61 protein-coding genes, 4 tRNA genes and 1 pseudogene (2 of these 66 only partly in view) are annotated in these 53105 nt (G+C 66.2%); 31 read left to right on the forward strand and 35 right to left on the reverse strand.

Features of this window, described 5'->3' with window-relative positions; translation table 11 throughout:
• Both RJT48_RS08600 and RJT48_RS08605 read left to right on the forward strand, forming a co-directional pair.
• On the forward strand, positions 1 to 882 hold the 3' portion of the coding sequence (locus RJT48_RS08600) for a PAS domain-containing sensor histidine kinase (RefSeq protein WP_311171856.1). It extends 726 nt beyond the left edge of the window; 882 of the gene's 1608 nt are visible here — the last part of the coding sequence; its start codon lies off the left edge, out of view; it ends in the stop codon at positions 880 to 882.
• Between the two features lie 28 nt (positions 883 to 910).
• Positions 911 to 994, forward strand: a tRNA-Leu gene (locus RJT48_RS08605).
• Positions 995 to 1137: 143 nt separating this feature from the next.
• On the opposite strand, the gene RJT48_RS08610 is transcribed toward RJT48_RS08605, so the two are convergent.
• The gene (locus RJT48_RS08610) at positions 1138 to 1284 is read right to left on the reverse strand and encodes a hypothetical protein (protein WP_311171857.1); all 147 of its coding nucleotides are present in this window, start codon (positions 1282 to 1284) and stop codon (positions 1138 to 1140) included.
• Positions 1281 to 2795 (reverse strand): 2,3-bisphosphoglycerate-independent phosphoglycerate mutase, encoded by a 1515-nt coding sequence (gene gpmI, locus RJT48_RS08615; protein ID WP_311171858.1) that lies wholly within the window; start codon positions 2793 to 2795, stop codon positions 1281 to 1283. The genes RJT48_RS08610 and gpmI overlap by 4 nt, the downstream gene beginning before the upstream one ends.
• A gap of 346 nt (positions 2796 to 3141) precedes the next feature.
• On the opposite strand from gpmI, the gene RJT48_RS08620 reads away from it, so the two are divergent.
• From RJT48_RS08620 to RJT48_RS08630, 3 genes are all read left to right on the forward strand, one after another.
• Positions 3142 to 3774: a DUF1405 domain-containing protein gene (locus RJT48_RS08620; protein ID WP_311171977.1), complete on the forward strand. Its 633-nt coding sequence runs from the start codon at positions 3142 to 3144 to the stop codon at positions 3772 to 3774.
• Between the two features lie 71 nt (positions 3775 to 3845).
• Positions 3846 to 4628, forward strand: a complete 783-nt coding sequence (locus RJT48_RS08625; RefSeq protein ID WP_311171859.1) for an ArsR family transcriptional regulator — start codon at positions 3846 to 3848, stop codon at positions 4626 to 4628.
• Between the two features lie 117 nt (positions 4629 to 4745).
• Entirely contained in the window at positions 4746 to 5576 is an 831-nt protein-coding gene (locus tag RJT48_RS08630) for a hypothetical protein (protein WP_311171860.1), read from the forward strand.
• Positions 5577 to 6108: 532 nt separating this feature from the next.
• Here the strand turns inward: RJT48_RS08630 and RJT48_RS08635 are convergent.
• From RJT48_RS08635 to RJT48_RS08645, 3 genes are all read right to left on the reverse strand, one after another.
• Entirely contained in the window at positions 6109 to 6420 is a 312-nt protein-coding gene (locus tag RJT48_RS08635; protein WP_311171861.1) for a YgaP family membrane protein, read from the reverse strand.
• 603 nt (positions 6421 to 7023) lie between these two features.
• Complete coding sequence (locus RJT48_RS08640; protein WP_311171862.1) at positions 7024 to 8109, reverse strand: outer membrane protein assembly factor BamB family protein; 1086 nt, start codon at positions 8107 to 8109, stop codon at positions 7024 to 7026.
• A gap of 245 nt (positions 8110 to 8354) precedes the next feature.
• Positions 8355 to 8885, reverse strand: a complete 531-nt coding sequence (locus RJT48_RS08645; protein ID WP_311171978.1) for a hypothetical protein — start codon at positions 8883 to 8885, stop codon at positions 8355 to 8357.
• A gap of 117 nt (positions 8886 to 9002) precedes the next feature.
• Here RJT48_RS08645 and gatD point away from each other — a divergent pair, with 117 nt between their 5' ends.
• The 4 genes from gatD (at position 9003) to RJT48_RS08665 (ending at position 13521) form a co-directional block, all read left to right on the forward strand.
• Complete coding sequence (gene gatD / locus RJT48_RS08650; RefSeq protein ID WP_311171863.1) at positions 9003 to 10256, forward strand: Glu-tRNA(Gln) amidotransferase subunit GatD; 1254 nt, start codon at positions 9003 to 9005, stop codon at positions 10254 to 10256.
• 141 nt (positions 10257 to 10397) lie between these two features.
• Entirely contained in the window at positions 10398 to 10685 is a 288-nt protein-coding gene (locus tag RJT48_RS08655; RefSeq protein WP_311171864.1) for a DNA-binding protein, read from the forward strand.
• Complete coding sequence (locus tag RJT48_RS08660; protein ID WP_311171865.1) at positions 10672 to 12147, forward strand: hypothetical protein; 1476 nt, start codon at positions 10672 to 10674, stop codon at positions 12145 to 12147. Before RJT48_RS08655 ends, RJT48_RS08660 begins: the two co-directional genes overlap by 14 nt.
• Before the next feature lie 69 nt (positions 12148 to 12216).
• Entirely contained in the window at positions 12217 to 13521 is a 1305-nt protein-coding gene (locus RJT48_RS08665; RefSeq protein WP_311171866.1) for a 5'-deoxyadenosine deaminase, read from the forward strand.
• 33 nt (positions 13522 to 13554) lie between these two features.
• Here RJT48_RS08665 and RJT48_RS08670 read toward each other — a convergent pair whose 3' ends face one another.
• From RJT48_RS08670 to RJT48_RS08700, 7 genes are all read right to left on the reverse strand, one after another.
• Positions 13555 to 14640 carry a DNA methyltransferase gene (locus RJT48_RS08670; protein ID WP_311171867.1) on the reverse strand — a complete coding sequence of 362 codons (1086 nt, stop codon included), beginning with the start codon at positions 14638 to 14640 and terminating at the stop codon, positions 13555 to 13557.
• Between the two features lie 111 nt (positions 14641 to 14751).
• Positions 14752 to 15129 (reverse strand): hypothetical protein, encoded by a 378-nt coding sequence (locus RJT48_RS08675; protein ID WP_311171868.1) that lies wholly within the window; start codon positions 15127 to 15129, stop codon positions 14752 to 14754.
• 2 nt (positions 15130 to 15131) lie between these two features.
• Entirely contained in the window at positions 15132 to 15350 is a 219-nt protein-coding gene (locus tag RJT48_RS08680; RefSeq protein ID WP_311171869.1) for a hypothetical protein, read from the reverse strand.
• A gap of 285 nt (positions 15351 to 15635) precedes the next feature.
• A tRNA-Glu gene (locus RJT48_RS08685) sits at positions 15636 to 15710 on the reverse strand.
• A 119-nt stretch (positions 15711 to 15829) separates the two neighbouring features.
• Entirely contained in the window at positions 15830 to 17857 is a 2028-nt protein-coding gene (locus tag RJT48_RS08690; protein WP_311171870.1) for a 3-hydroxyacyl-CoA dehydrogenase/enoyl-CoA hydratase family protein, read from the reverse strand.
• 78 nt (positions 17858 to 17935) lie between these two features.
• The gene (locus tag RJT48_RS08695; protein ID WP_311171871.1) at positions 17936 to 18499 is read right to left on the reverse strand and encodes a DNA-3-methyladenine glycosylase family protein; all 564 of its coding nucleotides are present in this window, start codon (positions 18497 to 18499) and stop codon (positions 17936 to 17938) included.
• A 69-nt stretch (positions 18500 to 18568) separates the two neighbouring features.
• Entirely contained in the window at positions 18569 to 18973 is a 405-nt protein-coding gene (locus RJT48_RS08700; protein WP_311171872.1) for a hypothetical protein, read from the reverse strand.
• 174 nt (positions 18974 to 19147) lie between these two features.
• On the opposite strand from RJT48_RS08700, the gene RJT48_RS08705 reads away from it, so the two are divergent.
• The 3 genes from RJT48_RS08705 to RJT48_RS08715 all read left to right on the forward strand — a co-directional run bounded on the left by RJT48_RS08705 (position 19148) and on the right by RJT48_RS08715 (position 20259).
• Positions 19148 to 19756, forward strand: a complete 609-nt coding sequence (locus RJT48_RS08705) for a GNAT family N-acetyltransferase (protein WP_311171873.1) — start codon at positions 19148 to 19150, stop codon at positions 19754 to 19756.
• A 14-nt stretch (positions 19757 to 19770) separates the two neighbouring features.
• A tRNA-Thr gene (locus tag RJT48_RS08710) sits at positions 19771 to 19844 on the forward strand.
• A gap of 94 nt (positions 19845 to 19938) precedes the next feature.
• A complete protein-coding gene (locus RJT48_RS08715; protein ID WP_311171874.1) occupies positions 19939 to 20259 on the forward strand; it encodes a DUF5785 family protein in 321 nt (106 codons plus the stop codon).
• Positions 20260 to 20286: 27 nt separating this feature from the next.
• On the opposite strand, the gene RJT48_RS08720 is transcribed toward RJT48_RS08715, so the two are convergent.
• The 3 genes from RJT48_RS08720 to RJT48_RS08730 form a co-directional block, all read right to left on the reverse strand.
• Positions 20287 to 22554, reverse strand: coding sequence for an amino acid permease (locus RJT48_RS08720; RefSeq protein WP_311171875.1), 2268 nt, complete (start codon positions 22552 to 22554; stop codon positions 20287 to 20289).
• Complete coding sequence (locus tag RJT48_RS08725) at positions 22551 to 22988, reverse strand: universal stress protein (RefSeq protein WP_311171876.1); 438 nt, start codon at positions 22986 to 22988, stop codon at positions 22551 to 22553. Before RJT48_RS08725 ends, RJT48_RS08720 begins: the two co-directional genes overlap by 4 nt.
• Positions 22989 to 23177: 189 nt before the next feature.
• Positions 23178 to 23624, reverse strand: coding sequence for a DUF7975 family protein (locus RJT48_RS08730; protein ID WP_311171877.1), 447 nt, complete (start codon positions 23622 to 23624; stop codon positions 23178 to 23180).
• A 136-nt stretch (positions 23625 to 23760) separates the two neighbouring features.
• Between RJT48_RS08730 and RJT48_RS08735 the strand changes: the two genes are divergently transcribed.
• The 7 genes from RJT48_RS08735 (at position 23761) to RJT48_RS08765 (ending at position 27999) form a co-directional block, all read left to right on the forward strand.
• Positions 23761 to 24399 (forward strand): adenylate kinase, encoded by a 639-nt coding sequence (locus RJT48_RS08735; RefSeq protein WP_311171878.1) that lies wholly within the window; start codon positions 23761 to 23763, stop codon positions 24397 to 24399.
• Between the two features lie 100 nt (positions 24400 to 24499).
• Positions 24500 to 25420, forward strand: a complete 921-nt coding sequence (locus RJT48_RS08740) for a DUF106 domain-containing protein (protein WP_311171879.1) — start codon at positions 24500 to 24502, stop codon at positions 25418 to 25420.
• An 85-nt stretch (positions 25421 to 25505) separates the two neighbouring features.
• Complete coding sequence (gene cmk, locus RJT48_RS08745; RefSeq protein ID WP_311171880.1) at positions 25506 to 26084, forward strand: (d)CMP kinase; 579 nt, start codon at positions 25506 to 25508, stop codon at positions 26082 to 26084.
• 52 nt (positions 26085 to 26136) lie between these two features.
• The gene (locus RJT48_RS08750; RefSeq protein ID WP_311171881.1) at positions 26137 to 27042 is read left to right on the forward strand and encodes an RNA-guided pseudouridylation complex pseudouridine synthase subunit Cbf5; all 906 of its coding nucleotides are present in this window, start codon (positions 26137 to 26139) and stop codon (positions 27040 to 27042) included.
• Positions 27043 to 27131: 89 nt separating this feature from the next.
• A tRNA-Pro gene (locus RJT48_RS08755) sits at positions 27132 to 27202 on the forward strand.
• A 192-nt stretch (positions 27203 to 27394) separates the two neighbouring features.
• Positions 27395 to 27604, forward strand: a complete 210-nt coding sequence (locus RJT48_RS08760) for an antitoxin VapB family protein (protein ID WP_311171882.1) — start codon at positions 27395 to 27397, stop codon at positions 27602 to 27604.
• The gene (locus tag RJT48_RS08765) at positions 27601 to 27999 is read left to right on the forward strand and encodes a PIN domain-containing protein (RefSeq protein ID WP_311171883.1); all 399 of its coding nucleotides are present in this window, start codon (positions 27601 to 27603) and stop codon (positions 27997 to 27999) included. The genes RJT48_RS08760 and RJT48_RS08765 overlap by 4 nt, the downstream gene beginning before the upstream one ends.
• Before the next feature lie 156 nt (positions 28000 to 28155).
• Here RJT48_RS08765 and RJT48_RS08770 read toward each other — a convergent pair whose 3' ends face one another.
• The 4 genes from RJT48_RS08770 to tmcA form a co-directional block, all read right to left on the reverse strand.
• Positions 28156 to 28662, reverse strand: coding sequence for a bifunctional nuclease family protein (locus RJT48_RS08770; protein WP_311171884.1), 507 nt, complete (start codon positions 28660 to 28662; stop codon positions 28156 to 28158).
• 123 nt (positions 28663 to 28785) lie between these two features.
• Positions 28786 to 29391 carry an ArsR/SmtB family transcription factor gene (locus tag RJT48_RS08775; protein ID WP_311171885.1) on the reverse strand — a complete coding sequence of 202 codons (606 nt, stop codon included), beginning with the start codon at positions 29389 to 29391 and terminating at the stop codon, positions 28786 to 28788.
• A 168-nt stretch (positions 29392 to 29559) separates the two neighbouring features.
• Entirely contained in the window at positions 29560 to 30039 is a 480-nt protein-coding gene (locus RJT48_RS08780; protein WP_311171886.1) for a DUF456 family protein, read from the reverse strand.
• 55 nt (positions 30040 to 30094) lie between these two features.
• Complete coding sequence (tmcA, locus tag RJT48_RS08785; protein WP_311171887.1) at positions 30095 to 32449, reverse strand: tRNA(Met) cytidine acetyltransferase TmcA; 2355 nt, start codon at positions 32447 to 32449, stop codon at positions 30095 to 30097.
• Between the two features lie 253 nt (positions 32450 to 32702).
• Here tmcA and rpl7ae point away from each other — a divergent pair, with 253 nt between their 5' ends.
• The 5 genes and pseudogenes from rpl7ae (at position 32703) to RJT48_RS08810 (ending at position 34416) form a co-directional block, all read left to right on the forward strand.
• Positions 32703 to 33065, forward strand: coding sequence for a 50S ribosomal protein L7Ae (gene rpl7ae / locus RJT48_RS08790; RefSeq protein ID WP_311171888.1), 363 nt, complete (start codon positions 32703 to 32705; stop codon positions 33063 to 33065).
• 6 nt (positions 33066 to 33071) lie between these two features.
• Positions 33072 to 33296 (forward strand): 30S ribosomal protein S28e, encoded by a 225-nt coding sequence (locus RJT48_RS08795; protein WP_311171889.1) that lies wholly within the window; start codon positions 33072 to 33074, stop codon positions 33294 to 33296.
• 3 nt (positions 33297 to 33299) lie between these two features.
• Positions 33300 to 33473, forward strand: a pseudogene (locus RJT48_RS08800) (50S ribosomal protein L24e); the annotation flags it as partial.
• A gap of 14 nt (positions 33474 to 33487) precedes the next feature.
• The gene (gene ndk, locus RJT48_RS08805; protein WP_311171891.1) at positions 33488 to 33955 is read left to right on the forward strand and encodes a nucleoside-diphosphate kinase; all 468 of its coding nucleotides are present in this window, start codon (positions 33488 to 33490) and stop codon (positions 33953 to 33955) included.
• A gap of 188 nt (positions 33956 to 34143) precedes the next feature.
• Positions 34144 to 34416: a DUF6199 family natural product biosynthesis protein gene (locus RJT48_RS08810; RefSeq protein WP_311171892.1), complete on the forward strand. Its 273-nt coding sequence runs from the start codon at positions 34144 to 34146 to the stop codon at positions 34414 to 34416.
• A 121-nt stretch (positions 34417 to 34537) separates the two neighbouring features.
• Here the strand turns inward: RJT48_RS08810 and RJT48_RS08815 are convergent, their stop codons facing one another.
• From RJT48_RS08815 to RJT48_RS08840, 6 genes are all read right to left on the reverse strand, one after another.
• Positions 34538 to 35602, reverse strand: a complete 1065-nt coding sequence (locus RJT48_RS08815; RefSeq protein WP_311171893.1) for a methionine synthase — start codon at positions 35600 to 35602, stop codon at positions 34538 to 34540.
• Positions 35602 to 36609 carry a 5-methyltetrahydropteroyltriglutamate--homocysteine methyltransferase gene (locus tag RJT48_RS08820; RefSeq protein WP_311171894.1) on the reverse strand — a complete coding sequence of 336 codons (1008 nt, stop codon included), beginning with the start codon at positions 36607 to 36609 and terminating at the stop codon, positions 35602 to 35604. Before RJT48_RS08820 ends, RJT48_RS08815 begins: the two co-directional genes overlap by 1 nt.
• Positions 36610 to 36668: 59 nt before the next feature.
• On the reverse strand, positions 36669 to 37307 hold the full coding sequence (locus tag RJT48_RS08825; RefSeq protein ID WP_311171979.1) for a HemK2/MTQ2 family protein methyltransferase: 639 nt from the start codon (positions 37305 to 37307) through the stop codon (positions 36669 to 36671).
• Between the two features lie 179 nt (positions 37308 to 37486).
• The gene (locus RJT48_RS08830; RefSeq protein ID WP_311171895.1) at positions 37487 to 38665 is read right to left on the reverse strand and encodes a mechanosensitive ion channel family protein; all 1179 of its coding nucleotides are present in this window, start codon (positions 38663 to 38665) and stop codon (positions 37487 to 37489) included.
• A gap of 10 nt (positions 38666 to 38675) precedes the next feature.
• On the reverse strand, positions 38676 to 39563 hold the full coding sequence (locus tag RJT48_RS08835; protein ID WP_311171896.1) for a 16S ribosomal RNA methyltransferase A: 888 nt from the start codon (positions 39561 to 39563) through the stop codon (positions 38676 to 38678).
• 45 nt (positions 39564 to 39608) lie between these two features.
• Positions 39609 to 40247 carry a DUF655 domain-containing protein gene (locus RJT48_RS08840; RefSeq protein WP_311171897.1) on the reverse strand — a complete coding sequence of 213 codons (639 nt, stop codon included), beginning with the start codon at positions 40245 to 40247 and terminating at the stop codon, positions 39609 to 39611.
• Between the two features lie 319 nt (positions 40248 to 40566).
• Between RJT48_RS08840 and RJT48_RS08845 the strand changes: the two genes are divergently transcribed.
• Genes RJT48_RS08845 through RJT48_RS08855 form a run of 3 tightly spaced genes read left to right on the forward strand, consistent with a single transcriptional unit; the run spans position 40567 to position 43422 of the window.
• Positions 40567 to 41499: an extracellular solute-binding protein gene (locus RJT48_RS08845; protein ID WP_311171898.1), complete on the forward strand. Its 933-nt coding sequence runs from the start codon at positions 40567 to 40569 to the stop codon at positions 41497 to 41499.
• Positions 41500 to 41527: 28 nt separating this feature from the next.
• Entirely contained in the window at positions 41528 to 42346 is an 819-nt protein-coding gene (locus tag RJT48_RS08850) for an ABC transporter permease (RefSeq protein WP_311171899.1), read from the forward strand.
• Complete coding sequence (locus tag RJT48_RS08855) at positions 42343 to 43422, forward strand: ABC transporter ATP-binding protein (protein WP_345784739.1); 1080 nt, start codon at positions 42343 to 42345, stop codon at positions 43420 to 43422. The genes RJT48_RS08850 and RJT48_RS08855 overlap by 4 nt, the downstream gene beginning before the upstream one ends.
• A 345-nt stretch (positions 43423 to 43767) precedes the next feature.
• Here RJT48_RS08855 and RJT48_RS08860 read toward each other — a convergent pair whose 3' ends face one another.
• Both RJT48_RS08860 and RJT48_RS08865 read right to left on the reverse strand, forming a co-directional pair.
• Positions 43768 to 44124: an RNA polymerase Rpb4 family protein gene (locus tag RJT48_RS08860; protein WP_311171901.1), complete on the reverse strand. Its 357-nt coding sequence runs from the start codon at positions 44122 to 44124 to the stop codon at positions 43768 to 43770.
• A 12-nt stretch (positions 44125 to 44136) separates the two neighbouring features.
• Entirely contained in the window at positions 44137 to 44427 is a 291-nt protein-coding gene (locus tag RJT48_RS08865) for a 50S ribosomal protein L21e (RefSeq protein WP_311171902.1), read from the reverse strand.
• A 233-nt stretch (positions 44428 to 44660) separates the two neighbouring features.
• Between RJT48_RS08865 and RJT48_RS08870 the strand changes: the two genes are divergently transcribed.
• Positions 44661 to 44921, forward strand: coding sequence for a glycine zipper domain-containing protein (locus RJT48_RS08870; RefSeq protein WP_311171903.1), 261 nt, complete (start codon positions 44661 to 44663; stop codon positions 44919 to 44921).
• 102 nt (positions 44922 to 45023) lie between these two features.
• Here RJT48_RS08870 and RJT48_RS08875 read toward each other — a convergent pair whose 3' ends face one another.
• The 6 genes from RJT48_RS08875 to RJT48_RS08900 all read right to left on the reverse strand — a co-directional run bounded on the left by RJT48_RS08875 (position 45024) and on the right by RJT48_RS08900 (position 49030).
• On the reverse strand, positions 45024 to 45290 hold the full coding sequence (locus tag RJT48_RS08875; protein ID WP_311171904.1) for an elongation factor 1-beta: 267 nt from the start codon (positions 45288 to 45290) through the stop codon (positions 45024 to 45026).
• A gap of 3 nt (positions 45291 to 45293) precedes the next feature.
• Positions 45294 to 45473, reverse strand: coding sequence for an HVO_2753 family zinc finger protein (locus RJT48_RS08880; RefSeq protein WP_311171905.1), 180 nt, complete (start codon positions 45471 to 45473; stop codon positions 45294 to 45296).
• Between the two features lie 67 nt (positions 45474 to 45540).
• Positions 45541 to 46821, reverse strand: coding sequence for a tripartite tricarboxylate transporter permease (locus RJT48_RS08885; protein WP_311171906.1), 1281 nt, complete (start codon positions 46819 to 46821; stop codon positions 45541 to 45543).
• Positions 46822 to 46982: 161 nt separating this feature from the next.
• Complete coding sequence (gene rpl12p / locus RJT48_RS08890; RefSeq protein ID WP_311171907.1) at positions 46983 to 47321, reverse strand: 50S ribosomal protein P1; 339 nt, start codon at positions 47319 to 47321, stop codon at positions 46983 to 46985.
• 18 nt (positions 47322 to 47339) lie between these two features.
• Positions 47340 to 48395 (reverse strand): 50S ribosomal protein L10, encoded by a 1056-nt coding sequence (locus RJT48_RS08895; RefSeq protein WP_311171908.1) that lies wholly within the window; start codon positions 48393 to 48395, stop codon positions 47340 to 47342.
• On the reverse strand, positions 48392 to 49030 hold the full coding sequence (locus tag RJT48_RS08900; RefSeq protein WP_311171909.1) for a 50S ribosomal protein L1: 639 nt from the start codon (positions 49028 to 49030) through the stop codon (positions 48392 to 48394). The genes RJT48_RS08895 and RJT48_RS08900 overlap by 4 nt, the downstream gene beginning before the upstream one ends.
• A 420-nt stretch (positions 49031 to 49450) precedes the next feature.
• On the opposite strand from RJT48_RS08900, the gene RJT48_RS08905 reads away from it, so the two are divergent.
• Positions 49451 to 50344, forward strand: coding sequence for a DUF4382 domain-containing protein (locus RJT48_RS08905; RefSeq protein WP_311171910.1), 894 nt, complete (start codon positions 49451 to 49453; stop codon positions 50342 to 50344).
• 164 nt (positions 50345 to 50508) lie between these two features.
• Here the strand turns inward: RJT48_RS08905 and RJT48_RS08910 are convergent, their stop codons facing one another.
• Positions 50509 to 50985: a 50S ribosomal protein L11 gene (locus tag RJT48_RS08910; RefSeq protein WP_311171911.1), complete on the reverse strand. Its 477-nt coding sequence runs from the start codon at positions 50983 to 50985 to the stop codon at positions 50509 to 50511.
• A 103-nt stretch (positions 50986 to 51088) separates the two neighbouring features.
• The gene (locus tag RJT48_RS08915; protein WP_311171912.1) at positions 51089 to 52150 is read right to left on the reverse strand and encodes a M20/M25/M40 family metallo-hydrolase; all 1062 of its coding nucleotides are present in this window, start codon (positions 52148 to 52150) and stop codon (positions 51089 to 51091) included.
• Positions 52151 to 52384: 234 nt separating this feature from the next.
• Here RJT48_RS08915 and RJT48_RS08920 point away from each other — a divergent pair, with 234 nt between their 5' ends.
• Together RJT48_RS08920 and mvk are read left to right on the forward strand one after the other, a co-directional pair.
• Entirely contained in the window at positions 52385 to 52663 is a 279-nt protein-coding gene (locus tag RJT48_RS08920; RefSeq protein ID WP_311171913.1) for a hypothetical protein, read from the forward strand.
• 93 nt (positions 52664 to 52756) lie between these two features.
• On the forward strand, positions 52757 to 53105 hold the 5' end (the start) of the coding sequence (gene mvk, locus RJT48_RS08925) for a mevalonate kinase (RefSeq protein WP_311171914.1). The gene runs 716 nt beyond the window's last position; only the first 349 of its 1065 coding nucleotides appear in the window; the start codon lies at positions 52757 to 52759; its stop codon lies off the right edge, out of view.

Consider the following 53105-nt stretch of genomic DNA (forward strand, 5'->3'; position numbering starts at 1 on the left):
GTCGACGACGAGGTGTACGGGACGTTCTGCTTTTACGACACCGAGCCCCGAACCGGGCAGTTCGACGAGTGGGAGGTCACGCTGGTCGATCTGATGAGCCGCTGGGTGAGCTACGAACTCCAGCACCGTCGCTCGAAGGAGCGTCTGAAGCGACAGAACGAGAAACTCGAGCGGTTCGCGTCGATCGTCTCCCACGACCTCCGAAACCCGCTGAACGTCCTCACCGGGACGATCGAACTGGCGGCGGAGACGGGCGATCTCGATCACCTCGACAGTGCCGAGAGGGCCATCGAGCGGATGGAGACGCTCATCGACGAGTTGCTGACGCTGAGTCGCGCGGGCGAGACGATCGACGAGACCGAGCCGCTCGATCTGAGATCGCTCGTCGACCGCTGTCGGGAGAACGTCCCACTGGGCGAGGCGACACTACGGATCGAGACCGATCGGACGGTGTCTGCGGACAGAAGCCGGCTGGCGCAACTGATCGAGAACCTGCTCCGGAACGCCGTGGAGCACGGCTCCACGAGCACCCGTTCGGAGACTCACGGGGACGCCGACGAACACGGCTCGACGAGCACCGATTCGGATGTCGACGGCGACACCGGAGACCGGCTCACGATCACCGTCGGTGACCTCCCCGACGGGTTCTACGTCGAGGACGATGGGCGGGGAATCCCCGAGTCGGATCGGCAGACCGTGTTCGAGAGCGGCTACACGACGGCGTCGTCGGGGACGGGGTTCGGGCTCGAAATCGTCGCCGAGATCGCGGAGGCACACGGCTGGGACGTGCGTGTGACGGAGGGGGACGCCGGTGGGGCGCGGTTCGAGATCACCGGTCTGTCGGAACTGTCGCCGGGGGACGACGAAAAACCGGAGGCTTAAACCGCCGCGGAATCGAACCGCCGACTGCGCGAGGGTGGCCGAGTCTGGAAAAGGCGGCGGACTCAAGATCCGCTCCCGTAGGGGTCCGTGGGTTCAAATCCCTCCCCTCGCATCTGAATCCGTGAGCGACAGCGAACGGTTCAGTGGATCGGTGGGATTTGAACCCTACCGGGCGCGCGCAGCGAGGCACGAGCGAGCACGTCCGGTTTCGGTTCAAATCCCTCCCCTTCCGTATCCGACCGACAGTGAGCCGTGCTACTCGTCGCTTTCGTCGTCGCTTCGGGATCCGAGTTTCTCGACGACCGCCGCGCCGACATCGAGCAGCAGTTCGCTCCCCTTCAGCAGGATCGTGATCGATTCCTCCAGCATCGGCCAGGAGAGCGATCGACCGCTCGGATTCACTCCAGCAGCGACTCGCCGGTCATCGTCTCGGGCTGTTCGAGGTCCATCAGCTCCAGCATCGTCGGTGCGATGTCGGGGAGCGAGCCCCCCTCCCGAACTGTCCGGCCGCCGTCGTCGCCGTCGGGGGTCAGATAGATCAACGGCACCGGATTCGTCGTGTGCGCCGTGTGCGGCTGTGCCTCGGTCCCCATATCGTCGGCGTTGCCGTGGTCGGCGGTGATGAGGACGTGGCCATCTGCCTCCTGAATCGCGGGCACCAGCCGGCCGACACCCTCGTCGACGGCCTCGACGGCCTGTATCGCCGCCTCGAAGTCGCCGGTGTGGCCCACCATATCGGGGTTCGCGTAGTTGAGGACGAGCGCGTCCGGGTCGTCGGATTCGATCCGATCGATCGCGGTCTGGGTCACCTCGGGGGCGCTCATCTCCGGTTTGAGATCGTACGTGGGGACGTCCGGACTCTCGACGATACAGCGGATCTCGCCCTCGAATTCGACCTCGCGGCCGCCGTTGAGGAAGTAGGTGACGTGGGCGTACTTCTCGGACTCGGCGATCCGGAGCTGTGTCTTCCCGGCCGCCGCGAGCGTCTTGCCGAGCGTCTCCTTGGGTTCCTCGGGCGGGAACGCCACCGGGAGGTCGAACGTCTCGTCGTACTCGGTCATCGTGACCACTCGCGTTTCCGGGGGTGACGTCTCGACTGGCCACTCGGGCTCGATGTCGGCGAGCATCCTGACGAGCTGGCGCGCCCGATCCGGTCGGAAATTGAAGAAGAGGACCGCGTCACCCTCCGCAAGCGGCGGGGCCTCGTCGACGAGCGTCGGTTCCACGAACTCGTCGGTGTCGCCGCGGTCGTAGGAGTCGCGGACGGCCGCCACGGCGGTGGGTGCCCTGTGGTCGGCCTCGCGGTTGACGATAGCGTCGTAGGCGCGCTTCGTCCGCTCCCAGTTCTGATCGCGATCCATCGCGTAGTACCGCCCCGACACGGTGGCGACGTCGCCGGTCCCGTGCTCGTCGACGACCGCTTCGAGGGTTTCGAGGTACTCTTCGCCGCCGTACGGGTCGGTGTCGCGGCCGTCGGTGAACGGATGCGAGACAGCGTCGACGCCGCGGTCGCCGGCGAGTTCGATCAGCGCGTGGAGGTGGCCCTGCTCGGAGTGGACGCCGCCGTCGCTGAGGAGCCCCATAAAGTGAACGCGCCCGCCGGTCTCTTCGACGTGATCGAAGACGGAGGCTATCGCCTCGTTCGTCCGGAAACTCCCGTCTGCGATGGCGTCCTCGATGCGGGTGTACGCCTGCTTGACCACGCGCCCGGCCCCGATGTGGAGGTGGCCGACCTCGCTGTTGCCCATCTGTCCCTCAGGAAGGCCGACGCGGCGCCCCGAGACGTCGAGCGTCCCGTACGCGCCGGCCTCGGCGTACCGATCGACGTTCGGCGTCGACGCCGCCTTCACCGCGTCGCGTCGGTCGTGATCCCCGAGACCCCACCCGTCGAGGATGACCAGCGCTGCTTGCATACCTGTCGCAAGGTCGACCGAGGGTGAATAGCCTTCGCTTCACCCCAGTCGCGCCCGACTTGGCCGTTTGGCCTCGTCGACGGAGTCGCGCCCCGACGCGACACCTTCTTTCGGCTTCCCGCCGTCCTCCGAGGCGATGGCCGACGACCGCGGGATGGGGGATGAGCGTTCGGAGCGCGGCAGTGACGAGCGTTCGGAGCGCGGCAGTGACGAGCGTTCGGAGCGCGGCAGTGACGAGCGTTCGGAGCGCGGCAGTGACGAGCGTTCGGAGCGCGGCAGTGACGAGCGTTCGGAGCACGGCGCGGACGCGGGTGAGGAAAGCCGGTGGGCGCGACTCCGACGCCCGATTCCCGAACGCTGGGCGCAGTACTACCTGGGCAACGGCGCGAGTCTCGGCTGGCTGCTGGTCGTCGACGCGGCGGCATTCCTCCTCGGCGTCAGCTTCTACGTCCACTCGGACCCGTCGCTGGGCGACATCAGCGCGCTCGCCTATCCGCTCTTCGGAGATTCGCCGACGGCCCTGGCGCTCGCGGCGCTGTCGGTCGCGACGCTGCTTCCCAACCTCGGGCGCCGCGTCACGGAGGCTCCATCGAATCGCGTGCTCGCAGTCCTGCACACGCTCGCGTTCGTCTGGCTCGTGAAGTACGGGCTCTGGACCGCCATCGCGCTGAATCTCCGTCCAGACCTCTACGTCGGCTTCACGCCGGCCCTCCTGTGGGAGTACTGGATCATCCTCCTCACGCACCTGCTCTTCCTCCTGCAGGCTGCGCTGATCCCGTACTACGGGGAGACGTCGCGAGAGGCGCTCGTGGTGGCGCTCCTTCTGTTGCTCGTCAACGACGTCTTCGACTATGGACTCGGCCTCTATCCGCCGCTCCGGTACGACGCGGGGGCGCTTCTGGCGGGTATTACGGTGGCGCTTTCGTTCCTCGCGGTCGGGTACGCCGCGTGGGCGTTCGACCGCTGTGACGCGACCTGAACGGATCCGGCACCGTTGTGAGGATCCAAAAATACGACAGGTACTTATATCGAGAAGGTTTACCTTCGGTTATGGACTCTGCGGTACTCCTGGATCTCCTCGGCAACGAGAACAGGCGGCGCATCCTTCGACTTCTCTCGCATAAGCCCTGTTACGTCACCGAGATCAGCGAGTACCTGGGGGTCAGCCCGAAGGCGGTCATCGACCACCTGCGACGGCTGGAGGAGGCCGGACTCATCGAAAGCCGGACCGACGAAAAGCGGCGGAAGTACTTCCACATCGCGCGGAACCTCCGTCTCGAGGTGAGCGTCTCGCCGTACCGGTTCGGTGCGAAAAGCGCCTATCCGGCCAGTCGAAGCCTCGATATGCGGGGGCGGTGTGAACACATCTCGATCGACTTCCCGGCCAGCGAGGACGACGCCGGACCGAGCGCGGCCAAAGATGCTCCCGAGGGTGCAGTCGAAGAATCCGAGGATGACGCCGACGTCCCGGAAATCGACGGACAGCGCATCGAGGCCAACGGCGGCGCCGGGAAAGCGGATCCGAGCGACGTCGCCGCGCTCGCCCGCGAGTACGCCTACCTCGAAGACGTCGAGAGCGAACTCTCCCTGGCGCAACGGTGGGTGCACGGTCGCGTGACCGACATCCTCGATAGCCTCTCCGAGCGGTTGGGCACCGAGGCCGACAGCCGATTTCACGCGGAGGTTCTCGCAGCCATCGTCCGCGATGCGCGGAGCGCCCGCGAGGTTTCCCGGGAACTCAACGCCAGCCCCGAACGGGTCGAGACCGCCCTGGATCGGCTCGCAGAGCGCGGCCTCGTGGAATACGAGGGATCGCGCTGGCGAATCGCCTGAGACGGAACCGGATCGGAGACGCGAACGCAGGAGACGGACCGACGTCGGGACCGCGAACGCACAAACTACTCTTTGAGCCTCCACGAAGTACTTGCACGTACCCCATCGAGTACGGATATGCATCGACGGACGCTCCTGGTCGGGCTGGGTGTCGGGGCGCTTTCGCTCGCTGGGTGTCTCGGCGGTGCCGACGACCCCGGCGCGAGTGGAACGACCCCCGCCGATACAGCAACCGAGGACTCGGAAACGGCGACAGACGCCGCACCCGGCACCGACGACGGGGACGCACGCACCGACCTGCCCAGCGAGTGTCCGACGTCGCAGGACCTCGGTGTCGAGTGGCCCACGGAACTCGACGAATCGACCGTCGAACCGTTCGTCGAGGACTACGAGGACGCCTACTACCGCGAGGTCGTCGTCGAGTACGAACCCGAGTCCCAACTCGACGAATACGATCTGGCCGGCAGCGTGAGCGGGTCGCCCCGAGCGGCCGAGGACGGCTGGATCCTCAAATATTCCGGAGGAGGTGGCGTCTATCGGCCGACCCTGCTCGGCGGAGCGACGCCCGCCGAGGCGCCCGACGGCGTCGAACCGATTCCGATCGCCGAAGTCGACGACGAGCGGGTCGTCGACACGCTCGAAGCCGCCGCCGAAACCGGCGAGGCCGAGTTCCACGTCGATACGCCCGGTGAGGAGGTCGACCGCTACGTCGATCGCTTCTCGTCGCTCTCGTCGGACTTCTATCTCTCCGGGCCGGGTGACAGCGACACGCTGTATTTCGACGTCGACGGCACGACGGTCGAACTCTCAGTGACCGCAACCAACTTCCACGGCGACTACGCGTGGGAGGCGTGGTACTACGTCGACGAGCAGGTCGTCCGCCGGGCCGACGACGACGAGATCGATCCCCGCGAGGGTGCGCTCCTCGAATGTCGAAGCGGAGAGTAACGCCGATCACTATCGCGCCTCTCCGAATGCGGGAGAGGCGAAGAGGACGTTCATTATCGCGTTTATTTCACTCTCTCGCACCCGAATCAGCTGTGTGAATCTATCTGCACACCTTTTTTCCGCTCGGGTCGGCGAAGCCGACCACTCGCGCAAAAAATCTGCACCAAAAAAGTCCGACGGCTCCCGACGGTCGCCGTCGGCGAACCGCTCGCTCACTCCGTTCGCTCGCGGATGCTATCGTACGGTAAGCGCACTATATTCAGCACGCCGTTCCTATCACCGGCTGAGGGTTTCAACAGGGCCGGATATTCGTATCCCTCCTCGATATCACAAATAGATGACGACGCGAAGAGAAGTCGAGTCCCCCGAGTGGGGCCCCTCTAACGAAACTGTACTCCTGCCACGACAGCGTTGCACACCGTCAATAGCCGGCCGGTGCTGCTGTCGTCGATGCGATGCTCGTTCGGCGCCCGCTTTTCGTCGTCGTCCTGCGACAGAAATCCACGGGTCGAAAAATCCGGCTGCGTCGCGATCAGACCGACTTCCGCGACTGAACGGGCTCTGCCTCTTCTGTGTCTGTCGCGGTGTCGGTCTCGATGTCGGCCGAGGGCCCACTCGTGTAGGTATTCAGCCCGAGCACGCGGTTGATGACGCACTGCCGGGTGAGGGCGGTGACGAGTAACACGAGGCCGACGAGACCCAGCACTGCGGCGACGACGCCCGTCGAGAGCGGCCCGACCGCGAGGCCGAGGAACCCAGCGAGCGCGGCCAGAGAGACTGTCCCGAGTACCGACCCGAGTACGAGGCGAGCGGTGCGATCGTTTCCGCCGACGTTCTTTTCCATTTTTGATCACCTTATATAGGCGCTCTGAGGAGATAACTCTATCTGGCCGTCCGAAGGCATCATAAAACCAATCCACAGGGGGTGCCACTGAAGACTTCCCACACCAAACAGGAATCGATCAACACAGTGCGCTTACCGTACGATAGCATCCGCGAGCGAACGGAGTGAGCGAGCGGTTCGCCGACGGCGACCGTCGGGAGCCGTCGGACTTTTTTGGTGCAGATTTTTTGCGCGAGTGGTCGGCTTCGCCGACCCGAGCGGAAAAAAGGTGCGCAAGCGGATTCTCACGCCAGATTCGGTTGCAAAATCGTGAAATAAAATACCGTGACAAGCGTTCTATGACACTCTATATCCTGGGTAGGAACAGTTACTGTGTCGCCCCACGACCCGGACAGAACTTTGGGCGGTCATAGTTATAGTGGCGTTCGCAAGTCTTCGCTCATCCGATCGCAGGACTGTGTGCCATCGGATGAGCAATCAGTTGCGAACGCTACTATAGAAAGGTCGGCCCCACAGTTTGAACAGTCTCATACTCTCGTCTCTTCCCGCCGAGCGCCGCCAACGGAGATGGCGCTCGGCGGTAACAACTGAGAGTAATCAGTATCAGTAGATTTGCGTATTCGTCCCCGTCTGGTTAGATGCAGAGGTGAACACTTCTGTCTCTGCCCCCTCCAGTGCGTAGAACTGAGTCCCCCGACTCCCAACATAGATGGTGCCATCTACTACGACCGGCGACGACTCCACCCATCCATCAGTCTCGAAAGCCCACCGCCGGGTGCCGTTCGTTGCATCCAACGCATATACATAGTTATCTCGGCTCCCGATGTAGACAGTATCCTCGATGACCGCTGGCGGTGAATGCACCCCATCATTAGTCTCGAAGGTCCACTCTGGTGTCCCGATAGTCGCATTTATCGCGTAGACGTGGTTGTCACGGCTCCCGACGTAGACAGTGCCATCCGCTACCGCCGGTGACGAGTCTACCCAGTCATCAGTCTCGAAGGCCCACTGCTGAGTGCCGTTCGTTGCATCCAACGCGTAGACGTGGTTATCGTGGCTCCCGACATAGACGGTGCTATCCACCGCCGTTGGCGAAGAATTCACTTTTCCATCAGTCTGGAAGAGCCACTCTCGGGATCCGTTTGTTGCATCCAGCGCGTAGACGAGGTTGTTCTCAGTTCCGACGTAGACGGTGTCATCCACTACTGCTGGCGACGAGACTACCGGGTGAGCTGTCCCGTATGTCCACTCTTCGGTGCCATCCGCTGCATCTATTGCGTGGACGGAATTGCTTTTGCTTCCAACGTAAACGGTCCCATCTACGACCGCTGGCGACGAATGCACTCGTCCACCAGTCGCAACGGCCCACTGCTGGGTACCGTCCGTAGCGTCCAACGCGTAGACGTGGTTATCTTGGCTCCCGACGTAGACGGTACCATCTACCACTGCCGGTGATGAGTATATCAATTTGTCAGTCGTGAAGCGCCAGCGTGGAGTGCCGTCACACTCAATAGCAACGATACTACTCCCGACAGCTGCATACACCGTCTCGTCCCAGACCGCGACCTCATAGACGGCTTCCTGAAACTCTTGGGCCCAAGCGATTCTGGGATCGCTGATTGGACCCGACTCTGGGTCAGTATCGTATCGATGAGTCGGGTTGTACATTGGGATGGCGCGACCTGACATACCCGGCACAGACAACCTACTGTCACTTAATATGAGCCAGTTCGTGGGAGGTACAGAGCGGGAAAGTGACGAGTTTAGGAGTGATACTTGAGAATTACAGCGAGGGACACTGCACATTCATCCGGAATCTGGGACGTGATAGACTGATTGGCAATCTCTCGGTAGTCGGTTCGCACGCAGACTCTCACAGTTGATTCGGATATATACACGTGAGACAACACCATCTACGCGGACAAACCACACGTTCAGATCTCCCGCGTGAGCCCGTCCCGGAGGTCGCGACCGAAGTAGTGACCGGCGAGTGCGACAAGCACACCGGCACCCGTGCCGATACCGGCGATGGCGAGGCCGTAGTCGGCCAAGACGCCGATCGCGACCGGCGCAAAGAGACTGGTGAGCGTTCCGATCACGAACGCGACGCCAGCGGCGATTGCGCCCGCCAGAGCGACCTCGAAATACCGACCCCGGGAGCCGACGAGGCCGACGACGAAGGCGGCGAGAAAGAGGCCGACGAACTGGCCGATCGACCCAACGAGCGGGATCGACCCACCGGCAACGGTACCGAAAAGCGAGAGCGCGAGGACGACGAGGAACGACCGGAGCGAAAACGAGGGAAAGAGCCCCCGGAGTCGGCCGCCGTTCTCCGTTGTCTCCGCAGCAGTTCCTTCGCCGGTGGCGGCCGCGGAGCCAGCCCGGTCGTCGATCCCGTCCACGTCGTCGAGCAGTGACGACGGGTCGACCCGCTCGGTCCGTTCCTCCTCGTTCGAGCGCTGCATACACATACACTGTGCCCAGCGGCCCTGACTCTTGTGCCTCATTATCAGTGGGCGTCGATCCCGACGCGCCCGCCGCAAACGAGTGGATTCAAGTCCGCGCCACCGGTAGCCGGGAGTATGAACCCGGGAGACCGTGTCCGCGTCGAACGCGCGGACGTCACGAACGAGGGCGTCCTGATGCCCTCCTCGACGCCGGAGCAGATCGTCGTGAAACTCGACGGAGGGTACAACGTCGGCCTCGATCGGGCCGAAACGGAAGTCGAGGTCCTCGAGTCGGACGTCTACGACGTCGAGTCCGCACAATCCGAATCCGAGTCCTCCGAGATCGCCTTCGACGACGACCTGCCGACGGTGTCGCTCATCTCGACCGGCGGGACGATCGCCTCGACCGTCGACTACCGGACCGGCGCCGTGACGGCCCAGTTCGACGCCGAGGACGTGCTACGGGCGGTCCCGGACCTCGCCGGCCGGGCCAACTACCGCGGCCGCGTCGTCACCAACATCCTCTCGGAGAATATGACGCCCGCCGTCTGGCGCGACCTCGCGGAAGCCGTCGCCGAGGAGATCCGGGCCGGCGCCGACGGCGTCGTCGTGATGCACGGCACCGACACGATGCAGTTTTCGGCGTCGGCGCTGTCGTATATGCTCGATACGCCCGTCCCGATAATCTTCACCGGGAGCCAGCGCTCGGCGGACCGGCCCTCCTCCGATAACGTGATGAACGCCGTCTGTGCGGTCGAGGCCGCGAAGGCCGACGCCGCGGAGGTGCTGGTCTGTATGCACGCCTCGACCTCGGACGACGTCTGTTCGCTCCACCGCGGCACGCGCGTCCGGAAGAACCACACCTCCCGGCGGGACGCCTTCGAGACCGTCGGCGCCGAGCCCCTCGGGACGGTCGACTACGACGCGGAGGCGGTCGAATTCCGGCGCGAGTACGCCGAACGCGACGCCGACGACCTCGCTCTCAATCCGGACCTCAACGAGAACGTCGACCTGCTGAAGTTCACGCCGGGGATGGACGTCGACCGCTACGGGGCGATACTCAGCGAGGCTGATCTGGACGGTCTCGTCGTCGAGGGAACCGGACTGGGCCACGTCCACACCGACCTCATCCCCGTCCTCGAAGACCTCGTCGACGACGGCGTCGTCGTCGCGATGACGAGCCAGTGTCTGGAAGGCCGCGTCTGCGACCGCGTCTACGACACCGGCCGCGACCTCCTCGATGCGGGCGTCGTCGAGGCGGGCGACACCCTCCCGGGCACGGCGAAGGTGAAACTGATGTGGGCGCTCGAAAACCTCGACGAGCCGGAAGCGGCGATGGAACGCTCCCTCGCCGGCGAGCTACAGGAGCGGTCGGTTCCCTGGACGTAGGCCGTCATACTGAGTACTCTCGTCTCTTCCCGCCGAACGCCGCCAACGGGGGTGGCGTTCGGCGGTACAAAGTGAGAGTAACCAGTATCAGTCGTCCCGGAAAAACGCTCGGGCGACAACCGACACCTGACTTCCGCAGAAATGACAGATCACCAATCCACGTCGACTGCGACTGCCTCGACCGAAACAGAGAGCCCGACGCACGTCTGTGACGTCTGCGGTCGCGCGTTCCACACCGACGAACTGCTCGTGTTGCACCGCGGGGTCAGACACCCTGGAGACCTCGACGAGACCGAACGGCAGGCGTACCGCGAGGCCTACGCGGCCGAAGAGCGGGAGATCCGCTCCTTTCGGATTCGGGCGCTTTTCGTCCTGGTGATCCTGTACTTCGGCTTCCTCCTCCTGTATGTGTTCTATGCCTCCCCGTGACGACACACGCCGCAGGCAGGCGGCACTGTGGCTCGGGCGGCTCGGAGCGGTCGCGTTCGCTGTTGTGGGCGTTCTCGTCCTCGCACGCGGCGTGGCCGCAAGCAACGCTGCCGTCGGGCTCTCCGACGCGTCGCGCGAGGGGCTCGCGGTCCCACGGTGGCTCTACGTCGCCACGGGCGGCGCCGCGATCGGTGCCTCGGCGCTTTTGGCCGGGTTCGTGACCGATCGGCGGTTCGTCGCCCGCGTCCACGAGTGGCGGGCCGACCTCGGCACCGACGGTCGATTCCGGCGAGTCGGCGGCGCGTTCGCGGGCGTCCTCGGGGTCGTCCTCCTCGCGTTGGTCGTCTACCGCGGGATCGACGGGCCACAGCTCGCGACGATCAATTTCGCGGTCGTGGTCGTCTTCGCCGGCGGACGCGCGGGCCTGACGATGGCGACGTACGCCGTCGGGGACGTCTGGCCGGCGCTGAATCCGTTCCGGACCATCGCCGCACGGCTGCCGACCGGATTCCTTGCCTATCCCGACCGGTTCGGCCGGTGGCCCGCCGTCGGTGGACTCCTCCTCCTCGTGTGGATCGAGACGACGACGGGGATCACCGACAGCCCGGCCACGCTGGCGTGGGTCGTTGTCGGCTACGCGGTCGTTTCCGTCGGCGGTGCGATCCTCGTCGGCAGCGACACCTGGTTCCGAAACGTCGACCCGATCACGACGTTCTTCAGATTCTACGAGCGGGTCGCGCCGCTCTCGTGGGAGGGCGGCCGGCTCCGCGCGTCGTTACCGGCGATGCGTCTCGTCGAGCGCGAGGGCGGCGAGGCAGTCGGCGAGACTGACAGCGGGTCCGGCTCGAATCTGCTCGTCACCGGTCTCGACGACGTCGGCGTCGCAATCGCGCTGATCTGGGAACTCACGTTCAGCGGGTTCGTCACGACGGAACAGGGCGCCGCGGCGATCCGTGCCGTTGCAGGGCTCGGCGTCCCGCCGATGCTCATCTATGTCGTGCTCTTTCTCGGTGGTTTCGGGCTCTTCTACGGCGCGTACATCGTCGCAGCACGGGTCTCGGTGCGCCGAATCCGCACGACGCGGACGCCCCGGGAACTCGCGGTGGCGTTCGCGCCGTCGCTGCTCGTCATCGCCGCGGGCTACCACCTCGCCCACTACTTCGGCTTCTTCCTGTCGCTGTCACCGTCGCTTCTGGCGGTGCTCGTCGCGCCGCTTTCGGCGCCGACGAATCCCGTCGTCCTCACGCTGCCGGCGTGGGTCTCGGCGCTGAACATTGCTTTCGTCCTCGGCGGCCACCTGGTGGCGATCTGGGTGGCGCATTCGACCGCCTACCGGCTCTTCCCGAGTCGGCTCCAGGCCATCAGGAGCCAGTATCCGTTCGTGCTCGCGATGATCGGCTACACCGTCGTGAGCCTGTGGCTGGTGTCGCTGCCGACGGCCTCGCCCGCGTTCATCGGCTGATACTGATTACTCTCTTCGTTTCCCGCCGAGCGCAAGGCACTTGTCGCCGCGTCCACTCCGCGTTGTGGGATGCTCCTCGCAGGAACCGTCGTCGCCGATCCCGAGACCGTCTACGACGAGGGCGCGATCGTGATCGACGACGATCGGATCGTGGCCGTGGGACCGCGTGCTGATCTCGAAGACGCCTACCCGGATCAGCCGGTTCGGGAGTTCGACCTGCTCGCGCCCGGTCTCGTCGGCGGACACGTCCACTCCGTCCAGAGCGTCGGGCGCGGGATCGCGGACGACACCGCCCTGCTGGAGTGGCTCTACGAGCACGTCCTCCCGATGGAGGCGTCGCTCGGCGCGGAAGAGATGCGGACCGCCGCGGAACTCGGCTACCTCGAACTCCTCGAGAGCGGGACGACGACCGCCATCGATCACCTCTCGGTCCGCCACGCCGGCGAGGCCTTCGAGGCCGCGATCGATCTGGGGATCCGCGGGCGACTTGGGAAAGTGCTGATGGACAAGCGCGCCCCCGAGGGGCTACAGGAGGACACTGACGAAGCCCTCGGCGAGACCGAGCGGCTGCTGCGAACGTACCACGGCGCTGCCGAGGGTCGGATCAAATACGCGGTCACGCCGCGGTTCGCCGTGAGCTGTACGGAAGCGTGCCTCCGTGGCGCCCGAGCGATCGCCGACCGCCACGAGGACGTCCGCATTCACACCCACGCCAGCGAGAACCACGACGAGATCGAGACGGTCGAGGAAGATACCGGACTGCGGAACATCGAGTGGCTCGACGAGGTCGGGCTGACTGGCGAGGACGTCGTGTTGGCCCACTGTATACACACCAACGAGGACGAGCGCGACATCCTCGAACGGACGGGGACGCACGTCACCTACTGCCCCTCCTCGAATATGAAACTCGCCTCCGGGATCGCGCCGATCGTCGACTACCTCGACCGCGGGATCGACGTCGCCCTCGGGAACGACGGCCCGCCCTGTAACAACACGCTCGACCCGTTCACGGAGATGCGACAGGCTAGCCTCCTCCAGAAGGTCGACCGCCTCGATCCGGAGGTCACGCCCGCGGCTGTCGTCTTCGAGATGGCGACTCTCGGTGGTGCCCGCGCCGCCGGGTTCGACGACGTCGGGGCGCTACGCGAAGGCTGGAAGGCGGACGTGATCGCGCTCGATACCGACGTGACCCGCGCGACGCCGATGTACGATCCGCTCTCGCATCTGGTTTTTTCGGCCCACGGCGACGACGTCACGTTCACGATGGTCGACGGCGACATCGTCTACGACGAGGACTTCGGCGGCTTGCAGACCGGCGACGCCGCGGCGATTCGGCGGCGAGCCCAACGCGTTGCGGACGGTCTCGCCGAGTGACGAGGTTGGCGTTCCCCGCGACCGGCTCTGGCCCTACGCAGTGTCGTGTTTCAGCCGGTAGCCCTCGTCGGTTCGCCGCACGTCGTCGACGACGCGGAGACGGATTTCCCGCTCCTGTCGCGTCCGCACCGGAAAGTCGTAGTGGGTGGCCTCGTACTCGAAGTCGGTCCCCTCGGCGCGTTCGGCCGCGATGAACTCCCGATGGGACGCGAGGCGGTCGGCGGCGACGCGGCGGGAGCGATCCGCGACCGTTTCGACCCGCGCACCGAGTTCCGCGAGGACGTCGGGATCGAGTTCGTACCCGACGGAGTTGCGGCCGGCCACCATCGCCGCGAGTGTGGTTGTGCCCGTCCCCAGGAACGGATCGAGGACGGTGTCGCCGTAGACCGAGTACATACAGACGAGTCGGTAGGGGATCTCGAACGGGTAGGCCGCGGTGCGGTCGCGGACGTCCTGTTCTCCTGGGCCCGTATCGGAGTCGTCGGTGGCTTGCGCCGGTCGGTCCCCGTTGCGGGCCTGCCGGGCGCCGGCCACGTCGGTCCAGACGTCGGAAAACCAGCGGTTGCGCTCCTCCCAGAAGTACGCCGCCTCGTAGCGGCGGGTCGCGTTCGGCTCGAACGATCGGCTCGACTCGCCGTTGCGGAAGAGGAGAATATACTCGTGTTCGAGCGTCACGTAGGCGTTCGGCGGCACCATCCCGCTGCCCATAAACTTCGCCGCGCCGTTGGTCGGCTTCCGCCAGAGCACGTCGGGCAGCGGGTCGAATCCCAGCGACTCGAACGCTTCCGTCACGCGGGCGTGGTTCGGGTAGACCCGGAACCGATCGCCGAGGCTTCGCGTCGCGTCGCCGACCACGACCGCCGCGATCCCGCCGGGTGCGAGCACGCGCTTTACCTCCCTCCAGACCGGGTCGAGGACGTCGTGCATCGCCGCGAACGCCCGTTCGCCGTCAGCCTCGTCGAGCGCCGCCGCGACCGCCTCGGAGCGCTCGGCGAACTGCCCGTCCCACAGTTCGATCATCGGATACGGCGGCGACGTGACGACCAAGTCCACCGCGTCGTCGTCGACCGCTGCCATCTCGCCCGCGTCGCCGACGTAGGTTCGGTGGCGGGTTTCCACAGAGACGAATGTGTGCCGACGGGTCTAGATACTGTCGGTCGGTCAGTACGTTCGCGCCCTCGGAGTGCGGCGACCCGCTCGATCAAGGGTTCCCGGCCGTCCCGATTCCGATCATTCGTATCGGACAAACGCTTGGATAAGCGCGCGGGGACGAACTTCGATCCGGTCCAGAGACAGCAGTTCCGAGAGCAGACCAGGCGCGGCCTCTCTCCCGGCGACAGCGATGACCGACCTTCCGACCCGTATCTCGGCAGTCAGGTCGGCCTCCGAGAGCACACGGGAGAGCGCCGGGAGCCTGTCGTGTTCACTTCGCAGCAGGCGAACGCCAGCCCCCAACGATGGGAGTTGGATGCGGATCCGGTCGTCGACGGTACCGACAGCGATATCGATACCGTCGATCGACACCGACAGATCGGCCGTGACACTGAGACTGGGACCGTCGCGGGCAAGACGCTCGACGGTCGATACCAGGTCACCGCTCGCTGCCACGATCACTCACGCTCGGTTGTCGTGATGCGAACCGTTCCGTCGACGTGCCAATGTGCGTGGTCAGCGTCCTCACCGACCTTGCTCGGGACGGCCACGTCCATATCCTCGAATTCGTAGACGATCTCCGCCCCGCGACCGGTCAATCGGTCGTACAGCCCGATAGCTAACTCGGGCCAGGTCGTGGTCTCGTCGATTTCCGTGTGTGATTTAGTATCACTCATATCATTAACTATGTGACGTTGCATCTTATACCTGTGGTCCGTTTGGATTCCGGTTCAGGGACTTCCGTGGGCCGGCTGACGGCCATCAGGGGGGTGCTCAGTCAGGGGGTGCGGTCGCGGCGGAACTGCCCCTGATTCAAATCTCTCGGTAAACTACGCTGTGTTCACTTTGTTCGCAGAAACGGATGCTCGGTCAGGGATTTGAACCACGGTCGCAGCGGAGCTGCTCCTTGATTCGAATCCCCTCGTGGACACCGCACTGCTCACTTCGTTCGCAGAATCGGATGCTCGGTCAGGGATTTGAACCCTGGTCCTCGGCTCGAAAGGCCAAGATGATTGGCCGGACTACACCAACCGAGCCCGCATCTTGTCTTGACGGGCAGACTCGTTTAAATATTCCGTTACGGGGGCGGTGCGACACTCGTTCGCGCACGCTTGCCGTCCGCACCGCGGTGGGTTTCACGCCGCCGCCGGCGCAGTCACTTCCCCTCGAATTCGGGGTCGCCGTCGCCCATAAACGCCGTCATCCCTTCCATCAGGTCGTCCGTATCGAACAGCAGGCCGAAGGACTGCGCCTCCACGTCGAGTCCGGCGTCGAAATCGTCCCAGCCGCGATGCATCGCGCGTTTCGTGTACCGCTGTGCGATCGGCGGCCCGGCGGCGAGGTCTCGTGCCCACTCGAAGGCCCGCTCGTCGAGGTCACCGTTGTCGGTCACTTCGTTGACCAGGCCGTAGTCGGCCATCGTCTCGGCGTCGTACCGGTCCGCGGTGAAGATGATCTCCTTGGCGCGACCCATCCCGACGATCCGCGGGAGGCGGACGGTCCCGCCCCACCCCGGGAGGAGACCGAGGTCGTGCTCCGGCTGGCCGAACTCCGAGCGCTCCGAGGCGATCCGGAGATCCGCGCCCAGCGCCAGTTCCATCCCGCCGCCGAGGCAGTAGCCGTCGATGCCGGCCACGACCGGGAGATCCGACGACTCCAGGCGACCGCACGTCTCCTGGCCCAGCCGGGAGATATCGGCGGCGCGGTTGGCGTCGCCCGCGCCGCCCGCCATCGCCTGGATGTCGGCGCCCGCGGAGAACGCCTCGTCGCCCGTGCCCGTCACGAGGATCGTACGGACCGAATCCGACTCCTCGAACCGCTCGACTGCGTCGACCACTTCACTCAAGAGCTCCTCGGTGACCGTGTTCATCCGGTGCGGCCGATCCAGTTCGATGTGGCCGACCCGATCGCTGACCGAAACCCGAAGCGTCTCGTAATCGTCCGCAAACTCGGCCTCACTCGCCTGAGCCGACTCCTGCGCACCAGAAGCGTCGGTATCGGCTCCGTCGTCCGCGGCGTCGTGCAACGACCGCCCGGCGTCTGCGAGTTCGCGGAGGTACGGGTCGGCCTCGTAGCGTGCCGCCCCCGTCTCGGCGTGCCGCTCGTCGAGCACGTCGAGGAGGTCCGAAAGCCCCGCCTGGTCGACCATCTTCGCGGGGCCGTCGGGCCAGCGAGCGCCGAGTTTCACCGCTGTGTCGATCGCCGCCGGATCCGCGACGTCGCCGCCGACGAGGGCAGCGACTTCGTTTGCGAGGACGGCCTGCAGGCGCTCTGCGATCCCGTCGCGGGTCTCGTCGGAGGGCACCTGCGCGCCGTCCCCGTCCTCGTACTCGTAGAACCCCGTGCCGGTCTTCTGACCGAACTCCCCGGCGTCGACTTTCGCCGCGAGCAACGGACACGGTTCGTAGGCGTCGCCGAGTTCCTCGTGGAGGTATTCGAGGACGTGATAGGCGACGTCGATCCCCACTCGATCTGCGAGCTCGAAGGCGCCCATCGGGAGCCCGAGGCCGTACTTCGTCGTCGAATCGATCTCCGCCATCGTCGCCTCGTCAGTCTCGACCAGCCAGGCCGCCTCGTTCAGGAGCGGCACGAGCACGCGGTTGACGATGAATCCGGGACTGTCACGGTTGACGCGGACCGGCGTCTTGTCCATCGCTTTCGCGAGGTCGGTGACGAGAGCTAAGGTCTCCTCGCTCGTGGCCGCGCCAGCGACGACCTCGACGAGATCCATCCGGACGGGTGGATTGAAGAAGTGCATCCCGCAGAACCGCTCGGGTCGCTCCGTCACCTCCGCCAGTTCCGTAATCGACAGGCTTGAGGTGTTGGTCGCGAAGACCGTTCGGTCCGGCGCGACCGCTTCCAGATCCTCGTAGACCTCCCGTTTGATCGCCATCCGCTCGGGCACTGCCTCGATCACCACGTCGGCGTCGGCGACGGCATCCCCCAGATCGACGTGCGTCTCGATCCGATCGAGCGTCGCGTCCGCCTCCTCGCGATCGATCCGGCCGTTCTCGACGAGTTTGTCGAGCGACCACTCGATCGACTCATAGCCCTCCTGGACGAGATCAGCCTCGATGTCGCGGAGCCTCACCTCGTACCCGGCGAGGGCGGCAACCTCAGCGATCCCGTGGCCCATACTGCCCGCGCCGAGAACCGCGACGGCGTTGACGTCGTCGATCTCCATACCGGCGTGACGACGGCTCGCTCTTTCAACGTTTCTGTCACCCGCGGTGGAAAACTCACGCGCCGTTTATTTCGACGGTCAGTCGACCGCGCGCCAGAGATACCGGCTCGCGTAGCTCCGATACGGTCGCCACCGTTCGGCGTGCTCCACCATCGCCGTCCTGTCGCCCTCGTCGTATCCGTACAGTTCAGCCATCCCCGCCCGGATTCCGAGATCCTCGATCGGGAACACGTCGGGACGGCCGAGCACGAAGATGAGGTACATCTTCGCCGTCCAGGGGCCGACGCCCCGGATCTCGGTCAGCATCTCGATGACCGCGTCGTCCGTTTCGTCGCGCAGTCCCGCCCGGGTCAGGTCGCGATCCTGAAACGCCGCGGCGACGTTGCGGACGTACTCGACTTTCTGCCCGGAGAGTCCGACGTCTCGGAGGATCGATTCCTCGGCCGTGAGGATGCCCGCGGGCGTCACCTCGACGCGGTCGAACAGCCGCTCGCGGATCGCCGCCGCGGAGTCGACCGAGAGCTGCTGGTTTACGATTGCGACGACGAGACGCTCGAACGCGTCGTCGGCCGTGCCGATCGACAGTTCCCCGTGCTCGTCGACGAGCGGTCCCAGTTGCGGATCGGTCCGTACCGGTTCCATCAGTCCCTCGTCGGACCGGCGGAGAGAAAGGTGCGTCGTTCGTCCAGTCGGACCGACCGGCAGTCGCTCCTACGGGTCGAAGATCTCCGTCTCGCGGTCCGCCGAGTCGTCTTCGATCCCGGATTCGATATCCGAGAGCGGGTCTGTCGAGCCGACCTTCGATTCTATCGTATCGAGCAGGTCGTCGACCGCGGATTCCACCCGCCCGGACCGGCGTTCGACCATCGCCCGGATCTCCGAGCGCTCGTACTCGATATCCGCATCGATCGTCTCGTATGCCCTCGCGATGCCGAGGAGCTGTGCCTCGAAGGCGGTGCATGCCGCGCCGACGAGTTGGGTCCGGAACTGTTCCCGGGAGCCCGGATCGTGATCGGTGCCGACGTAGTTCACGTAGGAGAATACAGCGTTTTGAACGGCGTTTTCGATGAGCGCTTCCAGGATCCCGTCGAGTTTCGACTCCAACTCGTCGTTCATGGTAGCAATCTGTCAGAGAACGAACTTAACAGTTTACACGACAGCGACGAGGTTCTGTCGGACGAGGTCCGAGCGGGACCGCTGCCGAATCTGTCGAAACCCACGTGCTGTCCTTCCACGCTACCGCCGACCCCGAACCCGACGATATTTTGGTTTCTCCGACGAACGGGGGGTATGGGAGAATCGGGCGAGACGGCCGATCGGGACCAGTCCCCGGACGCGGACGCCGCTGCGTCGTCCGAGCAGGTCACGATCGGGCGTCCCGACGTGGGCGTCGTCGACGCACTCGTTGACCTGTGGGTTTCACTCGCGAGCGATCAGCGCGCACACGACTCGCACATCCTGCCGACGGAGAACCGGAGTCTGGTCCGCGAGACGCTCGCACGCCAGGTCGTCACCGACGGCGTCCGGATCGCCCGGTTCGGCGACGAGGTCGTCGGATTCGTCAGTTTCGATCTCGAACGCGGCTCCTTCGAGCAGGACGCGACCCGAGGCGTCGTCCGCAACGTCTACGTCCGTCCCGAATACAGAGGCCGGGGAGTCGGGACCGACCTGATGGACGCCGCGGAGGCCGCACTGCAGGAAGCGGGCGCGAGCGTCGTCTCGCTGGAGGCGATGGCGGGGAACGACCGCGCTCGCGCGTTCTACCGTGAGCGGGGCTATGCGCCCCACCGGATCCAGTTCGAGAAGCGGGTTCGCGCTGCGGACGAGAGGGATGAGGGACCCGGCGAGACGGCGTCCGACCCGTCCGCCGAAAACGACACACACTCAAAGGAGGACTGAATACGTCGACGCAGGCCAGGGGAGCATGGGCGGTTCATGCACTCGACTTGTAATCGAGACTTCGTGGGTTCAAATCCCACCCCTGGCTCGTCTCGGGTTTTTCGGCTCCCGCCTGCGACCCCCGCGTGGTGGATCGCTGCGGTTTTCGTAACGGCTTTGCCGTGGCCACCCAACACCCCGGTATGGACTGGCCACACGACCCCGACGGTGAGAAGGGCTCCGAGGGTAGACGCAAGTACGGCCACGCGGTGATCGCAAAGAAGGTCGACGAAGAGGAGGACTTCCCGCTCTCGACCGCCGAGTTCGTCGAGGAGTACGGCGACCATCCCGTCAGACTCGACTACGAGCGGGTCGTCTCCGTCGCGGAGATCTTCGAGCACGTCGAGGGCGAAGAGTTCGAGGACTTCGTCTCGTTCCACAAGGCCGTCGGGAAAGCGATGCGCGAGAACGGCTACTGGTTCTACGAGGGCGCCGAGGAGTTCGCCGACGCCCCGGAAGCCTGACGACAGCTGTCGTCCCCTCCCGTTCCGTTATTCGTTTCTGCCGAGGAGGCGTGCCCAGAACGACCGCGACGACGGCCGCTCGGTCAGAAGCACCGGCGTGTCGAGTCGCTGGATCGTCTCGAACGCGAGCGATCCCCGGATCACCCGGGAGAGCAGCCCCCGCTCTGTCGCACCGACGATCACCAGACTGTATCCGGCGCCGACCTCCTCGATCACGGTCTCGACCCCGCCAGTTTCGACGCGCAGATCGGCATCCGCCAACTGGTGGCTCCCGGCCCAGTCGGTCAGGAACTCGCGGCCGGCGTCTTCCGCTCCCGGTTCAGTGACGTGGAGCAAGGTCACGTCGACGTCGACCGTCTCCCGGAGTGCGAGCGCCACCTCGGCGGAGAGATCCGACGAGTGGCCCCCCGCAGTGGGGACGAGCACGTCCGTCAGATCGAGCCCCTGTCCGTCCAACACGAGGAAGTCACACGGGAGATTGTGCGTGAGCTCTTCGAGGGTTCCTTCGACACGACCGCCCGCGAACTGCGCACCGCGGTACCCCATCACGACGGTGTCGGCGTCGTTTGACCGTGCCGCGTCGAACACCTCCGGCACGCCGCGGTGTGAGAGGATGGTCTTCGTCTCGATCGGGACGTCGAACGCTTCCGCGTCGGCCTTCGCCGCGGAGAGCAGTTCCTCCGATGAGGCGTCGATCCGCTCTCTGTTCTCTGCAGCGGTGCGTAACGACGTTTGATCAGGGACCGTGATGATGTGTGTCGCGAGCACACGGCCGCCTTTGTGACTGGCCAGTGCCCCCGCGAGCGTTATGAGGTCGCTTTCGGTCCGCGGGTTCGACACCGCCACCATAATCGTCGGCCCGTCGTCACCGACTGGCGCGACTGCGTCGGCGGCGTCGACGACCCCCTCCGGCAGTTTCTCCTCGCGTGCTCGGATGAACTCCGACAGAACGCCCTGTTGTGTGGTTTTCCGCCGAGCGTACAGGAAGTACCAGAGGACGGCAACGACGACGAATACGCCCGAAAGCGCGATCTCCAGGCTGTCCATAAACCCGACGAGACCGAGCGATAGCACCGCTCCGAGGATCGGCGTGATCGGATACAGTGGAACCCTGAACTCCGGATCGTACTCGGGGACGTCTGCCTCGCGGAAGACGATCAGCCCGAGGTTCATCAGGGCGTACACGATGAGATGGAGGACGCTGGCCGCTTTCGCGAGCACCTCGATGTCCCGTCCGAGGAATGCGATGAACACGATGATGAGCGCTCCCGTCACGAGGATCGATCGGTACGGCGTCGCGTAGTTGGGGTGGATCTCGTTGAGCCAGTTGGTGACGATCCTGTCACGGCCCATCGCGAAGTTGATCCGGGCCGAGGCGAGGATCGACGCGTTCGCCGACGACGCCGTCGCCAGCAGCGCGCCGACCGTCATCACGGCTGCGGCCGCAGCGGCGACACCGCCGATCGGGCCGATCGACGCGGGGAACGCGACCGACGCAGCCTGTGCGACCGGTGCGTCCTGACTGAGTTCCGGCCACGGAATCACGCCGAGCATCGTCGTCACCAGAATCGCGTAGACGACGGTGACGATGGCGACGCTGCCGATGATCGCGATGGGGAGGTTCCGCCCCGGGTTCTTCAGCTCCTCGGCCACGGTGGCGATCTTCGCGTATCCGAGGAAGGAGACGAACACGAGCGCCGTCGCCGGCAGGATCGCGCCGGTCCCGAACGGTGCCAGGCCGTCCTCGCCGGCGAGTGTCGCGTAATCGAACGAGAGGAACCCGGCGAGGGCAAACGCGGTGAGGATCGAAAGCAGGATGAAGACGATCACCGTCTGGATGCCGCCCGTCTCCTTCGCGCCGATGTAGTTGACGGCGACGAACACCGCCCCCGCGAGGAGTGCACCGAGTTGAATCGGGTTCAGGAAGGCGATTTCGGGGAGTCCGACGAAGACTGCCAGATACTGGCCGAACCCGATACAGTAGAACGCCGAGGCGAAGGCCAGGCCCATCCAATCGCCCATCCCGGCGATCGAGCCGAACATCGGTCCGAGGGACTTGTTGATGTAATAATAGCCGCCGCCTGCTTTCGGCATCGCCGTTCCGAGTTCGGAGACCGAAAGGGCGTTCACCATCGCGATCACCCCGCCGGCGACGAACGAGAGGACGACGACCGGCCCCGCCGCGTTCGCTGCGACACCTGGCAGGACGAAGATACCGGCGCCGATCATCGTCCCGATCCCGATCGTCATCGCCGAGACGAGGCCGAGGTCTTTGGCGAGTTCGTCGTCGCTCATTCGTCCGCGTCCTCTCGCGGGAGCGCGATGACGGGGCGGTCCGCCTCAGTGACGAGCTGCAGCGAGAGATCGCCGGTCAGAAACTTCATCAGCCGGTTCCCGCTCCGGGCTCGATACGCGATGGCGCTCGCATCGACCTCTTCGGCGGCCTCGAAGATCGAATCGGCGACGTCTCGGGCGTATGCGGTGTGTTCCTCGGCGTCCGGGAAGACGGAGCGGACGGCGCTGTAGGACTCCGCCGCGATAGCCTCGGACTGCGCGACGGGCGTTTTGTCCGGTACTCCCTCCCCCTTCTCGACGACGTGAAGGGCGGTCACCCGGTCCGGCTGGTACGGTTCGAGGGCGGAAGCCGTGGCGAGCGCGTCGTCCTCGTGGGCGACCGGGAGGAGAACGTGAGCGAGCAGATCCCGTTCCCCGGTGTCCGATTGACTCATTGGGGCAACCATACACGGACCTCGGTTAAACCGGTATCCCTGCGCATCTCCCGGAGCGGATGCCGGGCCCAGTTCTGCGTGCGGCAGTGGGTGGGCCGCACGCAGTGCAGTACTGCTCGCGCTCACTGTTTCCCGCCGAGCGTCACCCCCGTCGACGGAAACGGACGGACGAGACGAGCGTGATCTGTATCAGACCGCCGCGACCCACGCGCGGTAGTCGCCCTCGCGGCCGTAGACGTCGATGAACACCTGATCGGCGAAGGCTGCGAGACGATTGGCGTCCGAGCGCGCGGTGACGCGGACGTTCGTCCCCTCGGCCTCCTCGGGCGATTCGATCTGGTCGATCCGGAACTCGGGGAACGAGTCGATCAGTTCCGTCAGCCGATCGAGTTCGTCGTCTTCGACGTCCAGATTGAATGTACTCTCGGAGAACTGCAACCACGGTGCGGGGGCGTCCTCGCCGTCGGCGTCGGGGTCGCTTTCGGCCTCGACTCCGGGATCGTCCTCACTCTCGTCGTCGCGGTCGCTGTCGGCCTCGATCGTCAGAAACGGGCTGGCCCGCGTCCGGTGAGCGGCGATGGCGTCCGCGAACAGTTTCCGTCGCGCCTGCGGGTCGTCGGCGTCGAATCTGGTCATAGGGGACAGTATCCGTCGCAGCCGTGAAAAAACGCCGATCGACTGGTGTGCGGCTCCGCCGATCACCGGAACCTCCGGCGGCCGCCCCCCGGACGCGTTTCTTCAACGTTATACGGACGGACGAAGAGTTCCGAATATGGGCAAGCACATCTTGCTTCTGGGCCCGCCGGGTGCCGGGAAGGGAACACAGTCGAAGCGCCTCGCCGAGGAGTTCGGCCTCGAACACGTCACGACGGGCGATGCGCTCCGCAACAACAAGCAGATGGACATCAGCGGGATGGACACCGAGTACGACACGCCGGGGGCGTATATGGACGCCGGCGAACTCGTCCCCGACGAGGTCGTCAACGCCATCGTCGAGGAGGCGCTCTCGACCGCCGACGGGTACGTCCTCGACGGCTACCCGCGGAACCTCGAACAGGCGGAGGAACTGACGGAGATGACCGACCTCGACGCCGTCGTCTACCTCTCGGTCGACGACGACGAACTGGTCGACCGGCTGACCGGCCGCCGCGTCTGTCCGGACTGCGGCGCGAGCTACCACGTCGAGTTCGAGCCGCCGGCCGAGTCCGGCGTCTGTGACGAATGCGGCGCCGAACTCGTCCAGCGCGACGACGACACCGAGGAGACAGTCCGCGAGCGGCTCCGCGTCTACGAAGAGAACACCGCGCCGGTCGTCGAACACTACCGCGAGGAGGGCGTGCTCGTCGAGGTCGACGGCGAGGGGACGCCCGACGAGGTCTTCGAGGCGATCGCCGACGTCGTGGACGTGTAACCGCAGGACGTGCGCTGCGGCGGCCGACACGTCTTTTTTTACGGTAACGACGCGCGGAGAGTGTAAGCTTCATAACCGACGGGGAGTTATCGGAGCGTAGATGCCACGAATCGAATCGAAAGTTCGCACGCTCGTCTCCGACGACGGGATGCGGGAGGCCGTCGAGACGGTCCTCGAGGCGACCGACGACGGCGAAAGCGAGGTCCAGTGGCTCGACGTGAAGGGCGATCTCACGTCGGGGCAGTGGGGCCGGCTCATCGAGAAGGAGATCCTCGTCGAGGGCGAGGCAGGGTTCAAGCTGGCCGATCCCGAGGCGACTGAAGCGGGGCTGGAGCCCGCATCAAGCGCCTCGTCGGATACCAGCATCGACACCGAGATCCCCGACGACGACGAGTCATCGTGGTCGAGTTACGACAAGGGCGCGGCAGTGCTCACGCTCGGCCTGTTCGTCGGCTACTCCTGGAAGCCGCTCCGGGACGTCATCGGCACGACGATGGACGTGCCGCTGGGCCCGCTACAGGAGTTCCTGCCGTTCTACGCCGTCGTGATGATCCTCGCGCTCGCGACCGGCCTGTATTCGACGTTGCTGCAGGCGAACCTGATGGATATGGACAAGATGGGCGCCTACCAGGAGCGGATGCAGGAGATCCAAGAGCGCCGGAAGGAGGCCAAAGAGGCCGGCGACGACGAGGCCCTCGATGCGATCCAGGAGGAACAGATGGACGCGATGGGCGACCAACTCGGGATGTTCAAAGAGCAGTTCCGCCCGATGGTGTGGATTATGTTCCTCACCATCCCGGTGTTCCTCTGGATGTACTGGTCGATCGGCGTCGGCCAGAACGCGACCGCCCACACCGCCCTGGACTCGCTCGTGCTCCCGCTGGTCGGACAGGTCGAGTGGACAGAGTCGGTGCTGGGGCCGATCCAGGCGTGGATTGTCTGGTACTTCCTCTGCTCGATGGGCTTCACCCAGATCATCCGCAAGAGCCTGAACATCGACATCTCGCCGACCTCCGCCTGATCCGGCGACCGGATCGGGCGATCCCGCCCCGCGTTCGGCCGACTGCAAAGACAACCTCTTTTACCCGCCTTCTCCCAGCAATGGTATGTTGTTGACCGTCTCTGGCCCCCCCGGGGCTGGCAAGAGTACGACCGTAACTGCCCTCGCGGAGACGTTCGACCTGGAACACGTCAGCGGCGGGGACATTTTCCGCGAACTCGCCGCCGAGCGCGGGATGACCGCGGTGGAGTTCAACAGACTCGCCGAGGACGACGACCAGATCGACCGCGACCTCGATCGGCGCCTCCGCGAGGTCGCCCTCGAACGCGACGACGTGCTGCTGGAATCGCGCCTCGCTGGGTGGCTCGCCGGCGACGCCGCGGATCTGCGCCTCTGGCTCGATGCCCCCATCGAGGTCCGCGCGGCCCGCATCGCCGGCCGCGAAGAGAAATCCGCAGAGACGGCGCTTGATGAGACCCGCGCCCGAGAGGAGAGCGAGGCGCTTCGCTACCAGGAGTATTACGGGATCGACATCTCGGATCTCTCGATCTACGACGTCGTCCTGAACACCGCCCGCTGGGACGAACACGCCGTCCCGGAGATTCTGACGGCGGCGGTCGAAGCGTACGACCCGGCGGTCGACGAGGGGAAATACCCCGTCGAAGGCGTCAGTTACGATTTCTGACGATGACGGACCCTCAGGCGACCGGCAAGACCGAAACGGAGCGGCGGTGACGATGGGGACGCTTCGCAGTCCCCCGGCCGATCGGTCGGTCGACGAACTGCTGTCGTTCGGAGTCGTGAACCTCGACAAGCCGCCCGGCCCCTCGGCACATCAGGTGTCGGCGTGGGCACGTGACCTTGCAGGCGTCGAACGCGCTGCCCACGCCGGGACGCTCGATCCGAAGGTCACCGGCTGTCTCCCGATCCTGCTCGACGACGCGACCCGGCTGGCGCAGGTGTTTCTGGAGGGGACAAAAGAGTACGTCGCGGTCCTCGAACTCCACGGCCCGGCGCCGACGGATCTCGACGCCGTCCTCGACGCCTTCGAGGGGGAGATCTACCAGAAGCCGCCCCGGAAGAGCGCGGTCGCGCGTCGCCTCCGGACCCGGGAGATCCACGCCCTCGACCTCCTCGAAGTCCGCGAGCGGCAGGCGCTGATCCGCATCCGCTGTGAGAGCGGTACGTACGTCCGGAAACTCTGTCACGACATCGGCCTCGCGGCCGGAACTGGGGCTCATATGGGCGATCTGCGGCGCACCGCCACCGACCCCTTCGACGACACGGACCTGGTCTCGACGGCGGATCTGACTGACGCGCTCACGTTCGCCGACGAGGGCGACGAGGCGCCGCTCCGCGACGTGGTCGCCCCGGCCGAGCGCGCGCTAACGCATCTCCCCCGCCTCACGGTCGCAGTCTCCGCGGCCGAACAGATCGCGGAGGGTGCCCCGGTGTACGCGCCCGGCATCGTCGACGTCGGGCCGGACGTCGCGGCGCTCGACGAGGCCTCGGAGTCGTCGTCGGACGCGCCGCTCGTCGCCTGTTTCACGCCCGACGGGTCGGCGGTCTGTCTGGGACACCTCACCGGGGACCCGCGGGCGGAGTCAGGCGAGGCCGTCTCGCTCGAACGCGTGCTGGTCTGACCGACGCGCCGCCGTTCCCCGAAGCGCCCGGGCCTCGCGGTGAAACGAAGGACTTAACGTCGACACTCATCTCTTTTCGAGTGCACACTGGGACCGTGGGGTAGTGGTATCCTCTGCCGATGGGGTCGGTAGGACCTGAGTTCGACTCTCAGCGGTCCCACTTTTTGCGAAGCGAAAATGGGAGGACGAGATACCACCTACTGGAATCGCAGCGGTCCCATACTAGTTCTGAGGGAAACGACACGGGAGCGGTGCGTCTCGGAAACGTGGATCTGCGGGCGACGGGTGACTGCCCGGGAGTGACCCTCGCTATAGCAGAAGAACTTACTTCGTGTATACTGTTTGTATACGTATGAGCACGACGCTCCGGGTCTCCGAAACGACGAAGCGGAAACTCGAACGAATCAAACAGGCGGACGAGTCCTTCGATGAACTCCTCGGGCGGCTGGCCGACGTCGAGGCGATGATGCAGGCGTCGGCTGGATCCTGGGAAGGAACTGAGAAGACGGACAAAGCGCTCGAAGAGCGTGATCGAATGAAGGACAGCTTCCGCTCGGGATGACGTTTCTCGACAGTTCCACCATCATCCACTACCTCGACGGCACCGAGGCGATCGCCGAATACCTCGACGAGGAAACCTCGCCACCCTACCTTACCTCCTCGCTCTGTGTCTACGAAGTCCTGATGGGGGCGGTTCATACCGACGGATCCACCGACTTCGGGGCGGAGCGCTCGCGATTCGGCTGGGTGGCTTCCGTCGATCTCACAGAGGAGATCGGCATCGAGGCCGCACGCCTCCAAGAGGAACTCAAACAGACCGGTGATCTGCTGACTCCGCGTGATGCGCTGATCGCCGCGACCGCGCGGACGGCAGGGGACGAACTCGTGGTTGTCGATTCCGACTTCGAGACCGCGGGGCTTCAGGATATGATGGCGGTGACGGTTCTCCCCGAGTGATTTGGGAGGCGGATTTATCAGTCCTTGAGTAGCGTAAACACGGGTCTCTCTGTCAACCTCGGCAGTCGCGATTCCGATATGTCTTCACGTTCAAAATCGTCCTCAAGAATGTTCTTGCGGTGGCCTTCGGAGTTCATCCACTGTGCGACAAGTCCCTCACCGTTCGTCGCCGAAGTCCCCGAACTCGTCGAAGTCGTCCGGTTCCTCGGGCACTTTCGGGTCGGAGCCGCCGCCGAGGTCGAACCGCTCCGGCGGCTGCCCCGCCTCATCGAGGACGACGTCCGCGATCTCGATGGGACAGTCGACCCGGACCGCAAGCGCGATCGCGTCGCTCGGGCGAGCGTCGAAGACGAACTTCCGCGCCGTGCCGTTATCATAGCGCTCGGCGTCGATCTTCGCGTAGAACGTGCCGTCGGCGACATCGTCGACCCGGACTTTGTCGATCGCGCCGCCGAACTCGGTGAGTATCTCCACGAGCAGGTCGTGGGTCAACGGCCGCTCGAACGGCTCTCCGGAGAGCGCAAGCTGGATGGCGCGGGCCTGATCGGCGGTCACCACGATCGGCAGGAACTCAGACCGGGCCGCAACAACGACCGCGGGGATGTTCTCGCCCTCGGCGTCGACGCCGACGGCGATGCCCTCGACCTCGCCCGGATGATTCATACGAAACAGTAGAACGCCCGGGTACGAATACTTACGGGAGCGAAGTCCGTGGCGATCTGTCAGCGGCGCTCCCCGTGGTCGCGGCGACAGCGCCGTGCCGGGAGCCGACGGAGCCGCAAGGTGCTACCGCTGCCGGACGAACCAGACCGCGAACCACACCAGCAGGACGGTCAGGCCGCCGAGAAACACCAGGAGACCGGGCGGGGGGCCGGTGGCGGCAGCCGTCTCCGCGGCCACCTGGACCGAATCGGCCGTCTCCGCCGAGTAGCCACCGCCCGTCTGTGCGCCGAACGGCAGCCCCTCGATCGCGAACTGCGCGAGGAGACTCACGAATGCGACGACGGCGACGCCGCCGAGCAGGCGCGTGAGCATCGCCGAGAGCCCGTCGGTCTCCTCGTCGTCGGCCGCGACGACGACGAGGGGCCGATCGGCGGGGGCGTACACGTTCATTTCGCGCCCCTTCTCGGAGTAGACGGTATCGACGACCTCGACCGCGCCGGCGGATTCGAGCCGTTCGAGGTGGTACTGGACGTTCTGCAGCGAGGTGTCGACCGACTCCGCGAGGGCGGCGGGATTCGTCGGGTCCTCGTGGAGCGCGCCGAGGATGCGGCGCGCCGTCGACGACGAGAGCGCCGACAGCAGGTCGTCGGCGTCCTCGTCGTCGAGACCGACGACGCGGGGTTCGGCGGCAACCTCGGGGTCGGAACTGGAGGGCAGGAGGCGGGCCATCGCTTTGGGCTAGGCCGTGGTGCGATACAAATCTGTTGTTTGCGGGAGTACAGTCGGCTCGATCCCCGGCTGCGGGCGGGTGATCTGTTCATACTGTCGGACACAAGTCTATGAAGAATTTCGCCGCCCTGGGCGGCAAATATCTTGAAACAGTTGTGTCCGACAGTATCAGACAAGGATGACTACGACCAGCGCGACGAGCACGGCGCTCGTCAGAATCACCTGCACCACCGTCGACGCGAGCACGCCGACCGTGGAATACAGCGCCACGCGGAACCCGGCCTCGGCGTCGGCGTGCTGTGCGAACTCGACGGCGAACACGGTCGCAGCGAGTCCCAGAATGAAGCCGAGCGGCCCGGCGACAAAGAGGAGAACGAGGCCGACAAGCACTGCTGCGGCGGTCGTGAGTACCGATGCGCCGCCCGCGCGAGCGGCGATCGCGCCGCCGAAATAGTCGACGACAGTCGTGAGAAGCCCGACGGCGACGAGGGCAGCCACGAGAACGACCGAGGGCTCCGCATAGCCCGTCGAGTGCCAGTAGAGGAGCACGCCGGCCGCAGAGAGGAGACCGCCGGGAAGCAGCGGGAGCACCGCGCCAACGACGCCGACGGCGACGAGGACGAGAGCGAGCCAGCCGAGCGGGGTCATACGGGGAAGAGCGGCGGCAACGGTGATGAAACCGACGGTGTCGGAACGGTCCCGCCTACCCCTCCTCGAACCGCGCACGCTCTTCCTCAACGGCAACGACGTCAGCGCCGTAGCGATCCACGAGCGACGCGTACGCCGAACCGAGGGCCCGGAGACACGTCCGGACGGAGGCATACCCCAGTTCGTCGGCGACGTCCGACGCCGGGTGCGCTTGCAAGATTTTCCGAACGAGCAGCCGTTCTTCGCGCGGCGTGAGCGGGGATGTCGGGTCTTCGCCGCCGCTGGTCTGGGCGGATTCGTTTCGCTGTCCCGCCGGGGCATCCAACAGCGCGGCGAGAGCGAGTCGCCGGAACGCCTCCGGCGCGGTCGCGTACTGCCCCGGTCCCGTGGCAACCCCGACCACGATGCGCCACTCGCGGTCTGTGAGTTCCACCGGCGCGTCGACCCCGCAGGCCGAAAGCGCGCCGCGGACGACGTCCGGGTCAGCGTCGCGGAGTTGATCCGCGAGGACGGCGCCGATCCGGTCGCGGAACCATCGCGCGTGCCGGTCGCGGAGTTCCCGTCCCGCCGACGAGAGCGGATCGAGCATCACCGCGGAGTACTCGCCGCTAGCCTCGTTGCGCGTCGTCGAGAGGTGGACCGTCTCGAAACCGTTCTCGGCCCAGAAGTCGAGCAGTTCGGGTGTCGCGCCGTAGCCGACGCCGAGATAGTCCGCCTCGCCGTCGAACTCGGCCCGGAGCTCCGAGAGGAGCGTCGAGCCGAGCCCCTGGGAGCGCGCCGCGTGGTGTGTTGCGATCCGGACGACGCGGTAGCCGACCGGAACGGCTGCCGCCTCGTCGCGGAGCTGGCTCGTGAGGATGTCCGGCAGCATATTGCCCCGGACCCGCTCGCCCTCGTACATCGCGCGCCTGGTGTCGGCGTCGAGTCCGCCCTCGTGGGCGAAGAGCGCGACGCTGACCACGTGCCCCTCGTGTTCGAGGACCCGGACGCGAAGGTTCGGCGCATCCAGCAGGCGCGCCAGATCGTTGGGCTCCGTCCGGTAGTGGGCGAACACGAGGAGGCCGAACACCGCCCGCAGCAGGTGTTCGTCGGCGGCGAGTTCGTCCGACTCGACCGCGCGGTAGGTCACCGACGACGGCGACGCGTCGGCGACGAGGTCGGCGACAGGCGGGCGGGCGTCGAAACACAGCGTCCGGAACGCCCACGCCTCGATCGGATCCGCGGGCGCGTACCGGATCGGTTCGCTCATCGTCACGTCCCGCACCGCGTGGTCCGTCTCCGTCAACTGCTCGCGGAAGCGGACCGAAAAGCCCCGCCCGGCACCCTCGTAGCCGTGAACGGTCGTGAAAAAGGCGATGTCGGGGCAAGCGAGGAAGGCCGAAAGTCGCCGCACTGACAGCCCGGCCGCCTCGTCGACGAGGACGACGTCGGGATCGCCGGGTAGCGCCGTCGCCTCGGCGGGTGGGACAAACCGAATCCGACCGCCGTCTGCGGTTTGTATCGCATCCGGTGGCGCATCCGTCTCCGTCGACGCGGATCCGTCCGGCGGGTCGAACGTCGAGTCGTCGAGCGCGTCGAGCGTCGAGAGCAGTTCCCGAGCGCGGGCGAACAGGTCGCTGGCGTTTCGGCTTTCCGGGGCCGTGACGAGAACGTCGTCGCCGGCGGCCGCAAGCGACGCCCCGGCGAGGCCGGCAGCACTCGATTTCCCGCGGCCGCGATCCGCCTCCACGACGACCGCGTTCGCGCCCGCGTCCGCAGTCGGCGGGTGCAGCGACTCCAGCGCCCGGAGCACCCGCGACTGGTCGGCAGTCAGACAGGCCTCGTAGGCTGCCCCCGGGAACCGACGCCGCTCTGCGGGCGGGACGACCGGCGAGGAGCGCGACGGAGTGGCTTCGGTAGCCTCGCCGCGGCGTTCGAACGTTTCCGAGTCGACGTCGACGATCGCCACGCCGGGATGTTGGCGGAGCGTCGCTGCAAGCCGCTCACGGAACCGGCCGCCCACGTCCGCCCCATCGTAGGGCGGGACTGCAAGCGAGGATTCGAACTTCCCGTCGCGGTCGGGCCAGGAGGAAAGCGGCGGTGTCAAGAGCACAAACAGGCCACCGCCGTCGACGACGCCGACGAGGCGGCCGAGGACGTTCGGGGAGAACCCTTCGTGGGCGTCGCAAATCACGGCTGTCCGCGTGGTCCCGAGGAGTCGGCCAGCGTGGTCAGGGTGGAGGCGCTCGAAGCGAAACCCCTCCCGAGTGGAGACAAGGGCCGTCTCCGCGGCCGGAATCTCGGCGCCCTCGATCGCCGAGAAGGCGGCGTCGATGCAGGCGTCCCGCTCACCCGCGAGAACGAGCAACCGACGGTGGTCGGTTCGGCGCGCCGCCGCGCGGAGGTCCGCGGCGAGGGCGGCAACGGTCATACCCGACTCGTGGCCGCGGCCGCGTAAGGTGATTTCGTTTGTGGGGATTCGACGGCACCCAGCTCGCCGAATCGACGGTGGGCTCAAAGTCGCGTGTGGCGGCGTGTCACGCCACGACGCCAACGAAAGCCCTTTTATGCGATCCCGGGCTACCTGACTGTACAGCCTGCCCGGGGTTGATGATGCTCCCCGCCGTCAGGGAATGCGTTTCCGGCGGGGCAGTCGAGCCCGCGAGCAGGAGAGGTGAACAACAATGCCAGTCTACGTAGAATTCGACGTTCCAGCCGACCTCGCCGAGGACGCCCTCGAGGCGCTCGAGGTCTCCCGAGACACCGGTACAGTAAAGAAAGGTACGAACGAGACGACCAAGGCCGTCGAGCGCGGCACCGCGGAACTCGTCTTCGTCGCCGAGGACGTCTCCCCCGAGGAGATCGTGATGCACCTGCCCGAACTCGCAGACGAGAAGGGAATCCCCTACGTCTTCATCGAGACGCAGGACGAACTCGGGGAGGCTGCAGGCCTCGAAGTCGGCTCGGCCGCCGCCGCGATCGTCGACGCGGGCGAGTCCGAGGACGACGTCGAAGACATCACCGCGAAGGTCGAGGAACTGCGGTAAGCGACGATGAGCGCAGAAGAGACCGCCAGCGACTCGACGTCCGCGGAGGTCATCGAGGTCGTTGGCAAGACAGGGATGCACGGCGAGGCGATGCAGGTCAAGTGCCGCATCCGCGAAGGCTCGAACCAGGGCCGTATCATCACCCGAAACGTCCTGGGGCCGGTCCGCGAGGGCGACATCCTGCAGCTTCGCGAAACCCAGCGTGACGCCGACTCCATCGGAGGGCGATAACCTATGGTCGAGACACGAACCTGTGATTTCACCGGCGAGGAGATCGAACCCGGCACGGGCACGATGCTCGTGAAAAACGACGGAACGATCCTCCACTTCAAGAACTCGAAGGCCGAGAAGAACTATCGGCTCGGCCGCGAGCCCCGCGATCTGGAGTGGACGGAAGCAGGACGCGCCGAGGGCAGTAACGAATGAGTAGCGACGAACGCACGTTCGTGATGGTCAAGCCCGACGGCGTCCAGCGCGGCCTCATCGGGGAGATCGTCTCCCGGTTCGAGGAACGCGGGCTGAAGCTCGTCGGCGGGAAGTTTATGCAGATCGACGAGGCGCTGGCGCACGAACACTACGGCGAGCACGAGGACAAACCGTTCTTCGACGGCCTCGTGGAGTTCATCACCTCCGGCCCGGTCTTCGCGATGGTCTGGGAGGGCGCCGACGCGACCCGGCAGGTCCGCTCGATGGTGGGCGAGACCGATCCCGCCGAGTCCCCGCCCGGCACGATCCGCGGCGACCTCGGCCTCGACCTCGGACGGAACGTCATCCACGCCTCCGATCACGAGGACGAGGGCGCAAACGAACGCGAGATCGACCTCTTCTTCGACGACGAGGAACTGCTCGACTACGAGCGGATCGACGAAGCCTGGCTGTACGAGGAGTAGTCGACGCCGTCGTTTCTTCGCACCGACTCGCTCGGTCCATCTATCGCTGATACTGTCGGACGTAACTATCCGGTAGTTCTCGGCACCACGAGGTGCCGAGATGTTCACGAACTTACGTCCGACAGTATGAATCCCACCGAGCGGGAGCCACCGTTTGCCTCTTCACTCGCCGGTGGGTACTGTCTCGTATGCGAATGGTGCCTACCCCAATGTGTGCTGCGATGGCGATGGTCTTCGGACTCGTCGGCGCCGCGTTCCCCCGACGCGTGCTCGACACCGCCGGGCGCTTCCTGCTCGCGGGCTATGAGAACCCCGAGGATCTCGAACCGAGCGACTGGTACGTCGCCGCGACGCGGGCACAGTTCGGCCTGTCGGCGCTCGCCGGCGGCCTCGTGCTCGCGCTGGAATACGGTCGTGGCGACGGCAACGACGGGTCCGAGGCCGACGCCGACGCTGAATAAAAAGTGAACCGCCTCGGGGCCAAGTGGTTCGAGGGAGCTTTGTCTCTCGTTATCCCGGAAGACGAAGTCTTCCGACGACCCCGAGGCCCCGCCTTGTTTCCTCTGTAGATCCCGCCCCGCCCTACACCTGCGGCGGCGCGACGTCGAGTTTCCCGGCGTCGAGTTCGCCCTCGATCTCGCGGGCGGCCGTCACTAGGTTCTCGATCTTCTGGTAGGCGATCTCCCGCGGCAGCAGTTTCACGCCGCAGTCCGGTGAGACGGTGAGTTTCTCGGGCGGGACCACCTTCAGGCCCTGTTTGATGTTGCGTTTGATCTCCGCGACTGGCTCGACTTTGGCCTCGTGGACGTCGACGACGCCGAGGCCGAGATCGGGCTCGAAATCGGGCTCCTGGAAGGTCTCGATCTGCTGGTAGCCGTCGTTGCAGAGTTCGACGTCGAACTCGTCGATCGGGAAGTCGTTGATCTCGGGGTAGATCCGCGAGTAGTCGCCGTAGCAGACGTGAAGCCCGATCCGGACGTCCTCGGAGATCCCGTCGACGATGCGCTCCAGTGACTCGCCGACGATGGCGTGATCGTCCGGGGTCGTCGCGAGCGCGGGTTCGTCGATCTGGATGTAGCGCGCGCCGGCGTCGACGAGCCCTTCGATCTCCCGGTTGACGAGATCCGCGAGGTCGTAGGCGAGTGCCGCCTCGTCCTCGTAGGCCTCGTTGAACGACCACCGCGCGAGCGTGTACGGGCCGGTGATCGGCACCTTCACCGGCTTGCTCGCGACATCTGCGGTGAACTCGAACTCCTCGAGGAGCCAGGGTTCGTCGTACTCGACTTCCGAGACGACCGAGGGCTTGTCGAAGTAGTTGTGGCCCCACACCTTCACCGGGCCGTTGAACTCGTAGCCCGGGATGCGTTCCGCGAAGTACTCGACCATCTCCTCGCGGCGCATCTCGCCGTCGACGACGGTGTCCAACCCCGCTCGCTCGTGTTCCCGCGTGATGAGCCGGGCGGCGTCGTCGTGGGCCTCCGCCAGGTCGTCGTCGTCGAACTTCGCGTCGGGGTCCTCCGAGAGGTCCCGGGCGCGGTTGAGCCACTTCGGTTTGGGGTAGCTTCCGACGACCGTCGTCAGGAGGAAGTGGTCGCCGTCGTGGCCGTCGGGCCGGAACTGCGCGCGGTTGTCGGCATCTCTGGCCATCAGACGCTCACCTCCCGGTCGAGTTCGACGGCCGCCGCAAGCGACTCGAGTTTCGCCCCGTATTTGTTCACCGGCAGGTAGAACGGCTCGGTGTTGGTCGTCAGATAGACCGTCTCGAAATCGGCAGCGGGAACGCCGTCGGCGAACCACTCGACTCGTTCGCGGAGGGTTCCGGGCGACTCCACGAGCGTGTTCTGCCCGTCAGCGACGCCGAGTGCGACATCGTCCGTCACGCCGTACTCCGAGGCGTTGTAGACGGTCTGGTCTCGGTCTCCGGCCACGATGTCGAACCCGAGCGCCGAGACGTCGGTATCCATCAGGTGCGCGTACGTCTTTTCGTCGAGCGCGCCGAAGTACGTGTAGACGACGACGTCGGCGTCTGTGGCGTCGGCGACCGTGTCGATCGCTTCCGGCACGGCCGCGGCGATGTCGTCGTTTGGAGGGGCCGTGACGAGCGACGGTTCGAGCAGGAACAGCGTCTCGTGGTCGGGGAACCCCCCGACCTCCTCGGCGAGAAACGTCGCGATGGCGGAGAGAAACTCACCGTCGTCGCCGTAGTACTCGTCGGTCGCCAGATCGGCGAGAGAGTACGGCCCGGGCAACACTGCCTGGAGGGGCTCCCCGTCGAGGAGATCGACCGTCGCCTCGAGTTCCGCGGCGACGTCGCCGGAGGCGGTGAGTTCGTCGACGACCCGCGGGTCGCGATAGAAGTTGTTGTTGTCGTAGTAGCGGACGATACCACCGGTCTCGACCCCTTCGGCGACCGCAAGCGGGTGGGCGAGCATATCGTCCCAGCGGAGCCCGCCCTCGACGATGCGATCGAGAGCGGCCTCACGCTGGTCGCTCACGACCGCCGATCGGGCGTCGGCGTACGTCTCACGGATCTCTTCGGACTCCTCGCCGGAAATCAGGTCACCCTTCTGGTGGCCCTTGAGGTCGGACAGCTCCGACTTCGCCCAGTCCGGTAGCGGGAACAGCCCGGGCGTCGTCGCGACGTAGTGCGTCATCGGCGAGGGCTAGGAAATGCTGCTGCTTAATATTTGCTATCGTAATATATTCGTTTCAGTTATTTACCCGCATCCGCAGCCCGTTCAGCTCCCTCTCGAGTCAACGCCACGACCGAGAGCGTCTCGAAGGGGTACGACTCTTCGACGACGACCTCGTGCGTAAACCCGCGAGACTCGGCGCGGTCGAGTACCGCCTCGTACCCCGTCAGCGAACTCACGAGGAGCAGAACCACGCCGCCGGGCGCGAGCACACGCCCGACCGAGTCGATGAACGGGTCGACCAGTTCGCGGCCGGTCTCCCCGCCGGAGAGGGCCTGTTCCATCCAGTCGTCCCACTCGTTTTCGGGGTCGGTCGGGAGATACGGCGGATTGAACGCGACCGTATCGAAGGCGTCGTCGGCGAACGGGTCGACGAGGTCGGCTCGAACGACATCGAAAACGGGGGGAACGTTCGTGCCGTCGCCCGTCGCGGCGACCGACCGGAGGCGGGCCTCGTGGCAGGCGTGCGGACTGAGGTCGCTCGCGACGACCTCGGTCACCTCCTCGGCGTCCCGGACTGCGCGCTCTGCGACCCATCCCGAGCCGGTACCGACTTCGAGCAGCCGGCCGCGGCCGCGGTCGACGACTGCCGAGGCGAGCAACCCGGAGTCCTCCGCCGGCTGGTACACTTTCGTGTCGACGCCGCGGCGCTCGGCCAAGCCGCTCCGCGTGTCCTCGCCTGCGTCGCGTTCGGTCCCCGTCTCCGCCGCCGCGGCGCTTTCCTTTCCTGTCTCCGCCGCCGCGGCGCTTTCCTTTCCTGTCTCCGCCGCCGCGGCGCTTTCCTTTCCTGTCTCCGCCGCCGCGGCGCTTTCGTCCCCCGCGTCGTCTGATTCGTCGGTCACGCTCTGTCTCCTTCGGCCTCGGCCGGTGGGGCCTCCTCGTTGTCCTCTCCGGCGAGGACGAAGCCCCCGGCCTCCTCCCGCCCGGCGAGTTCGCGCTGCGGGAAGGGGATCTTGATGCCTTCCTCCTCCAAAGCTGCCTTGACGGCGCCGATGACGGCGGTCTTCGAGCGCCACTGTCGACGCGCACTTGGGTTGTCGATCCAGTAGCGGACGCCCAGCACGACCGCCGAGTCGTCGAGGCGCTTGAGAACGACCTGCGGTGTCGGGACGGTCATCGTGTCGTCGACTTCGGCGACGGCCTGCCGGGCGACCGCCGCTGCCCGCTCTGGGTCCGCGTCGTAGTCGACGCCGACTTCGACCTCGATCCGGAGGCGACCCTTCCGGCTCCGATTGACCAGACTCTCGGAGGACACCACGTCGTTAGGGATCATCACGTACTCGCCGTCGTACGTCTGGATCCGCGTGTTGACGATCGTGATGCCGGTGACGATCCCCTCGTGGTCGCCGACCTGGATCCAGTCGCCGATCTCGAAGGGCCGGGAGAACATCAGGACGAACCCCGCGATCATCGCACCGAGGGTCTGTCTGGCGGCCATCCCGACCACGATGCCGAGGAAGCCGGCCCCGACGAGGATGCCGCCGATGTTCACCCGCCACAGCGAGAGCACGATCAGGAGCGCGATCAGATACACGGTGACCTGCCCGACGCGGAACGCAATCTCGCTTTCGTGCTCGCCCAGCGACGAGCGACTTTCGGCGAGTTCCTCGACCAGCTGCCGGATCAGCCCGATCATCGTGTACGCGCCGATCAGGAACAGAAGCGAGATCCCCAGCCGGACGAGCGCCTCCGGACCGAGGTTCTCGGCGAACATACCGAGCAACTGGTCGGAAAGTCCCCAGACGCCGACGATCACGAGCCCGGCGGCCGCGGCGATAGCCATCGTCCCGGCCGTCACGAGCAGGTGCCACACCGTCGACGGGATCCGGTCGGGACTGACGTCGTGGAACCGCCCCGTCCGGGTCAGAAGCGCCATCACGAGGAGCGCGAGGACGAGAGTGATCGCGATCCGCGCGGTGAGCGACGGTACTACTTCGGGAATCGCCGCGAGCGCGCCACCGACGTCTGTCCCGGGCGTCGGTGTCGGCGTCGTCTGCAGCAGGGAGAGAGCAGGCACGGTCGACACCTCAGCGCCCGTGTTCGTCCGCGATGGCGGTCAGTTCGGCGAACTGTTCGGGCGAGAGCGAGCCCGCGCGCCGGCGCAACAGCCCCTCGTCTTCGGCCTCGACAGCCTCGACGACCGCTTCGGGGTCCGAGAGCCCGGAGATGTGTGCCGTATTGCGGATGCCGTTGCGGATCGTCTTCCGCCGCTGAGTGAAAAGCGCCTTCACGAAGTCGAAGAAGAAGGATTCGTCGTCGACCTCGTACGTCGGCTCCGCGGGGCGGAGGCGCACGATCGCGCTCTCGACGGCCGGCGCGGGGTCGAACGCCGTCGGGGGGACCACCTCGACGACCTCGACGTCGGCGTAATGTTGGGCGCTCACCGACAGGCGGCCGTAGTCGCCGGAGCCCGGTTCGGCGGCCATCCGGTCGGCGAACTCCCGCTGGAACATCAGCACCTGTGGCCGTTTGCGCGGGAGCAAGCGGAAGGCGATCTCCGAGGAGATGCCGTACGGGAGGTTCGAGACGCACGCCGTGAACTCGGGAAGGTCGACCGCGAGCGCGTCGCCCTCGATCACGCGGAGCCGATCGGCCGCGATCTCGCCTGCGAACTCCTCGCGGAGGAACGCCGCGAGCGTCGCGTCGCGTTCGACGACGGTGACCCGATCGCCGACACGGAGCAAGCGATCGGTGAGGGCACCCGTCCCGCCGCCGATCTCCAAGAGGTGGGCCGTGTCGGCGTCGGCCGGCAGATACGTCGGGACGCGGTCCAGCACCCGGTCGTCGACGAGGAAATGCTGGTCGCGATCGGGATCGCCGCGGACGCCCGCCCGCCGAAGCAGGTCGTCGGGATCGCGCGGACCTGCCGCACGGTCGCCGGCGCTCGTGTCGGTATCGGGCGGCTGATCAGTCATCGGATGGGGTAACGGACGGGCCCGTGTAAACGTCTCGACTTCGGGCTACTCGTCGCGGCCGACGAAGGCCTTGTACTTCAGGTCGTCGTCGCGGAGTTCCTCGAGAATCCGTTCGACGAGAACCTCCTTCGGGCGGTGCAGGCCCGACACCCGCTCTTCGACCTCCTCGAAGCTCTCGAAGGGCCCCCGCTTCCGCTGGTCGAGGACGTTGTTCCGGAGCTTCTTCCCGATCCCCGGCAGGAGATTCAGCTGGTGGAGCCGCAGCGTGATCGGCTGGGCATCGTTGTAGAAGTCGACGAACCGCCGTTCGTGTTCGTCGATGATCGCTTCGATCGCGTACTCCAGTTCGCCGGTCGCGGTGTTGGAGAGTTTGTCGTACGGCACCTGCTTGAACCCGTCGACGGCGTCGCGGGCCTCCGTGGGTCCGATGACGACCCGGTCGCCGATCGAGACGTCGGCGTCGTCCGTTAGCGTCAGCTCGAAAAGCCGGAAGTCACGTTCCCCGAGCGCGTAGGCCATCGGCGACTTCCGATGTCGCGGCCGGTCGTCGTCGGCGCGCCCGTGCGGGAGGTGATCGAGCACGACCGCGTGTCGCACCTCGGCCGCGTCGGTCTCTGAGCCCGCGTCGGACCCCTCGCCCGCGGCAGTGGCGTCGTCGGCGTCCCCGCTCTCGCTGGCAGTCATAGCTCCACGTACGACCACGGCGTATTTAAAAAGTGGGCCGGCAGATCCGCCCCGCGTTCCGCTGAAGTCGACAGAATCTTTCCGCAGGCGACGAAGTATAGTAGCGTTTGCAAGTCTTCACTCACACGATCGCACGCAGTCGTGCGATCGGATGTGCAATCAGTTGCAAACGCTACTATAGGTGGATATGGACCACCAGTTCGACCGTGACGACGGGACGAGATGTCGTCGCCCGGGTGGGTACCTCCGGTTCCAAGCGGTGTTGGGTAACCAGATATAGTTAGGTACTCTTATTACGAAACCATATATGGTTCTCACTATGTCGGAAGAACCGACAGTGTCACGGCGGCCGTTCGTTGCCGCGATCGGAACCGCGGCTGTCGGGAGCGCTGCCGGTTGTCTGAATATATCGTCGCAGTCGGTGGATCTGCTGTCGGCCGGGAGCCTCGCCACGACGTTCGAGGAGTACGTCGGACCGGCGTTCGCGGAGGAGACCGGGATCGACGTTCACGGCGAATACTACGGGACGAACGCCGTGATGCGGATGGTGGAAGATCGAACGAAACACCCCGACGTGATCGTGAGCGCCGATGCGACGCTCCTCCGCGATCGGCTCTACGGGGAGTTCACCGACTGGGACGTCGCCTTTGCGACGAACAGCCTGGGGATCGGCTACCGGGAGGCGACCCGGTTCGGGGAGGGACTCGCCGCCGGAGAGCCGTGGTACGAACTCGCCCGCGAGGCCGACGAGGGCGACATCGCCATCAGCGATCCGGATCTGGATCCGCTCGGCTACCGTGCGGTCCAGGCCTTCGACCTCGCCGAAGCCGAACACGGTCTCGACGGTTTCCGCGAGGCGATGCTTTCGTCCGTCTACACCGAACCCGAGGAGCCACAGATGATGGCGGGCGTCGAGACCGGGTCCCGTGCCGCAGCGATCGTCTACCGGAATATGGCCGTCGACCACGACCTGCCGTTCTTCCGGTTCCCCGATGCCTACAACTTCTCCGATCCCGAACTGAAAGACCACTACGCGACGGCCACCTACACCACGGACGACGGATACACCGTCGCGGGGCGGCCGATCATCTACAATATGACGGTGAACGAGGCGGCAGACAGTCCGGCGGCGGGTCGAAAGCTGGTGTCATTTGTCGCGGAGAACCCGGAGATACTCGACGAGGCGGGGCTGACGACGCGGGCGAGCCTCCCGCGGACACACGGTGCAGTTCCGGAGGCGATCGACGTATGAACCGACTCGTTCCGGAGGCGATCGCTGTATGAGCCGCGTCGACGCGATCCGCTCCCGGGGGTCGTTCCGAACCCCCGACCGGCTCGTGCCGGCGTTGCTAGGCGGGGTGTTACTCGTGTACTTTGCGATCCCGTTCGTGGTGTTCCTCTCGCGGACCGGCACGGCGAGCCTCGTTTCCAGGCTTGCCGCCCCGGAAACGCAGGTCGCGATCAGAAACTCGCTCATCACGGCCCCAGTCTCGACAGCGATCGCGACGGTCTTCGGCGTCCCGCTGGCGTACGTGCTCGCACGGACGTCGTTCGTCGGCAAACGGCTCGTCGAGGGCGTCGTGATTATGCCGCTGGTCGTCCCGCCGGTCGTGGGCGGCGCGATGTTGCTGACGGCGGTCGGCCGGTTCACCCCGATCGGGAGCGCGGCCGCCGCGGTCGGGGTTCCGCTCACCGGAAGCCTCCTGGGAGTCGTGCTCGCTCAGACGTTCGTCGCGGCGCCCTTCGTCATTATCACGGCCCAGGCCGGCTTCGGCGCGGTCGACGAGCGCCTGGAACAGGCGTCGCGGTCGCTCGGGTTCGGGCCGCTCGCCACGTTCTGGAACGTCTCGCTCCCGCTCGCGAGGGGTGCGATCCTCGCCGGCGTGGTCCTGACGTTCGCGCGGGCACTCGGGGAGTTCGGAGCCACGATGATGGTCGCGTACAACCCGCGAACGATCCCGACCCGGATCTGGGTGGACTTCATTTCGGGCGGCATCGACACCGTGGTGCCGCTGGCGCTCGTCTTGCTCGGGGTCACGCTCCTTGTCATCACCGCTGTCCAGCGGTTCGGGCGGATCCCGACGGTGGTGGACCGATGATGCTCGACGTCGACTCGCTCACCCACCGCTACGGGGCCGAAACGGCCGTCGACGACGTCTCCTTCGGGATCGAACGGGGGGAACTGGTCGCGCTGCTCGGCCCCAGCGGGTGTGGCAAGACGACGATCGTCCAGGCGATCGCCGGGCACGTCTCGCCCGCAGCCGGACGTATCCGCCTCCGCGGCGAGGACGTCACGGACCGCCCGCCGGAAGCCCGACAGGTGGGGATCGTCTTCCAGCAGCCGACGTTGTATCCGCATATGACTGTCGGCGAGAACGTGGCCTACGGGTTGCGTGCGCAGGGGATCGAGCCGCCACGCCGGAACGAACTGGTCGGTGAATATCTGTCGTTGGTTTCCCTGGAAACGCAGCGCGAGGCCTACCCTGTCGAACTCAGCGGCGGCCAAAGACGACGGGGAGAACTCGCGCGAGCACTAGCCCCTCAACCGGACGTCCTGCTGCTCGATGAGCCGCTCTCGGCGCTCGATCGATCGCTGCGGACCCGGTTACGTGACGAGATCGCCCGCATCCAGCGGGAGACGGGCGTGACGACGCTTTATGTCACACACGACCAGTCGGACGCGATGGCGCTCGCAGATCGGTTGCTGGTAATGAACGAGGGACAGATCGCCGGGCGCGGCCGCCCCCGGACACTCTATGAATCGCCCCCGACGCCGTTCGTCGCGTCGTTTCTCGGCCGCTCGAACGCGGTGTCGGCGACAGTCGTCGACCGCGAGCCGCCGACGCTCGCGCTCGGCGAAGCGACGATCACGCTCCCGGAAACCGAGACGGACGTGCCGGTCGGGACGACCGTCACGTGTCACATCCGACCTGAACACCTGACGCTGCGTTCTTCGGAGGGGGAAGACCGTTCGGTGACCGCGACGGTCGACCGAGTCGCGGACGTCGGAAGCCGATACGACGTGACAGTGACGCTCCCGAGCGGCGAGGAACTCGTCGTGGAACGGCGGGGTGAACCCCCGGCGGCGGGCGAGCGTGTCGGCGTCGAGTTTTCGGCCGCGAGGACGGTCCTGTTCGCAGGCCAAAAGAGGGCGGATCGCGCTCCGCGGACATAGTTCGCTGACGAGCGGGGTGAGTACCGGCAACCAGTTACTAACACAGGCCACGGACCGACGGCGGGGCCACCGCGAAGCGAAGTTCTGATACTGATTACTCTCACTGTTTACCGTCGAAGGCCACCCCCGTTGGCGGCGTTCGGCGGTAAGAGACGAGAGTAATCAGTATGAGACCTGTCGCGACGAGGAGATCCGTCCGACAGGGAACGGCGAGTCCGACGACCGGAAGCTCGACGATCCTGACGGGAAACCGCCGGCTGCGGCCGTAGAGATCGTTGACGAGATCGAACGAGGGACGAGCGAGTCCTTCGCGGAACTGGATCCGTCCGGAAAACTGCTCGCCGGTCAGACGTACTTCGCGACGACGTTCAGAATCTCGTCGAGTTCGTCGCCGTCGAGCGCGTAGCGTTCCTGTGCGTACACCGCGCGGAGTTCGTCTCTGCTCTCCGGGAGGAGGTCGGCGATCTTGATCGCCGTCGTGGCGTCGACCTTCTCCTGTTCGAGGAGTTCCTCGACCAGATCGCGGGACTCCTCGGGATCGAGGGTGGCAAATCGGTTCACGTGTTCGATAGCGCGCGCAAGCTCGTAGCGAAGCTCCCGCTCCTCGTCGGCGGCGCGTTCGGCCTCGACGTCCTCGAGGAGCGTCTTGACCTCGGAGACGGTCAGATACTCCTCGTCGACCTTCTCTTTGAATATCGTCATCTGGGTGGGGTGTTACTCCTGTGCGCGCAGGTGTGCCGGACGAGCGATGATCGTCTTCTCCTTGCCGCCGTCGACGATCTGCACCTTGAACGCGCGGCCCTGTTTGCCGATGACCTCGCCCGTGTGGCCGTTGAAACGCGGGTGGAAGCGCCCCTCACGGACGCTCGGATCGATCGCCAGGTGGACTTTCTGTCCATCGTCGAACTCCTGGATCGCCCGCTGCGGCGGGGAGGTGCCGCGGTCGCGCGGTTTGTTCGAGAGCTTGTTGCGTGTTCCCTGAAGTGGACCGTTGGAACTGGGCATAGTCGTTGTAAGACGTACTTCCGACGTGGTTATAAAACGCACGTTCCAGCCCCGCCGGGAAGGGCGGTGATAGGGATCATCGTAAGTCCTCATAGATTTCTCGCCGATCGATCCGACGAGAATCGATGGATAGTTACGATGATCCCTATGAGCCCCTGGGATCGCCGAATTCGGTGACGCGCCGCTCGGCCTCGTCGACAACATCTATACGGAAGGCCGTTGTACAGCCGCCTATGAGCCAGGAATACGCGACCAGCAGTCAGCTCCCGGACGACGTCGACGGAACCCTGGAGGGTTCGACACACGAGGACTCGAGTTCTCGACTCGAACGGTTCGGCCTCGGGGTTGCGGCGAGTATTCTCCTCGGCGCCGTCGTCGGCGTCGCGGCCACGGCAGTGTTGGATGCCGGCGCGGTCCCGCTGCTTTTCGCAACCGGGATGGGCTTTCTCCTGTCACCGGTGATCGGTGTGCTCGTCCTCGAGCGCAACGAGTAGCGCGGACGTCGCGACGCATCCTCCCTTTCCGGAAGACGCAGCTATCCGAACGCGAAAGGAACGTAGTCGGTAGAACGGTGTGGGCCGAAAACGGCGACCGGCTCAGATCCGGCCGACGTTCTCGACGGCGACGCTCTCGACGCCCTCGACGTCGGCGAAGGCCTCTTCGACGGCTTCGGTGCCGCCGGCGTCGTCGGGGACGATTACCGTCGGCAAAAGCGCGACCAGCCCGAACGCGACGTCGTCACGCTCGAAGCCGTTGATTTTCGCGCCCTCCGGGAGCGACTGTTCGAGGCGCTCCTGGAGCTCGTCGAGGTCGATATCGGGGCTGTTCGGCATCACCTTGATCTTGGCAGCTACTTTTCCCATCGTTCAGGGTCCCATAAACCCGCAGTCGGGGCACTCATAGAGGTTGCTCTGTTTGCGACACTTCGCACAGCGGGAGATCTGGTGGCCACAGTCCGGACAGTTGAACGTCGCCGCGCTCATGCCGGAGATGTTGATGCCACAGGACACGCACTGTCGGGCGTGTCGCTGCTCGGACTGGCTCATACACTACAGCACCCGGCGCCGACTTTTAACGGTTGTCTTTCACGCCGGTCCGCAACCGAAACCCGACTCAGCCGAGTGCAAGCGGCCCGAGCAGCACCCCCATCAGGTGGACACGCCGCGCGCCGAGGCGGGGCGGCAGCAGTCCGACCAGCGTCGCCAGTGCGAAAACGGCGCCGCCGAGGACGCCCGCGAAACCCAGCGACAGCGCCAGCAGTAACCCGATGACCGCAAGCACCAGGGGTTGGCGCGGGAGCCGTCGAACGAGGCGGAGATACCAGTCCCCGACGGAGACCAGGACGACGGTCCCCAGCCCCGCGGCCAAAACGATGACCAGAAGCAGCCCTCCCAGTCCGAGAGTTCCGGTGGCTGCCGCGCTCCCACCGGCCGTCGCACCGCCGTTGCCGCCGGTCCCGAGTTCCGTGAGCGCGACCGTCACGCCGCTCCGCGGCGCACCGAGAACGGCGAGCGATGCGACCGCGAACACTGCGGTCGCCGTGTCAGCGCCGCTCGTGGCGACGACGTAGGCTCGATCCGCGCCGCGCCCTGCCGGCCCGCTTCCGCCGGCACCGCCGAGCGCGAGGACCGCCGCCACCCCCGCGGAGACTCCCGGCAGATAGCCGACCAAGGCGCCGCCGCCGGTCCCGGCCAGCGCCGCGCGGAGGGTTTCGATCCTCGTGAGGCCGAACGTCGTCCCGTCCTGCGGCGGAATCGCCCCCTCGGCGTCGAGCGCGTCCAAGAGGACGGGCGCGCCGAACAGTCCGCCGAAGAGCGGGGCCAGCATCGACGCCGCACCCTCGGGAGACAGCGGGCCGCTCGCCGGCAGATCCAGCGTGAGAAACCCCAGCGCTGTCGCCGCAGCGAGACAGAACAAACCACCGAGGCGGGCGCGGCGGGTCGGCTCCGCGAGGACGAGCAGGGCGGCGACCGCCGCGAGCAAGAACGGCAGCGCAGCGAAGAGATACTCGCGCCCGGCGGCGATCACCTGCGACAGGGGGACCGCAAGCGCCACCGCGGCGACGAGTGCGACCGAACTGCCGAGCGCCGACAGGCGGATCGCCTCCCGACCCCGGCCTGCGAGGACGAGTCGATGCCCTGGAAGTGCGCCCGGCGCGGTCGCCGCCTCCGGGACGCCGAGGACGAGCGCGGGCACGATCGAGAGGAACGTGTGGACGACTCCAGCGGCGAGGATCGCTGCCCCGACAGCCGCCGCCGGGCCGTCGATGCTCGGCGCGACCCCGACCAGGAGAAACGCGACGTTGTTGACGTGGAGTCCGGGGACGAGCCCCGTGAGCGTTCCGAACCCCACCCCGACACACGCGTAGGTGAGGACTGTCAGCGGCGGCGCCATCGCGACGGAGTGGTCCGGGTTTCGTACTTGAACGTTTGCGTGCATCGGCGGCGAATCGTCAACACCACACGACGGCGCTGTCGCTCTCAGTTAGCGTCGAAAGAAAGTCAGGTCGAACGGCAGTTCGGCGCGACGTCGGACAGCGGTCCGGTGCTCCGGCGTCAGCCGAAGAGGTTGCCGAGGCCCTCGCCGGAGGCCTCTTCGTCCTCGTCGTCGCCTTCGTCGGCTTCTTCCTCGGCTTCCTCGGCCTCGTCGGCCTCGTCAGCTTCCTCTTCGTCGGCCTCTTCGACCGCTGCTTCGCCGCCCGTGGCGGGCGCGGGAGCGGCGGCGGCCGTCTCGACGGCCTCCTCGATGTCGACGTCCTCGAGCGCGGCGACGAGCGCCTTCACGCGGGACTCCTCGACATCGACGCCGGCGGCCTCGAGGACCGCGGTGACGTTGTCTTCGTTGATCTCTTCGCCCGATTCGTTCAGGATGAGTGCTGCGTAAACGTATTCCATTGTCGTGTACCTCGTGTGTTATCCGAACATCGCGCCGAGTCCTTCGGCACCGTCGTCGTCATCGTCGTCGGTCCCGTCGTCGTCGGCGTCGGTTTCCGCATCGTCTTCGTCGTCCGATTCCGCTTCCGCCTCGTCGCCGTCGTCAGCCGGCTCTGCGGCGGCTGGCTCGGGCGCTTCGACGCCCCGAAGCTCCTCCGGGAGCGCCTCCTCGTCGTCGACCTCGCCCGCGAGGGCACGCACCTGTGCGTCGGCCTTCGCGACGAGGTCGGGGAGGACGTCGGGGTCCTCGATCGCGGCGAACAGTCCGAGTGCCTTCGCCTCGCCGGCGGCCTTCGCGAGCAGCGTTCCGGCGGTCCCCGCCGTCGGATAGCTCGCGTTGACCGAAAGGTTCCGCGCGGCGGCGGCGGCGGACTGGACGTCCGCACGGTACTCGTCGACGTCGATCTCGAGTTCGTCGGGCTCGAAGAGGACGCCCTCCGAGAAGACGCCGCGGAGGTCGAGTCCGACCTCCTTCGGCTCGATGCCGAGTTCCGAGAGGACGCCTTCCAGCTCCGCGGAGACGGTCCCGCCGGCCTCGAGGACCTCCGAGTCCTCGGTGACGTGGATGGAGCCGTCCATAATCCGCGCGGCGGCACCGACCTGCTGGAGCTCGCCCACGAACGGACCGGGGTCGACGCCGGTGTCGCCCTCGGGGATGACGATGTCGTTGGGGGCGACCTCGCCGGCGCTGATCGGCGCGGGCGTCTTCGAGGCTTCCAGCTGCTGGAAGAGCCCGAACGGGTTGTCGTTGGTGCCGACGAGCGCCACCTGGCCGGAGACGTAGTCGACGAGCTCTTCGAGCCCGTCGTCGACCTCCTCGAGCGCGCGGACGGTGAGCGTGTTGCGGCTCATCCGGAGTGCCGCGCTGCCGTGGAGGTCCCGGCGCATACTCTGTAGCTGGCGGCTCGGGATCCCGGCGACGTCGACCACGCCGACCGACTGGTAGCGTTCGAGAAAGTCGACGAGCTCGCCGACTTCCTCGCGCTTCCACTCGGGGATCGTGTCCGTCCGGCGGGCGGAGGAACTCCCGCTCATGCGGGGACCTCCACGGACGGACCCATCGTGGTCTTCACGTACATCGAGTCGATGTTGAGCGGGCCCTTCTCGAGGCTCGCTTCGAGTCGACGGACGATGACGTCGACGTTGGTCGCGATCTCGTCGGGGTCCATATCTTCGGCGCCCACGCGGGTGTGGAACGTCCGGCGATCGCGAGAGCGGAGTTGCACCGTGTTCTTCATCCTGTCCACCGTCTCGACGACGTCGTCGTCCGGCTGGAGCGGCGTCGGCATCTTCCCGCGCGGACCGAGAACCGTCCCCAGATAGCGGCCGATGTCCTGCATCAGGCTGGCTTCGGCCACGAAGAAGTCGGTCTCGTCCGCGAGGTCTTTTGCCGCGTCGGTGTCGTCCCCGAGCTCCTCGAGGTCGTCGCCGTCCAGCACTTCGTCGGCGACGTCCTCGGCTCTGAGGGCGGTCTCACCGCTCGCGAAGACGACGATCTGTGTTTCCTGCCCAGTACCGGCGGGCAGCACCACAGACTCGTCGACTCGTTGCGACGGGTCGTTAAGGTCAAGGTCGCGCAGATTGACGGCGAGGTCGACCGTTTCGCGGAACTGCCGCGGCGGCGCCTCGTCGAGTGCGCGAGAGACTGCGTCAACTATCGTATCTGCCATCATTCACCTCCGTAGTACGCAGGATTGCTCCTACGGGTCAGTGACACAGGCATCTGCCTGTCTCGTCGTAGGGAAGGCGGATGCCGGACTTAAGTCCGTCGAAGCGGAGCCCGCGTACCGCCTGTTTTCGGGGGCGAGACGCCCGATCCGTGGGAACTATCGGCACGGAATCGCGGGATTCCATCAGCCACACCGCCCCGGCGCCCGGGTCACCAGACGTAACCGTGGTAACGCCCCGGCGCCCGAGTCACCAGACGTAACCGTGGCAACGCCTCGGCGCCCGAGTCACCAGACGTAACCGTGGCAAAATCCGAGCGGGAGTGTGACGACAGCGAGATTCCGACGGTTTGCGCGAAGAACCAGAGCCGAGACACTGACTGACGGCGAGACGCGAGAGAAATCCGCAGGCGGGGAGGACGTATGAACCGACGTACGTTCGTGACGGCCGCGGCCGGCGCCGGGAGCGTCCTGCTCGCCGGTTGTTCGGGCGGCGGCGGTGGCGGCGGCGGCAGCGACGGCGGGACTGATACCGACGGCGGTGGCGGTGGGACTGATACCGACGGCGGTGGCGGTGGGACTGATACCGACGGCGGTGGTGGCGGTGGCGGCAGCGGGACCTTCCGCCTCCTGATCAGCGATCAGCCGGCGGCCATCGAGGACTTCGAGTCGCTGGACGTGACGCTCTCCGCGGCCCGCGTGTTCCGTGCCGGCGAGGACGAGACGATCACGCCATCGGCGATCACCACGACAGTGACGGTGACTCCTGAATCGACTGCGACGAACGAAACGGCGACAGAGACGGCCGAGCCGACGGACACCGAGACGACAGCGGCGGAGACCGAAGATGGCGATTCGTCCGGATTCGTCGAGTTCGACCTCGAGGACGTGACGGTCGACCTCACCGAGGTTCTCGGCACCCGTGCCGTGGCGGTCCTGGAGGGCGAACTCGACGAGGGGCGCTACGCCGGAATCGAACTCCGCGTGGCCGCAGCCGAGGGCGTCGTCGACGGCGATACGGTCGACGTGATGGTCCCCAGCGACCGACTCCGCATCATCAAGCCGTTCGAGATCGCCGCCGACGCGGAACTGAGCTTCGTGTTCGACATCAACGTCGTTCAGAAGGGCCCGAACGGAGGGTACAATCTCCTGCCGGTCATCGGCAAAAGCGGCGTTGCGGGCACGGACGTCGAGGTCGCGGAGGTCGAGGGAACTGGTAGCGAGGACGACGGGACCGAAACTGAGGCGTCCGGCGACACAGTGACGGCGGCCGGGGACGGTGCAGACGGGGGCCAGGCGAACGAATCCGGCGCCTGATCGGCGGGCGGTTGGTTCTCGCCGCTACGACGCGGGCGAACTGGTTTTTCGACGCTACCGTGTGATCAAACGCGTCCAGCAGCAGGTACGGCTCGGGGCGTGCGTGCCGCCGAAACGAGGCTCCGCGTTGGAGCAGAAAGTCGCAGTTCCCGGACGCCGCCGCGTTACTCCGCGAAGACGTCGTCGTACTCGCCGTCTTCCATCCGCTCTTTGAACTGGCGCGGGTCGTTGCCCTCGATCGTCACGCCGAGGGAGGTACAGGTACCGACGACCTCCTTCGCCGCGTTGAACAGGTCGTAGGACAGCAGATCCGAGGACTTCTGTTCGGCGATCTTCTTCACCTGCTCGACGGTCAGATCGGCGACGAAGTTCTCCTGGGGTTCGCCCGAGCCGGTCTCGAAGCCGGCCTCGTCCTTGACGAGTTCGGCCGTCGGCGGGACGCCGACCGAGATGGAGAAGGAGCCGTCGTCGTCGTATTCGACGGTGACGGGGACTTCCATCCCGTCGAACGCTGCGGTCTCGTCGTTGATCTCTCCGACGACGTCTTGGACGTTCACGGGGGTCGGGCCGAGTTCCGGGCCGAGCGGCGGACCGGGGTTTGCCTCCCCGCCGGGAACGAGTACTTCGATGGTTCCAGCCATACCTCACAACACCCTGTGACGACTTTTAACGGTTTTCTTTCGGCCGAACGGGCGTGTGAGGGACCGACATAGCGTCACGACGGAAGGGGCGGCAACGGGCTGCTCACCTCAGATCGAGGCCGAACGGTGCGGCGTCGGCCGCCGCAGCCGCCATCGCACCGAGCAGTTCGGCGACGGCGTCGAGATCCTCGGTGTCGACCACTTCGACGGGCGTGTGCATGTAGCGGTTCGGAATCCCGAGATTCAACGCCGGAATCCCGCTACGGGACGTGTAGAACGCGTCGGCGTCGGTTCCTGTCCGCGTTCCCGTGGCCTGCAACTGGACGTCGACGTCGGCAGTCGCGGCCGAATCTCGGGCGAGTTCGACCAGCGACGGGTGGTTCGCGCTGCCGCGGGAGACGACGGGTCCCTCGCCCAGTTCGACGGGGCCGACTCGCTTGCCCGGGATGTCGGGGTTGTCGGTGGCGTGGGTCACGTCGACCGCCACGGCCGCGTCGGGGTCGAGGTCGAAGCCGACCATCTTCGCGCCCTGGACGCCGACCTCCTCCTGGACGGTGCTGACGGCGTAGACCGTCGCGTCGACGTCGGCCTCGACGGCCGCGCGGAGGCCCTCGGCGGCCGACCAGATCCCCACGCGGTTGTCCATCCCCCGCGCGGCCATCCGCGTTCCGTGAAGCGGTCGCACGCGGGTCTCGACGGTCACCGGGTCGCCGACTTCGACGAGGTCGCCGGCCTCCTCCTCGTCTTCGGCCCCGACGTCGACGAACTGCTCGCCGATGTCGTCGTACTCCTCGTTGCCGACGTCCCGCAGGTGGATCGCGGTCTGCCCGATCACGCCCGCGACGGGCGTCTCCGCGTGGACGGTGACGTGTTGTCCCTGGGAGACCGTCCGGTCGGCGCCGCCGATCGAACCGATCCGGAGGAAGCCGTCGTCGGTGATGTCGCGGACGATGTACCCGATCTCGTCGGCGTGGCCGCCGAACGCGATCGAGGCGTCGGCGTCGCCCTCGTGGACCGCGACGGCGTTGCCGTAATCGTCGGTCCACACGTCGTCGGCGAATTCCTGGACGTAGTCGATCCACACCCGCTGGCCGACCGCCTCGAACCCCGAGGGGCTCGGTGTCGTCAGCAGATCCGTCAGAAACGTGCGTCTGTCGTCGTCCATACCTACGCTCCGACTGCCCGGCACCTGATAAGGATTACTCTCGTCTCTTCCCGCCGAATGCCGTCACCGGGGGTGGCGCTCGGCGGTAGTCAGTGAGAGTAATCCGTATGAAACCACCGGCTGCCGGAGCGGCAGGCGGTCGGTGGGGCCGGCGGTGTGCCGCCACAGCGACTCCCGACGCCGATCCTCGGACCCGCAACGGTTTTACTTTCTGTCGGCGTATCGAAATATGTGATGACCGACAAATCGTTCACGCTCCTGGAAGTCCACCTGCACGACGGACTCAGTTTCAGCGCGACCAACACCGCACCCGCGATCGGCGGGTCGGGCGAGGACGGGACGGACAGCGAAGCAGCCACCGAGGAGGCCGAGGAGACGTATTCAGTCGGCCTGCGCACGGGCGCACTCGTGGCCCTCGTCCTCCTCGTCGCCCTGGCGGCCGCGGCGAAGTATCTCCGTGGCGGCGACGACATCGGGGAACTGGCCGACCTCGACGATTTCGCCGAAGAATAGGCGAGGGGCTTGTCTGAAGCGGCTCTTTTCACCCGCCGGCCGGAGCGCGCCGGGTCGGATACGCTTAAGCGCCACCCGGGGTATCTTGCCCGTATGACCGTCTCCAGCGCTCCCGGGAAGGTGTATCTCTTCGGGGAGCACGCGGTCGTCTACGGCGAACCGGCGGTTCCGTGTGCGATCGAACGGCGAGCGACCGTCACCGTCGAGGCGCGCGAGGACGACCACATCAGAGTCGAGGCGCAGGACCTGAGCCTCGACGGCTTCACCGTCGAGTACGCGGACGGCACCGATCACCGACCGGACGTCGACGTGCCGGCGGGCCTCGTCGACGCCGCGGTCGGCTACGTCGACGCCGCCGTCGAGCAGGCCCGGGAGGCGGCCGGTGCCCCGTCTGCGGGCTTCGACATCACCGTCGAAAGCGAGATTCCGCTCGGGGCAGGTC

The sequence above is a fragment of the Halobellus ordinarius genome (genome assembly GCF_031823395.1).
GTDB lineage: Archaea > Halobacteriota > Halobacteria > Halobacteriales > Haloferacaceae > Haloquadratum > Haloquadratum ordinarius.

What these genes read in the sequence shown, in the direction of transcription:
- RJT48_RS08870 (WP_311171903.1), top strand. Translation starts at nt 44,661, where the DNA reads ATGAGCCAGGAATACGCGACCAGCAGTCAGCTCCCGGACGACGTCGAC.
- RJT48_RS08795 (WP_311171889.1), top strand. Translation starts at nt 33,072, where the DNA reads ATGAGCGCAGAAGAGACCGCCAGCGACTCGACGTCCGCGGAGGTCATC.
- RJT48_RS08640 (WP_311171862.1), bottom strand. Translation starts at nt 8,109, where the DNA reads ATGTCAGGTCGCGCCATCCCAATGTACAACCCGACTCATCGATACGAT.
- RJT48_RS08875 (WP_311171904.1), bottom strand. Translation starts at nt 45,290, where the DNA reads ATGGGAAAAGTAGCTGCCAAGATCAAGGTGATGCCGAACAGCCCCGAT.
- RJT48_RS08765 (WP_311171883.1), top strand. Translation starts at nt 27,601, where the DNA reads ATGACGTTTCTCGACAGTTCCACCATCATCCACTACCTCGACGGCACC.
- RJT48_RS08665 (WP_311171866.1), top strand. Translation starts at nt 12,217, where the DNA reads ATGCTCCTCGCAGGAACCGTCGTCGCCGATCCCGAGACCGTCTACGAC.
- RJT48_RS08840 (WP_311171897.1), bottom strand. Translation starts at nt 40,247, where the DNA reads ATGACTGCCAGCGAGAGCGGGGACGCCGACGACGCCACTGCCGCGGGC.
- RJT48_RS08700 (WP_311171872.1), bottom strand. Translation starts at nt 18,973, where the DNA reads ATGAACGACGAGTTGGAGTCGAAACTCGACGGGATCCTGGAAGCGCTC.
- RJT48_RS08850 (WP_311171899.1), top strand. Translation starts at nt 41,528, where the DNA reads ATGAGCCGCGTCGACGCGATCCGCTCCCGGGGGTCGTTCCGAACCCCC.
- cmk (WP_311171880.1), top strand. Translation starts at nt 25,506, where the DNA reads ATGTTGTTGACCGTCTCTGGCCCCCCCGGGGCTGGCAAGAGTACGACC.
- RJT48_RS08810 (WP_311171892.1), top strand. Translation starts at nt 34,144, where the DNA reads ATGCGAATGGTGCCTACCCCAATGTGTGCTGCGATGGCGATGGTCTTC.
- RJT48_RS08660 (WP_311171865.1), top strand. Translation starts at nt 10,672, where the DNA reads ATGCCTCCCCGTGACGACACACGCCGCAGGCAGGCGGCACTGTGGCTC.
- RJT48_RS08740 (WP_311171879.1), top strand. Translation starts at nt 24,500, where the DNA reads ATGCCACGAATCGAATCGAAAGTTCGCACGCTCGTCTCCGACGACGGG.
- RJT48_RS08835 (WP_311171896.1), bottom strand. Translation starts at nt 39,563, where the DNA reads ATGACTGATCAGCCGCCCGATACCGACACGAGCGCCGGCGACCGTGCG.
- RJT48_RS08845 (WP_311171898.1), top strand. Translation starts at nt 40,567, where the DNA reads ATGTCGGAAGAACCGACAGTGTCACGGCGGCCGTTCGTTGCCGCGATC.
- RJT48_RS08820 (WP_311171894.1), bottom strand. Translation starts at nt 36,609, where the DNA reads ATGACGCACTACGTCGCGACGACGCCCGGGCTGTTCCCGCTACCGGAC.
- gatD (WP_311171863.1), top strand. Translation starts at nt 9,003, where the DNA reads ATGAACCCGGGAGACCGTGTCCGCGTCGAACGCGCGGACGTCACGAAC.
- rpl12p (WP_311171907.1), bottom strand. Translation starts at nt 47,321, where the DNA reads ATGGAATACGTTTACGCAGCACTCATCCTGAACGAATCGGGCGAAGAG.
- RJT48_RS08775 (WP_311171885.1), bottom strand. Translation starts at nt 29,391, where the DNA reads ATGGCCCGCCTCCTGCCCTCCAGTTCCGACCCCGAGGTTGCCGCCGAA.
- RJT48_RS08895 (WP_311171908.1), bottom strand. Translation starts at nt 48,395, where the DNA reads ATGAGCGGGAGTTCCTCCGCCCGCCGGACGGACACGATCCCCGAGTGG.
- RJT48_RS08635 (WP_311171861.1), bottom strand. Translation starts at nt 6,420, where the DNA reads ATGGAAAAGAACGTCGGCGGAAACGATCGCACCGCTCGCCTCGTACTC.
- RJT48_RS08905 (WP_311171910.1), top strand. Translation starts at nt 49,451, where the DNA reads ATGAACCGACGTACGTTCGTGACGGCCGCGGCCGGCGCCGGGAGCGTC.
- RJT48_RS08655 (WP_311171864.1), top strand. Translation starts at nt 10,398, where the DNA reads ATGACAGATCACCAATCCACGTCGACTGCGACTGCCTCGACCGAAACA.
- RJT48_RS08885 (WP_311171906.1), bottom strand. Translation starts at nt 46,821, where the DNA reads ATGGCGCCGCCGCTGACAGTCCTCACCTACGCGTGTGTCGGGGTGGGG.
- RJT48_RS08855 (WP_345784739.1), top strand. Translation starts at nt 42,343, where the DNA reads ATGATGCTCGACGTCGACTCGCTCACCCACCGCTACGGGGCCGAAACG.
- tmcA (WP_311171887.1), bottom strand. Translation starts at nt 32,449, where the DNA reads ATGACCGTTGCCGCCCTCGCCGCGGACCTCCGCGCGGCGGCGCGCCGA.
- RJT48_RS08695 (WP_311171871.1), bottom strand. Translation starts at nt 18,499, where the DNA reads ATGGAACCGGTACGGACCGATCCGCAACTGGGACCGCTCGTCGACGAG.
- RJT48_RS08815 (WP_311171893.1), bottom strand. Translation starts at nt 35,602, where the DNA reads ATGGCCAGAGATGCCGACAACCGCGCGCAGTTCCGGCCCGACGGCCAC.
- RJT48_RS08645 (WP_311171978.1), bottom strand. Translation starts at nt 8,885, where the DNA reads ATGCAGCGCTCGAACGAGGAGGAACGGACCGAGCGGGTCGACCCGTCG.
- RJT48_RS08690 (WP_311171870.1), bottom strand. Translation starts at nt 17,857, where the DNA reads ATGGAGATCGACGACGTCAACGCCGTCGCGGTTCTCGGCGCGGGCAGT.
- rpl7ae (WP_311171888.1), top strand. Translation starts at nt 32,703, where the DNA reads ATGCCAGTCTACGTAGAATTCGACGTTCCAGCCGACCTCGCCGAGGAC.
- RJT48_RS08920 (WP_311171913.1), top strand. Translation starts at nt 52,385, where the DNA reads ATGACCGACAAATCGTTCACGCTCCTGGAAGTCCACCTGCACGACGGA.
- RJT48_RS08770 (WP_311171884.1), bottom strand. Translation starts at nt 28,662, where the DNA reads ATGAATCATCCGGGCGAGGTCGAGGGCATCGCCGTCGGCGTCGACGCC.
- RJT48_RS08630 (WP_311171860.1), top strand. Translation starts at nt 4,746, where the DNA reads ATGCATCGACGGACGCTCCTGGTCGGGCTGGGTGTCGGGGCGCTTTCG.
- ndk (WP_311171891.1), top strand. Translation starts at nt 33,488, where the DNA reads ATGAGTAGCGACGAACGCACGTTCGTGATGGTCAAGCCCGACGGCGTC.
- RJT48_RS08725 (WP_311171876.1), bottom strand. Translation starts at nt 22,988, where the DNA reads ATGAGTCAATCGGACACCGGGGAACGGGATCTGCTCGCTCACGTTCTC.
- RJT48_RS08910 (WP_311171911.1), bottom strand. Translation starts at nt 50,985, where the DNA reads ATGGCTGGAACCATCGAAGTACTCGTTCCCGGCGGGGAGGCAAACCCC.
- RJT48_RS08780 (WP_311171886.1), bottom strand. Translation starts at nt 30,039, where the DNA reads ATGACCCCGCTCGGCTGGCTCGCTCTCGTCCTCGTCGCCGTCGGCGTC.
- RJT48_RS08730 (WP_311171877.1), bottom strand. Translation starts at nt 23,624, where the DNA reads ATGACCAGATTCGACGCCGACGACCCGCAGGCGCGACGGAAACTGTTC.
- gpmI (WP_311171858.1), bottom strand. Translation starts at nt 2,795, where the DNA reads ATGCAAGCAGCGCTGGTCATCCTCGACGGGTGGGGTCTCGGGGATCAC.
- RJT48_RS08625 (WP_311171859.1), top strand. Translation starts at nt 3,846, where the DNA reads ATGGACTCTGCGGTACTCCTGGATCTCCTCGGCAACGAGAACAGGCGG.
- RJT48_RS08900 (WP_311171909.1), bottom strand. Translation starts at nt 49,030, where the DNA reads ATGGCAGATACGATAGTTGACGCAGTCTCTCGCGCACTCGACGAGGCG.
- RJT48_RS08720 (WP_311171875.1), bottom strand. Translation starts at nt 22,554, where the DNA reads ATGAGCGACGACGAACTCGCCAAAGACCTCGGCCTCGTCTCGGCGATG.
- RJT48_RS08915 (WP_311171912.1), bottom strand. Translation starts at nt 52,150, where the DNA reads ATGGACGACGACAGACGCACGTTTCTGACGGATCTGCTGACGACACCG.
- RJT48_RS08750 (WP_311171881.1), top strand. Translation starts at nt 26,137, where the DNA reads ATGGGGACGCTTCGCAGTCCCCCGGCCGATCGGTCGGTCGACGAACTG.
- RJT48_RS08715 (WP_311171874.1), top strand. Translation starts at nt 19,939, where the DNA reads ATGGACTGGCCACACGACCCCGACGGTGAGAAGGGCTCCGAGGGTAGA.
- RJT48_RS08880 (WP_311171905.1), bottom strand. Translation starts at nt 45,473, where the DNA reads ATGAGCCAGTCCGAGCAGCGACACGCCCGACAGTGCGTGTCCTGTGGC.
- RJT48_RS08705 (WP_311171873.1), top strand. Translation starts at nt 19,148, where the DNA reads ATGGGAGAATCGGGCGAGACGGCCGATCGGGACCAGTCCCCGGACGCG.
- RJT48_RS08680 (WP_311171869.1), bottom strand. Translation starts at nt 15,350, where the DNA reads ATGAGTGATACTAAATCACACACGGAAATCGACGAGACCACGACCTGG.
- RJT48_RS08865 (WP_311171902.1), bottom strand. Translation starts at nt 44,427, where the DNA reads ATGCCCAGTTCCAACGGTCCACTTCAGGGAACACGCAACAAGCTCTCG.
- RJT48_RS08735 (WP_311171878.1), top strand. Translation starts at nt 23,761, where the DNA reads ATGGGCAAGCACATCTTGCTTCTGGGCCCGCCGGGTGCCGGGAAGGGA.
- RJT48_RS08760 (WP_311171882.1), top strand. Translation starts at nt 27,395, where the DNA reads ATGAGCACGACGCTCCGGGTCTCCGAAACGACGAAGCGGAAACTCGAA.
- RJT48_RS08860 (WP_311171901.1), bottom strand. Translation starts at nt 44,124, where the DNA reads ATGACGATATTCAAAGAGAAGGTCGACGAGGAGTATCTGACCGTCTCC.